The sequence below is a fragment of the Pseudomonas sp. EA_65y_Pfl2_P74 genome, assembly GCF_963970575.1.
In the GTDB taxonomy this organism is placed as follows: domain Bacteria; phylum Pseudomonadota; class Gammaproteobacteria; order Pseudomonadales; family Pseudomonadaceae; genus Aquipseudomonas; species Aquipseudomonas baetica_A.
Window position 1 is genome coordinate 1 of record NZ_CAXAOQ010000036.1, and the last position, 57,095, is coordinate 57,095.

At 59.1% G+C, this 57,095-nt stretch carries 50 protein-coding genes (1 of these 50 running past the window's edge); 14 read left to right on the top strand and 36 right to left on the bottom strand.

Annotation, left to right across the window (positions count from 1 at the left end; genetic code table 11):
* Positions 1-173: 173 nt before the first annotated feature.
* On the bottom strand, positions 174-1,091 hold the full coding sequence (gene metR / locus AACY18_RS24240) for a transcriptional regulator MetR (RefSeq protein ID WP_339433523.1): 918 nt from the start codon (positions 1,089-1,091) through the stop codon (positions 174-176).
* A gap of 111 nt (positions 1,092-1,202) precedes the next feature.
* Here metR and metE point away from each other — a divergent pair, with 111 nt between their 5' ends.
* Complete coding sequence (gene metE / locus AACY18_RS24245; RefSeq protein WP_339466327.1) at positions 1,203-3,515, top strand: 5-methyltetrahydropteroyltriglutamate--homocysteine S-methyltransferase; 2,313 nt, start codon at positions 1,203-1,205, stop codon at positions 3,513-3,515.
* A 72-nt stretch (positions 3,516-3,587) separates the two neighbouring features.
* Here metE and AACY18_RS24250 read toward each other — a convergent pair whose 3' ends face one another.
* Complete coding sequence (locus tag AACY18_RS24250; protein WP_339466328.1) at positions 3,588-9,158, bottom strand: dermonecrotic toxin domain-containing protein; 5,571 nt, start codon at positions 9,156-9,158, stop codon at positions 3,588-3,590.
* Between the two features lie 206 nt (positions 9,159-9,364).
* Here AACY18_RS24250 and AACY18_RS24255 point away from each other — a divergent pair, with 206 nt between their 5' ends.
* Together AACY18_RS24255 and AACY18_RS24260 are read left to right on the top strand one after the other, a co-directional pair.
* Positions 9,365-10,399, top strand: coding sequence for an alpha/beta fold hydrolase (locus AACY18_RS24255; RefSeq protein WP_339433519.1), 1,035 nt, complete (start codon positions 9,365-9,367; stop codon positions 10,397-10,399).
* Between the two features lie 152 nt (positions 10,400-10,551).
* Positions 10,552-11,217 (top strand): DsbA family oxidoreductase, encoded by a 666-nt coding sequence (locus AACY18_RS24260; protein ID WP_339433518.1) that lies wholly within the window; start codon positions 10,552-10,554, stop codon positions 11,215-11,217.
* 62 nt (positions 11,218-11,279) lie between these two features.
* Here AACY18_RS24260 and AACY18_RS24265 read toward each other — a convergent pair whose 3' ends face one another.
* From AACY18_RS24265 to AACY18_RS24335, 15 genes are all read right to left on the bottom strand, one after another.
* Complete coding sequence (locus AACY18_RS24265) at positions 11,280-11,618, bottom strand: GlpM family protein (protein WP_339433517.1); 339 nt, start codon at positions 11,616-11,618, stop codon at positions 11,280-11,282.
* On the bottom strand, positions 11,618-12,946 hold the full coding sequence (locus AACY18_RS24270) for a sigma-54-dependent transcriptional regulator (RefSeq protein WP_339433516.1): 1,329 nt from the start codon (positions 12,944-12,946) through the stop codon (positions 11,618-11,620). The genes AACY18_RS24265 and AACY18_RS24270 overlap by 1 nt, the downstream gene beginning before the upstream one ends.
* Positions 12,943-14,844, bottom strand: coding sequence for a sensor histidine kinase (locus AACY18_RS24275; RefSeq protein WP_339466330.1), 1,902 nt, complete (start codon positions 14,842-14,844; stop codon positions 12,943-12,945). Before AACY18_RS24275 ends, AACY18_RS24270 begins: the two co-directional genes overlap by 4 nt.
* Positions 14,845-15,009: 165 nt before the next feature.
* The gene (locus AACY18_RS24280) at positions 15,010-15,744 is read right to left on the bottom strand and encodes an amino acid ABC transporter ATP-binding protein (protein WP_339433514.1); all 735 of its coding nucleotides are present in this window, start codon (positions 15,742-15,744) and stop codon (positions 15,010-15,012) included.
* Positions 15,741-16,412: an amino acid ABC transporter permease gene (locus tag AACY18_RS24285; protein ID WP_339433513.1), complete on the bottom strand. Its 672-nt coding sequence runs from the start codon at positions 16,410-16,412 to the stop codon at positions 15,741-15,743. The genes AACY18_RS24280 and AACY18_RS24285 overlap by 4 nt, the downstream gene beginning before the upstream one ends.
* Entirely contained in the window at positions 16,412-17,158 is a 747-nt protein-coding gene (locus AACY18_RS24290; RefSeq protein WP_221732107.1) for an amino acid ABC transporter permease, read from the bottom strand. The genes AACY18_RS24285 and AACY18_RS24290 overlap by 1 nt, the downstream gene beginning before the upstream one ends.
* 194 nt (positions 17,159-17,352) lie before the next feature.
* Positions 17,353-18,267: a glutamate/aspartate ABC transporter substrate-binding protein gene (locus AACY18_RS24295; RefSeq protein ID WP_339433512.1), complete on the bottom strand. Its 915-nt coding sequence runs from the start codon at positions 18,265-18,267 to the stop codon at positions 17,353-17,355.
* A gap of 263 nt (positions 18,268-18,530) precedes the next feature.
* Positions 18,531-19,790 (bottom strand): tryptophan permease, encoded by a 1,260-nt coding sequence (gene mtr, locus AACY18_RS24300; protein ID WP_339433511.1) that lies wholly within the window; start codon positions 19,788-19,790, stop codon positions 18,531-18,533.
* 160 nt (positions 19,791-19,950) lie between these two features.
* Complete coding sequence (locus tag AACY18_RS24305) at positions 19,951-21,285, bottom strand: amidase family protein (RefSeq protein WP_339466332.1); 1,335 nt, start codon at positions 21,283-21,285, stop codon at positions 19,951-19,953.
* 31 nt (positions 21,286-21,316) lie between these two features.
* The gene (locus tag AACY18_RS24310; protein ID WP_339433509.1) at positions 21,317-23,026 is read right to left on the bottom strand and encodes an NAD(P)/FAD-dependent oxidoreductase; all 1,710 of its coding nucleotides are present in this window, start codon (positions 23,024-23,026) and stop codon (positions 21,317-21,319) included.
* Between the two features lie 19 nt (positions 23,027-23,045).
* Positions 23,046-23,531 (bottom strand): aromatic-ring-hydroxylating dioxygenase subunit beta, encoded by a 486-nt coding sequence (locus AACY18_RS24315; protein ID WP_339466334.1) that lies wholly within the window; start codon positions 23,529-23,531, stop codon positions 23,046-23,048.
* Positions 23,512-24,810, bottom strand: coding sequence for a Rieske 2Fe-2S domain-containing protein (locus AACY18_RS24320; RefSeq protein ID WP_339433507.1), 1,299 nt, complete (start codon positions 24,808-24,810; stop codon positions 23,512-23,514). The genes AACY18_RS24315 and AACY18_RS24320 overlap by 20 nt, the downstream gene beginning before the upstream one ends.
* Positions 24,811-24,823: 13 nt before the next feature.
* Complete coding sequence (locus tag AACY18_RS24325; RefSeq protein WP_339433506.1) at positions 24,824-25,756, bottom strand: flavin reductase family protein; 933 nt, start codon at positions 25,754-25,756, stop codon at positions 24,824-24,826.
* Positions 25,753-26,169, bottom strand: a complete 417-nt coding sequence (locus AACY18_RS24330) for a DUF4440 domain-containing protein (RefSeq protein ID WP_339433505.1) — start codon at positions 26,167-26,169, stop codon at positions 25,753-25,755. The genes AACY18_RS24325 and AACY18_RS24330 overlap by 4 nt, the downstream gene beginning before the upstream one ends.
* Entirely contained in the window at positions 26,150-27,517 is a 1,368-nt protein-coding gene (locus AACY18_RS24335; protein ID WP_339466336.1) for an MFS transporter, read from the bottom strand. Before AACY18_RS24335 ends, AACY18_RS24330 begins: the two co-directional genes overlap by 20 nt.
* A 105-nt stretch (positions 27,518-27,622) precedes the next feature.
* Between AACY18_RS24335 and AACY18_RS24340 the strand changes: the two genes are divergently transcribed.
* The gene (locus AACY18_RS24340; protein ID WP_339433503.1) at positions 27,623-28,510 is read left to right on the top strand and encodes a LysR family transcriptional regulator; all 888 of its coding nucleotides are present in this window, start codon (positions 27,623-27,625) and stop codon (positions 28,508-28,510) included.
* 89 nt (positions 28,511-28,599) lie between these two features.
* On the opposite strand, the gene glpD is transcribed toward AACY18_RS24340, so the two are convergent.
* From glpD to AACY18_RS24360, 4 genes are all read right to left on the bottom strand, one after another.
* Positions 28,600-30,135 (bottom strand): glycerol-3-phosphate dehydrogenase, encoded by a 1,536-nt coding sequence (gene glpD / locus AACY18_RS24345; protein ID WP_339466339.1) that lies wholly within the window; start codon positions 30,133-30,135, stop codon positions 28,600-28,602.
* Positions 30,136-30,430: 295 nt separating this feature from the next.
* A complete protein-coding gene (locus AACY18_RS24350) occupies positions 30,431-31,186 on the bottom strand; it encodes a DeoR/GlpR family transcriptional regulator (RefSeq protein ID WP_007916700.1) in 756 nt (251 codons plus the stop codon).
* Positions 31,187-31,281: 95 nt separating this feature from the next.
* Positions 31,282-32,784, bottom strand: coding sequence for a glycerol kinase GlpK (gene glpK / locus AACY18_RS24355; protein ID WP_339466340.1), 1,503 nt, complete (start codon positions 32,782-32,784; stop codon positions 31,282-31,284).
* Between the two features lie 77 nt (positions 32,785-32,861).
* Positions 32,862-33,713, bottom strand: coding sequence for an MIP/aquaporin family protein (locus AACY18_RS24360; protein ID WP_210703427.1), 852 nt, complete (start codon positions 33,711-33,713; stop codon positions 32,862-32,864).
* A gap of 361 nt (positions 33,714-34,074) precedes the next feature.
* On the opposite strand from AACY18_RS24360, the gene ybaK reads away from it, so the two are divergent.
* Both ybaK and AACY18_RS24370 read left to right on the top strand, forming a co-directional pair.
* A complete protein-coding gene (ybaK, locus tag AACY18_RS24365; protein ID WP_339433501.1) occupies positions 34,075-34,545 on the top strand; it encodes a Cys-tRNA(Pro) deacylase in 471 nt (156 codons plus the stop codon).
* Positions 34,546-34,640: 95 nt separating this feature from the next.
* Complete coding sequence (locus AACY18_RS24370) at positions 34,641-35,423, top strand: PhzF family phenazine biosynthesis protein (RefSeq protein ID WP_339433500.1); 783 nt, start codon at positions 34,641-34,643, stop codon at positions 35,421-35,423.
* Between the two features lie 119 nt (positions 35,424-35,542).
* Here the strand turns inward: AACY18_RS24370 and AACY18_RS24375 are convergent, their stop codons facing one another.
* Entirely contained in the window at positions 35,543-36,652 is a 1,110-nt protein-coding gene (locus AACY18_RS24375) for an ABC transporter ATP-binding protein (protein WP_339433499.1), read from the bottom strand.
* A complete protein-coding gene (argF, locus tag AACY18_RS24380; RefSeq protein ID WP_339433498.1) occupies positions 36,649-37,569 on the bottom strand; it encodes an ornithine carbamoyltransferase in 921 nt (306 codons plus the stop codon). Before argF ends, AACY18_RS24375 begins: the two co-directional genes overlap by 4 nt.
* Before the next feature lie 404 nt (positions 37,570-37,973).
* On the opposite strand from argF, the gene AACY18_RS24385 reads away from it, so the two are divergent.
* The 3 genes from AACY18_RS24385 (at position 37,974) to grxD (ending at position 40,942) form a co-directional block, all read left to right on the top strand.
* Positions 37,974-38,264: a hypothetical protein gene (locus AACY18_RS24385; RefSeq protein WP_339433497.1), complete on the top strand. Its 291-nt coding sequence runs from the start codon at positions 37,974-37,976 to the stop codon at positions 38,262-38,264.
* A gap of 133 nt (positions 38,265-38,397) precedes the next feature.
* The gene (locus tag AACY18_RS24390; RefSeq protein WP_339466343.1) at positions 38,398-40,503 is read left to right on the top strand and encodes a molybdopterin oxidoreductase family protein; all 2,106 of its coding nucleotides are present in this window, start codon (positions 38,398-38,400) and stop codon (positions 40,501-40,503) included.
* A 97-nt stretch (positions 40,504-40,600) separates the two neighbouring features.
* The gene (grxD, locus tag AACY18_RS24395) at positions 40,601-40,942 is read left to right on the top strand and encodes a Grx4 family monothiol glutaredoxin (protein WP_016773402.1); all 342 of its coding nucleotides are present in this window, start codon (positions 40,601-40,603) and stop codon (positions 40,940-40,942) included.
* A gap of 106 nt (positions 40,943-41,048) precedes the next feature.
* Here the strand turns inward: grxD and bfr are convergent, their stop codons facing one another.
* Together bfr and AACY18_RS24405 are read right to left on the bottom strand one after the other, a co-directional pair.
* Complete coding sequence (gene bfr / locus AACY18_RS24400; RefSeq protein ID WP_003227727.1) at positions 41,049-41,522, bottom strand: bacterioferritin; 474 nt, start codon at positions 41,520-41,522, stop codon at positions 41,049-41,051.
* Positions 41,523-41,723: 201 nt separating this feature from the next.
* Positions 41,724-41,942 carry a bacterioferritin-associated ferredoxin gene (locus AACY18_RS24405; RefSeq protein WP_003227725.1) on the bottom strand — a complete coding sequence of 73 codons (219 nt, stop codon included), beginning with the start codon at positions 41,940-41,942 and terminating at the stop codon, positions 41,724-41,726.
* Positions 41,943-42,256: 314 nt separating this feature from the next.
* On the opposite strand from AACY18_RS24405, the gene AACY18_RS24410 reads away from it, so the two are divergent.
* The gene (locus tag AACY18_RS24410; protein ID WP_003227723.1) at positions 42,257-42,859 is read left to right on the top strand and encodes a peroxiredoxin; all 603 of its coding nucleotides are present in this window, start codon (positions 42,257-42,259) and stop codon (positions 42,857-42,859) included.
* A gap of 74 nt (positions 42,860-42,933) precedes the next feature.
* Here the strand turns inward: AACY18_RS24410 and rnt are convergent, their stop codons facing one another.
* Together rnt and pyrC are read right to left on the bottom strand one after the other, a co-directional pair.
* The gene (gene rnt, locus AACY18_RS24415; RefSeq protein WP_095190452.1) at positions 42,934-43,611 is read right to left on the bottom strand and encodes a ribonuclease T; all 678 of its coding nucleotides are present in this window, start codon (positions 43,609-43,611) and stop codon (positions 42,934-42,936) included.
* A complete protein-coding gene (pyrC, locus tag AACY18_RS24420; RefSeq protein ID WP_221732093.1) occupies positions 43,608-44,654 on the bottom strand; it encodes a dihydroorotase in 1,047 nt (348 codons plus the stop codon). Before pyrC ends, rnt begins: the two co-directional genes overlap by 4 nt.
* Before the next feature lie 159 nt (positions 44,655-44,813).
* Between pyrC and AACY18_RS24425 the strand changes: the two genes are divergently transcribed.
* Complete coding sequence (locus tag AACY18_RS24425) at positions 44,814-45,722, top strand: flagellar protein MotY (protein WP_339433495.1); 909 nt, start codon at positions 44,814-44,816, stop codon at positions 45,720-45,722.
* A gap of 129 nt (positions 45,723-45,851) precedes the next feature.
* A complete protein-coding gene (locus AACY18_RS24430) occupies positions 45,852-47,069 on the top strand; it encodes an argininosuccinate synthase (protein WP_186622245.1) in 1,218 nt (405 codons plus the stop codon).
* A 133-nt stretch (positions 47,070-47,202) separates the two neighbouring features.
* On the opposite strand, the gene AACY18_RS24435 is transcribed toward AACY18_RS24430, so the two are convergent.
* Positions 47,203-47,916 carry a hypothetical protein gene (locus AACY18_RS24435; RefSeq protein WP_339433494.1) on the bottom strand — a complete coding sequence of 238 codons (714 nt, stop codon included), beginning with the start codon at positions 47,914-47,916 and terminating at the stop codon, positions 47,203-47,205.
* A 515-nt stretch (positions 47,917-48,431) separates the two neighbouring features.
* Here AACY18_RS24435 and AACY18_RS24440 point away from each other — a divergent pair.
* Positions 48,432-49,058: a response regulator transcription factor gene (locus AACY18_RS24440; RefSeq protein ID WP_042560733.1), complete on the top strand. Its 627-nt coding sequence runs from the start codon at positions 48,432-48,434 to the stop codon at positions 49,056-49,058.
* A 90-nt stretch (positions 49,059-49,148) separates the two neighbouring features.
* Here AACY18_RS24440 and AACY18_RS24445 read toward each other — a convergent pair whose 3' ends face one another.
* From AACY18_RS24445 to metG, 8 genes are all read right to left on the bottom strand, one after another.
* Positions 49,149-49,328, bottom strand: a complete 180-nt coding sequence (locus AACY18_RS24445; RefSeq protein WP_339433493.1) for a PA3496 family putative envelope integrity protein — start codon at positions 49,326-49,328, stop codon at positions 49,149-49,151.
* 106 nt (positions 49,329-49,434) lie between these two features.
* On the bottom strand, positions 49,435-50,073 hold the full coding sequence (nth, locus tag AACY18_RS24450; RefSeq protein WP_339433492.1) for an endonuclease III: 639 nt from the start codon (positions 50,071-50,073) through the stop codon (positions 49,435-49,437).
* Complete coding sequence (locus AACY18_RS24455) at positions 50,070-50,639, bottom strand: Rnf-Nqr domain containing protein (protein ID WP_339433491.1); 570 nt, start codon at positions 50,637-50,639, stop codon at positions 50,070-50,072. The genes nth and AACY18_RS24455 overlap by 4 nt, the downstream gene beginning before the upstream one ends.
* Positions 50,636-51,241: an RnfABCDGE type electron transport complex subunit G gene (locus AACY18_RS24460; protein ID WP_339466344.1), complete on the bottom strand. Its 606-nt coding sequence runs from the start codon at positions 51,239-51,241 to the stop codon at positions 50,636-50,638. The genes AACY18_RS24455 and AACY18_RS24460 overlap by 4 nt, the downstream gene beginning before the upstream one ends.
* Positions 51,238-52,221 carry an RnfABCDGE type electron transport complex subunit D gene (locus AACY18_RS24465; RefSeq protein ID WP_339466345.1) on the bottom strand — a complete coding sequence of 328 codons (984 nt, stop codon included), beginning with the start codon at positions 52,219-52,221 and terminating at the stop codon, positions 51,238-51,240. The genes AACY18_RS24460 and AACY18_RS24465 overlap by 4 nt, the downstream gene beginning before the upstream one ends.
* Positions 52,208-53,416: an electron transport complex subunit RsxB gene (gene rsxB, locus AACY18_RS24470; protein ID WP_339466346.1), complete on the bottom strand. Its 1,209-nt coding sequence runs from the start codon at positions 53,414-53,416 to the stop codon at positions 52,208-52,210. Before rsxB ends, AACY18_RS24465 begins: the two co-directional genes overlap by 14 nt.
* Positions 53,413-53,982: an electron transport complex protein RnfA gene (locus AACY18_RS24475; protein WP_339433487.1), complete on the bottom strand. Its 570-nt coding sequence runs from the start codon at positions 53,980-53,982 to the stop codon at positions 53,413-53,415. The genes rsxB and AACY18_RS24475 overlap by 4 nt, the downstream gene beginning before the upstream one ends.
* 131 nt (positions 53,983-54,113) lie before the next feature.
* Positions 54,114-56,165, bottom strand: a complete 2,052-nt coding sequence (gene metG, locus AACY18_RS24480; RefSeq protein ID WP_339466348.1) for a methionine--tRNA ligase — start codon at positions 56,163-56,165, stop codon at positions 54,114-54,116.
* A 155-nt stretch (positions 56,166-56,320) separates the two neighbouring features.
* Between metG and apbC the strand changes: the two genes are divergently transcribed.
* Positions 56,321-57,095, top strand: the 5' portion of a protein-coding gene (gene apbC / locus AACY18_RS24485; RefSeq protein WP_339433485.1) for an iron-sulfur cluster carrier protein ApbC. Its footprint extends 320 nt past the window's final position; the window shows 775 of its 1,095 coding nt (coding positions 1-775); it begins with the start codon at positions 56,321-56,323; its stop codon lies beyond the right edge, outside the window.

Here is a 57,095-nt window from a genome sequence, read left to right on the forward strand (position 1 = left end):
TGGTCTGGCCAGACAAGAAACTGGGAGCCGATGGGCACTGTGATGTTGAACCCGGATCGGCAGCAGCAGACCGAGAAAAGAGCGGCATAGTTAGACGGCGACGCGACAACAACCTTGAAAAACGCCGAAACCAGCAAGTAGTACCGACTGGTTTCCTTTTGGTGTTGGGTGATTCAACGCACCGCGCTAACACCATCCAGCGTCGAGAACGAGGTGTCCTTGGCCGTCAGCAGAAAATCGCGCATGTACGGCGCATCGAGCATATCGGCGCGAATCCCGGCGTACAGCGTGGCAAACAAGCCTTTCTCCCCCAGCCGTTTGCCCTTCACGTAACCGCGTGAGCTGTATTCATGCAGCGCCCAGTGCGGCATGCCGCAGACGCCACGGCCGCTGGCGACCAGTTGCATCATCATCACCGTCAGTTCCGAGGTGCGTACCTGCGCCGGTTCGATGTCGGCCGGTTCAAGGAAGCGGGTGAAAATGTCCAGGCGGTCGCGTTCCACCGGGTAGGTAATCAGCGTTTCGGTCAGCAGGTCTTCGGGGACGATGTAGGGTTTGTTCGCCAACGGGTGCTGATTGGCCACCGCGAGCATGGCTTCGTAGGTGAACAGCGGCACGTAGGTGATGCCGGCGATGTCCAGTGGATCAGAGGTCACTACCAGATCCAGATCACCCCGGGCCAGGGCCGGCAGCGGGGCGAAGGAGAAGCCCGAGGCGAGGTCGAGTTCGACTTCCGGCCAGGCGTCGCGGAACTGGTCGATGGTCGGCATCAGCCACTGAAAGCAGCTATGGCATTCGATGGCCATGTGCAGGCGCCCGGCGGTGCCGCCGGCCAGTCGGGCGATGTCGCGTTCGGCGCCGCGCAGCAGCGGCAGGGTCGCGTCGGCCAGTTGCAGCAGGCGCAGACCGGCGCTGGTGAAACGCACCGGTTTGGTCTTGCGCACGAACAATTGCATGCCCATGCGCTCTTCCAGCTCCTTGAACTGGTGGGACAGCGCCGATTGGGTCAGGTGCAAACGGTCGGCGGCATCGACCAGGCTGTCCGCCTCGCGCAATGCGTGCAGGGTTTTGAGGTGACGGATTTCAAGCACCGGTTGGCTCCATGAGCAAAACTTGTGATCAACACGAAAAGGTTGAGTTTGTCTCATGTTGGCCTGGCTGTCGACAATGGCGCCATCTTTTACTCATGGAGCACCTTCGACATGGCCGTGGCCCACACCCTTGGTTTTCCGCGCATTGGCGCCGACCGCGAACTGAAAAAAGCCCTCGAAGCCTACTGGAAAGGCGATCTCGATCAGGCCGCGCTGAACCAGGTTGGCCGTGATTTGCGTGCCACTCACTGGCAATTGCAGAAAGCGGCCGGCATCGACTTGCTGCCGGTCGGCGACTTCGCCTGGTACGACCAGGTGCTGACTCACTCGCTGACCTTCGGCGTGATCCCCGAGCGTTTCGACGGCGTGCGCGATGAGCACGGCCAGCCGAGCCTCGACACCCTGTTCGCCATGGCCCGTGGCGCTACCTCGAACTGCTGCGGTAGCGAACACGGCCAAACCCGATATGCCCAAGAGCTGACCAAGTGGTTCGACACCAATTACCACTACCTCGTCCCGGAATTCAGCGCTGATCAACAGTTCAAGCTGAGCTGGGAGCAGTTGTTCGATGAAGTCGAAGAGGCCAAGGCGTTGGGCCACAACGTCAAACCGGTGATCATCGGCCCGTTGACGTATCTGTGGCTGGGCAAGGCCAAAGGTAACGATTTCGACAAACTCGACTTGCTGGAGCGTCTGCTGCCGGTCTACAACCAGATCCTCGTGCGCCTGGCCGAGCAAGGCGTGGAATGGGTGCAGATCGACGAGCCGATCCTCACCCTCGACCTGCCGCAAGCGTGGAAGAGCGCCTTCGAACGCGCCTATCACATCCTTCAGTATTCGCCGTTGAAAAAACTCGTGGCGACCTACTTCAGTGGCCTGCAAGACAACCTTGGTCTGGCTGTCGGCCTGCCAGTACAAGGGCTGCACATTGATGCGGTGCGAGCGCCGGAGCAACTCGGTCAGGTGCTTGATCGCCTGCCGACCTACAAGATTCTTTCGGTGGGCCTGGTCAATGGACGCAACGTCTGGCGCTGTGAACTGGAGCAGGCGCTGGCGCAATTGCAACCGGCGCAGGAGCGTTTCGGCGACAACCTGTGGGTCAGCAGTTCCTGCTCGTTGCTGCACAGCCCGGTGGATGTCGAGCGTGAAGACACGCTCGATCCGGAACTGAAAAACTGGTTGGCGTTTGCCGTACAGAAGTGCAGCGAAATTTCCGTTTTGCGCGATGCGTTGAACGACCCGCAAGCGCCCAAGGTACAAACCGCACTGGCCCAAAGCCGAGCGATTCAGGCAAGCCGTGCGCAATCACCGCGCATTCATAAAACCCAGGTGCAGGCGCGGATCAACGCGATCAATGCCAGCGACAGCCAGCGCCATTCGCCGTTTGCCAAACGCATCGCCAAACAACAGGCGCGCCTGCAATTGCCGACGTTCCCGACCACCACCATCGGCTCGTTCCCGCAGACCGCTTCGATCCGTCTGGCGCGTCAGGCCTTCAAGCAGGGCAAGCTGTCGGCCAACGATTACCACGACGCCATGCGCAGTGAAATTCGCCACGCCGTGCAGGTGCAGGAACGCCTGGGGCTGGATGTGCTGGTGCACGGTGAGGCCGAGCGCAACGACATGGTCGAGTACTTTGCCGAGCAGCTCGACGGTTACCTGTTCACCCGTTTCGGCTGGGTGCAGAGCTACGGTTCGCGCTGTGTGAAACCGGCAGTGATTTACGGCGACCTGAGCCGGCCGCACGCCATGACGGTGGACTGGATCAGCTACGCGCAAAGCCTCACCGACAAAGCCATGAAAGGCATGCTGACCGGTCCCGTGACCATGCTGATGTGGTCGTTCCCGCGTGAAGACGTGTCGCGCAAAGTCCAGGCGCAGCAATTGGCGTTGGCGCTGCGTGATGAAGTGGTGGATCTGGAAAACGCCGGGATCAAGATCGTGCAGATCGACGAAGCGGCGTTCCGCGAAGGCCTGCCGTTACGCCGCGCGCAATGGCAGGAATACCTCGACTGGGCGGTTGAGGCGTTCCGCTTGACGGCTTCGGGCGTCAAGGACGAAACGCAGATCCACACCCACATGTGTTACAGCGAATTCAATGACGTGATCAAAGCGATTGCCGACATGGACGCCGACGTCATCACCCTCGAGACCTCGCGCTCGGACATGGAACTGCTCGAAGCCTTCGAGGCGTTTGATTACCCCAATGACATTGGCCCGGGTGTCTACGACATCCACTCGCCACGGGTGCCGGACACCGCCGAGATGGTCAAGTTGATGAGCAAAGCGGTGCAGCGGATTCCGGCCGAACGGTTGTGGGTCAACCCCGACTGCGGCTTGAAGACCCGGGCGTGGCCGGAGACCGAAGCGGCACTGGTGAACATGGTGGCGGCGGCGCGGCAGTTGCGCACCCGGCTGGCGTAAGCGCTGGGGGTGATCGAAAGCCTGCGTGGCGAGAGAGTCGATCTCTCGCCACAGGCGTCCCTTGCCACCGCGTCAGTTAACGTCTGGCAGCATCAAAAAGTAATCGAGGATGGCCGATCCCCTGCCAATCTGCCCGGCAGGCAGGTCGGGGTTTTCGGCGCGGGTGACAAAGCGGTGTTCGGGCAGTTTCAAATGCGCTTTTTCGAAATCCCTGAACGGCACGCCCGGCCTTCGATAGTGAAAGTGGGCGTACCAAAGCAATTGTGCTGGGTCCAGCGATATGTCCCAGATCTCGTACTCCTGCATATGATCTGGTTTGTTCGGGGTTTTGGTGAGGTTCTGCAGGGGGCTGACCCTGCGGATCTCCACGACGTCGTGATCGATAAGATCCTGCAACATGCCATCGGTAGGCTGCTGGCTGGTCAATGATCGCTGGGTGCGTATGGATCGGCCGGTGACAATCAATTCGTCGGCCTTGTTGCGCAGTTGCTCAATGATCGGGAGCTGTGCCGACCTGGCCTGAATCAGGTTGGCGCGTTGATTCAACTCGCCGGCCTGACTGACCATCATGTGTTCCAGGTCGACGGGAAGCATGCCCAGATCGGCATTGCTTTCAACCGTGGCCCGGTAGGCTGCCTGGGCGTCCAGACGCCGTTGCGCATCGCTTACAAGGACGGCGAGCGCCACCTGTGGCGGTGTGGGGGGCGCAATGTTTTGCGGGTTCGTCAGACGGATTCTGCCGTCGGCGCCTTGTTCCCAGATTTCCTTGTATCCCCCGCGCCCGGTGAACACGTACTGGCGTGCCTGGGTCACCGGATGCCATTGCTCAACGCCATAAAGCACCTGATTGTCGGCGGTGGTGAAGACCCGCTGCACTACCTGCCCTGTGCGCCTTGGTGCAGGGGGATCAATGATGCCCCGGCGGGCACGGTCGCCCAAACGCTCGATTCCGCTCAGCAGCGGTTCAACCACATCCAGGTGGAAGTGTTGCGGATAGTTGGTGGTCCAGATCGTCATCTCGAGACGAAACCGGGAATACAGGTTGAGGCAATTTTGCAGAATCTGGTTGCGTTCGGCCTGTGACGCAATGACGTTAGGCAGGTTGTGCTGCGTGTACAAAGCCAGGTCAACATCGTCGCGAAGTTCGCGTGCCTGGGCCAACAGGTAGAACCACGACAAATCATCCGTGCTGCCATAGTTCTTGACCATTTCCAGTCGATGGGCGGTTTTCAGATACAGCAGGTTGGTATCGCTGTGGTTGGTATTGAGCTCCTCGACCAAGTGCGTCATGTTTTGTTTGTCCGCTCTGACGCGGATGCGGTCATACCAGAGGTTGACTTGCCCCCTGAGCGCCTCCATCTGCTCCAGCCATTGCACCATCTGTACACGCAACGTGCGGGTTTCTTCCAGCATCATCAACCGCTGGTGGAGCGTATCGGGCAGTAGATCGTCCATCGCTTCACTCAGCACTTTGATTCTTTCTGACAAGGCTTTGGCTCTGTGTGAAAGGTGCAACGCGCGGCGCCTGTGCCGGTCAGTGATCAACCATGCGGTCTTGCTCTGCATTTCGATCAGGGTTCGTTTCTTGTTGCCATGGGTCAGTGGCATCAGGTCAACCAGTGTCTGATAGCGTTTGCTCGCCAACTGGATATCGCCGACACAGGCGGCTTCGACAGCCGGTTGCAGGACCGCTCGATCCGCCAGCGAGGCGCTAGCGTATTTATTGATCAAGGCATCGCTTATCTCTCCCCGGGCCTGGAGTTGGTCGGCGAGGTCGTCAACCGCCTGCGTCAATTGATGGTGTCGGCGAAATGTACGGCTGGCCCACCATTGCGGCAGTCGTTGTCGAATGGGGTCCGGCCAGTGCGGATCAAGTGCATCGGCCAGATATCCGACGATGTTGCCGCCGCCGAGCATGCCGCCTTCCAGGGTGGTGCCATACACGCCGAACCAGGTATCCCACTGGCCGGTTTCGTCCAGGGCGATGGGCTGTTTGTAGGTTTTTTGCGAGGTGCCACGCAATCGCCAATTGCGTGAATCGGTGCTGGGCTGAACTTCATAAATCCGCCCCTGACGCACGATGAAGTCACTGTCGGCGTGGCGGTAAACGCCGCGATAAAGGCCGCTGGTCCCCGGCTCCAGCCCGGCCAGGGAAATCGGACGTTGATACTCGTAGCCGGCAAAACGGGCGATCAAGTGGCGGGCCTGGCGCTGCGAAGGCATGTGCATCGCCGTCGCCGAGGTCGCCAGTGCTCGGGCCTGGCGTGCCCGCACCAATGAGCGAACCCCGCGCGAGACTCCCGAAAACACCATTTCACCGGGCAACAGATCCATGGCAGCGTCAATCAATGACACCAGTACCGACTCGATTTCGGCCAGGCCGTCACCCACGTCTGCGCGCAAAAAAGCCGCCACGGCCTGATTAGCCGCCGTCCAGGCATCGTAGAGCGCCAGGGCGGTGCCGATGAAAGGCAGCATGCCCAGGGCCATTTTGATGTAGTTGAATGCTCGCGGCCCTTTCAGGGCATAACGCTCCATGTACAACGCATCGTTGGAGCGAGAGGTCGAACGATGGGCTTCGATCAATCGGCCCATGTGCGCATCGAGCAGGTGGGCGGCAAACGAAGTCGTGGCCGGCCAGCGCACGCCGACGCCGATGATGGCGTCAAAACGCTTGAGCACGGCCTGCGCAATCCGGCCTTCATGTGCCCGCACGGTGCCTTGCAATGCCCGGCCGGCCAGATAAGAGGTCCACTTGTCTGTCTGACACAGCGTGTACAGGCCCAGGCGGGCCGCTTCCAGGTTGTCGTAACGGCGCAGGAATCGCTCATCGGGGCTGTCGGGCAGATACAGCAAGGTCGTGCCGCTGACTTGCTCTTCAATAAAAGTCACCCCGGACAATGTGGCCGGGCCCTCGTTGTGCGTGTCCTTGCCACCCGCGCTCAGATAGGCCGGGCGGATCACCACACGTTTGTTATCGGCATGCCAGGCCTCAGCGGTGTTGGCGTCGATGGCAATTTTCAGAATCTGCAACTCGTCCAGGCTGATCTGCTTCTGCAGATGGGCGAATTCACCTTGCAGTCTGAGCATGACCTGCCAGGGCTCGATCAGGCATTCGCGGCGATGTTCGCGCACATAAGCGGACTCATCCACCGACCCTGTGAAGGTATCGCGAATGAGTTTTTCATAGGCGTTGGGCAGATCCAGTTCCGGAATGACACGTTTGAGGTACGCAAAGGTAATGCCGTCCTCCAGCGTCTGGCGTTCGGTGGCATCGGTGGCGGTGATTTCGGTCTGGACGAAATTCAAACGCAACGAAAGCGGTTCGAGTTGCATGGACGGGGTGTTGTCGATGTTGAGCTGAGCAAACTCCACCAGGGTCATTTTGCTGCGGGCGGTACTGGGCACCATCACCAGTTCATAACCGGAATGTCCCGGGGCGGGCTTGAAGCGTTTTTCGTATTTCACAGACTCGGGCAGGTCGAGCGTCACCTCGAAATCGCCCTTGATCGAAAAATCATCGCCCAGTCGCTTCAGCAAATGTTTGCGGGTGAATTCGTCTCGCGATTCCAGCGCCAGCGCCAGTTGTTTATGGCTGCGGTGCATCGCCGAAATAAAGCGCTGGATCAGGTCCTTGAGTGTGCCCCGGTCTGTCTCGGACAGATGCTTGAGCCAGCCTGGCAGACGGGTGGCGAGCGTGTCGCTGCGATCCTGCTCCAGCACATGAGCGAAGGTCAGGTTGCGCGCGGCATTGACCGGCACCTGCAAGGCGGCGAGGGTGCGTTTACGCAGGATTTCCAGCTCGTCGGCGTGTTCGCTGCGGCCACGCAGTGCGCTGGCGTTCGACTCGAACTCACTGATCTGCGCATCAAGGCTCGAGTGCAGCGGATCGGTGTCGATCCGGTTCAACAGCAGCGCCAGTTCGGGGTCCTTTTCCTGGATCTTGAACACTTCGCGTTCCAGTTCGCGGCGATTGGCAAAGCGTTGCAAGCCGCCTCCACTGCCGGGCCAGTAAAGCAACACACTGCCTGTCGAGTCTGGGTCGAGAAGCGCGGCTTGCCGCATCACAACAAGCGGGCCCTTAAGTGTTTCGGTCTGCTTGGTGGTGGTCGGGTCAGACGTTTGAGTCATTGTCAGGGTCAGGCTGGCAACCGTGAGCTCAGCGTCGCGCTCGGCTGCGAGGGGCGTGTCCAGAATCGCCTTGAGCAGATTGTGCTCAGCGCTATCGAGTTGACCCAGTGCCAATTGCACTGTTGCCTCGGCGTGCAAGCCGTCCTTGTGCGCCTGATGAATCTGATTGAACGCTGTATTGAACGTGCTCAGGTCCTGTGGTCGCGCTCGATACAGCAGGGCCGTCGCGGCCGTGTCGCAGGTTTTTTCTGCTGCTTCCAGGGCTTTGAGTGCGTCTTTGCACTCTTGCTGACGATGTCCCGTGCCGTCGGTTTCCAGCAATGCATCGAGTGCGTCGCGCGCTCGTTTGAGCGACGCCTGTCGCACCGACAACGGGATTGCTGCGCGCAGGCTGCCGAACAGCGATTGTTCGTCGGTTTCGATATCGAGTTGTGCGGGCACCGGGTTTGGCGGCAACGCCACGATGATCGCTTTGCTGCGCTGGCTATCGAGCAGGTCTGCCTGAACAAGCGAGTGCGCGCCATGCTCCATCAGCCCGGGCTTGCCGTGGTTGGCGTTGCGTAACGCGCTGATTTGAGCCTGTGGGCGATCGGCAAACAGGTCGCTTGAGCCCGTGATCATTGGATCGGCAGCGGCGCTGTAGACAAAGCGCAGGTCCTTGGTCGGCAAACCGGTCGGGACAAGCGCCTGGCCGCTCAGCCAGTCTTCCATGACTTGGCGTGTGCTGAAGGCCTGGATGGCAACGGGGTGGGAGGGCAGATACAGCAAAGGGCTGGCCTTGGCCGGATCGCCCACGCTGATGACCCACGCGCCTTTGAGTTTGACTTTGCTGTTATTGCTCAGCAGCAGTGCCAGTTGTTCCGTATGGATAGGCTGACCGTCCAGTGTCAGTACCCCGGTGCGGGTGTCGATGATCTGTTGCAACGGTTTGAGTTGTTCTACGGTCAGGGTCCTGCGGGCGAATGCCACCTGGGCAGTGGCTTCGAAGTGATCGCGGTAAAGCTGAATTGCCCGCTCGCGTCGAGTCACCGGGGTGCCGCGCGCCCGCGCGTCCCAAAAACTCAACCAACGAGCCTGGTGTGCCTGTTCGGTGCTCATGGCTTTGAGCTGTTCAAGCATTTGCAGCGGCTTCAAGGTGGCCAGCGGATGAGCCACAGGCACGCCGGTCACCCGGCTGTACCGATCGACCGACGCCTCCAGTGTCGGGTGTTGCACAACAAAAGCACAGGCATCGGTGAGGCAGACAAAACGCTCTGGCTGGTTATCCGTGGCGGTCGAGCGCAGGCCGGCTTGCTCGCCATCAAGATCCAGTTGTTGGCGCAACAGTTCATTGATCGAGTCGCGCAGTGCTGGCGTCGCGGCAACCAATTCGCGCAAACCCTGGCTGCTTTCGCGCCAGCGGGCCGTGGCCTGCAGCAACAGGCTGTCATCAAGATGTCTGGGCAATGGGGCGGCGGGTGGCAGCGCCAGCGGTAGTGGGTAAGGCAGATCGGGGAAAAGGCTATCGGGCATGGCGGCATATCTCGCAATGGGAGCGGCGGTTCCACTCCTTGAGCAAGCCATTTAAGAGGGATCGCGAAGCACCATGGCGGTAGATAGTTATGGCATTGACGACCGCTCGGCACTCTTCATCAAACTGTCATCGAACTGTGGCAGCGCGCTTGTACAAACTTCATCAGACTCGCGCTCTACTGGGGTTCTGCGTTTCGGTGTTTTTCATGTACAAGGTGTTTCTATCAGTCGCGGCCATGTTGGCCGCGCTTTTGTTCGGTTTACCGGCATCTGCGGCGTCGCGTTGTGACGTGAATGTGCCGACCGAGCGGGTTGATCTGGCGCAGGTAAGCCTTGCTTACCAGAGCATCGGTCGTGCCTCGGACCCGGCGCTGTTGCTGGTGATGGGCCTGGGCGGGCAATTGATCCATTGGCCGGATGAGGTGGTGGTTGCGCTGTGTCAGCAGGGCTTTCGAGTCATCCGCTATGACAACCGCGATGTCGGCTTGTCTACCTGGCGGCAGGCACCGGCGGAGGCCAACCTGACCTTTGAAGTGCTGCGCTACAAACTCGGTCTGCCGGTGGCGGCGCCCTACAGCCTGACCGATATGGCCGAGGATTCACTGGGTTTGATGGATGCGCTGCACATCGAGCAATTCCATGTGCTGGGCGCGAGCATGGGCGGGATGATCGCCCAGCACATCGCCGCCATGGCGCCGCAGCGGGTGGAAAGCCTGACGCTGATCATGACCAGCTCCGGCGCCGAAGGTTTGCCGGCGCCGAGTGCGGCATTGGTGCAACTGTTGTCACGGCGCAGCGCACCGAACCGTGAAGTGGCACTGGAACAACAGGCGGATTTGCTGGCGGCGCTGGGCAGCCCTTCGGTCACCGATGATCGGCAGGCGTTGTTGCATCAGGCGGCGGTGTCCTACGACCGGGCGTTCAATCCCGAAGGCGTGAAGCGGCAGATCATGGCGATCCTGGCCGAGCCGAGCCGGGTGGCGCTGCTCAATCAACTGCGCGTGCCAACGCTGGTGGTGCATGGCACGGCTGATCCGTTGTTGCCGGTGATGCACGGCGTGCACCTGGCGGCGCATATTCGTGGCAGCCAGTTGAAACTCATTCCGGGATTGGCCCACCGTTTTCAGGAGGCGTTCAAGGCGCCGTTGCTGGCGGCGGTGTTGCCGTATCTGCAGGCGCATCGTGAGGACACGTCGCATTGGGCGCAGATCGAACCGGTGGCGGCGGGGAATCTGTTGTAGCTGAGGTTTGGCGGGGCCCCTGCGGGAGCAAGCTCCCTCCCAAAGGGGAACGCATTGCCAATGTGGGAGGGGGCTTGCTCCCGAAGGGGCCAGCACTGTCGCCGCAAGACCGGACAGGTGTATCGTCTGGGTTTTGCGGCGCGAGGTGGCTCATGAATTCCACTCTGAAAATCGATTTTGTCAGCGACGTGTCCTGCCCATGGTGCGTCGTCGGTCTGTATGGCTTGTTGCAGGCGCTGGAAATCCTGCGCAACGAAGTGCAGGCCGAGATTCATTTTCAGCCGTTCGAACTGAACCCGAAAATGAGCCCAGAAGGCCAGAACATCGCCGAGCATATCCAGGAAAAATACGGATCGACCCCGGAGCAGTCGCAGAAAAATCGCGAAGCCATCCGTGCCCGTGGCGCTGAGCTGGGGTTTGCCTTTCGCACCGATGGCAACAGCCGGATCTACAACACCTTCGATGCCCACCGCTTGCTGCATTGGGCGGGGCTGGAGGGGTTGCAGTTGCCGTTGAAGGAGGCGTTGTTCAAGGCGTATTTCACCGATGGCGGAAATCCGTCGGATCACGCGCAATTGGCGCAGATCGCCGAAGACGTCGGGCTGGATCGGCAACGCGCCGAGGCGATTCTGGCGGCGGACGAGTTTGCCGGGCCGGTGCGCGAAGAAGAGCAGGTATGGCTGCAGCGCGGGGTGAGTTCGGTGCCAACCGTTGTGTTCAACGGTCAGTACGCGGTGACGGGCGGGCAGCCGGTGGAGACCTTTGTCGGGGCGATCCGGCAGATCATGGCCGAGTCCAAGGGTGGCACCGTCAACTGACGAGCGAAGTGCCCCTCACTGAAGACCTCTCCCGCAGGGAGAGGGGCTGACAGGCTTTGATCTTAACTGTGAAGACGCACCCAAACGGTCACCAACACCGTCGCTGCCATCAACCACGCCACCGCCGCGACCGCCAGCGAAGCCTCCAGGCGCATTCGATCGACCATCACATACAACGTCGCCAGATACACGAAGTACGGAATGATCGACCACATGCCGAACACGATCGTGGTCTTGAGGTCATCGATTGATCGCCCCTTGCCGACGATATAGTGCGCGATCAAGGCGAACGTCGGAAAAAGCGGCACCAGGCCGGCGATGTAATAGTTTCGGGTCTTGGCCAGCGCCGCCAGAATCACGACAACGGCAGCGCCGAGTGCCGCTTTCAGTAGCAGATCCATCAGTGGCTCAACCCATACTTTTTCACTTTGTCGAACAGCGTGGTCTTGGCCATTCCCAGTTCCAGGCTGGCCTGGGTCAGGTTGCCGCCACTGCGCAGCAAGGCGTCGTTGAGCAGGTTGCGTTCGAAGGCTTCCACCGCTTCGGCGAATGTCAGCCCCTGGCTACCGCTGCTGGCGCCGGACTTCTTGAAGGCCGGCAAGCCGAGGGCGAAGCGTTCGGCGACGTTACGCAGTTCACGCACGTTGCCCGGCCAGTCGTGGCTCATCAGGTTCGACAGGGTCTGGTTGTCCAGTTCCGGCAGGGCACGGTCGAAACGCAGGGCTGACTGCTGGGTGAAGTGTTCGAACAGTTGCAGGATGTCTTCGCGGCGTTCGCGCAGTGGCGGCAACTCCAGGGTCACTACGTTGAGGCGGTAATACAGGTCGCTGCGGAATTCGCCGGCCTTGCTCGATTCATCGAGGTCGGACTTGGTTGCCGCAATCACCCGGCAATCCACCGCCACGCTCTGGTTCGAACCGAGGCGTTCGAGGGTGCGTTCCTGCAATACGCGCAGCAGTTTGATCTGCAACGGCAGCGGCATGCTTTCCACTTCATCGAGAAACAACGTGCCGCCGTCAGCGTGTTCGATCTTGCCGATGCGGCGTTTGCCGGCGCCGGTGAAGGCGTTGGCCTCGTGGCCGAAGATCTCGCTTTCAAAAAGGTTTTCCGGCAGACCGCCGCAGTTCAATGCGACGAACTGCTTGCTGTGACGGCGACTGAAATCGTGCAGGCAACGGGCAACCAGTTCTTTGCCGGTGCCGGTTTCGCCCTCGATCAGGACGTTGGCCGAAGTGTCGGCGACGTTGGCGATCAGCTCGCGCAGGTTTTGCATGGCTGGCGAACGCCCGATGATCCGCCCTTCAAGGGAATCGCGTTCGGCCAGTTGCCGACGCAGCGACGAGACTTCGCGCGCGAGGCTGCGTTGCTCCAGCGCACGCCGCGCAACGTCCACCAGCCGCTCCGGCGAGAACGGCTTTTCCATAAAGTCGTAGGCGCCTTTCTGCATGGCGCCGACGGCCATGGAGATGTCGCCATGGCCGGTGATCAGCACCACCGGCAGGCTGCGGTCACGCTGCTTGAGACGGGTCAGCAACTCCAGGCCATCGATGCCCGGCAGACGAATGTCGCTGATGACGATCCCGGCGAAGTTGTCGCCGACCCGCTCCAGGGCTTCTTCGGCACTGCCGACGCCGATGCAGGGAATGTCTTCCAGCGTCAGCGCCTGTTGGCAGCCGAGCAGGACATGGGGGTCGTCTTCGACGATCAGCACACTAAGGTCGTGGTTCATATTGGCTCGGCAGGAGTAGGGCTTACCAACGGTAAACTGAGGACGAAGGTGGTGCCACCGCTGGCCGGGTGTTCGACACCCAGATGCCCGCCGGTGGCGGCCGCGAGGCTGGCAGAAAGGGTCAGGCCCAGCCCCAGGCCTTGCTCGCCCGGTTTGGTGGTGAAGAACGGTTCGAACAGATGCTTGCGTACTTGGGCGTCGACACCATGGCCGTTGTCGCGCACCCGCAGGCGATATTTTCCGTTGAACTCGTCACCCTCCAGCCACAGCTTGGGCAGCGGCTGCGCTTGCATGGCGTCGAGGGCGTTGCCGATCAGGTTGACCAGAATCTGTTCGAGACGGGTCTGGTCGATCTGCACCTGCACATCTTTGAACTGCCGATGCAGTTGCAGCGCCGAGCTATCCAGGCGTGCGCCGAGTAATTGCAGGGCCGCCTCCACGGCCTTGCCGAGGCTGGCCTGGCCCTGATTGTCACCACGCCGGGCAAAAGAACGCAGGCTGGCGGTGATCCGGCCCATGCGATCGATCAAGTCATTAATGGTCTTGAGATTGGTACTGGCGACATCGAGTTGACCGCGCTCAAGGAAGCGAACGGTGTTGCCCGACAGCGTGCGCATGGCCGCCAGTGGCTGATTCAATTCGTGGGCGATGCTGGTGGACATCTGGCCGATGGCAGCGAGTTTGCCCGCCTGCACCAGCTCATCCTGAGCCCGGCGCAACGTCTCTTCGGCCTGACGCCGTTCGCGAATCTGGCTCTTGAGGCGATCGTTGCTGGCGCGCAGGTCAGCGGTGCGTTCGGTAATCCGACGCTCCAGTTGATTGTTGGCTTGCTGCAAGGCTTCGCGGGCTGCGAGGCGGGTGGCGATGACCTTGCGCCGCTCGTTCCAGGCGATCAGCAGGAAGGCGACCAAGGCAAACGCGATGGCGACCAGAATGCCCTGATTGATCGCTTCGCGGCGCAGATCCTGAAGCGGCGTGAGCAGTGTGAAATTCCACGGTGTATCGCTTAAGGGGCGGGTCTGTGCCAGATAACTGATGTTTTCGTCATCGGACTGTAATTCACTGTTGGCCGGGAACGTGAGTTTTTCCACGCCTTCGGCCAGGGTTTCCCGGGCCAGCGGTTGCAGTTCGTTGAGCGGAAACCAGTAGTACTGCAGGCTGCGGGCGAGTTTTTCCTTGGTCTCATCGCTCAGCGGTACCACCGATTTGAGCCGTCGGGCCGGATCGCTGGAGAGAATGATGATGCCGTTTTCGTCACTGACAAACGCTTCGAGGCGCGCCCGTTGCCAGCGCTCTTCCATGGCTTCGAGCCTGACTTTGACGACGGCAACGCCGATGATCTTGCCGTGTTCTTCCAGGCCATGGGCCAGGTAATAACCGGGTTCGCCGTTGGTGCTGCCGATCCCGTAGAAGCGTCCGGGTTCGCCACGAACGGCTTTCTGGAAGTAGGCGCGAAAGGACAGGTCTTCACCGAGGTAACTGTCGACATCGCGCCAGTTGCTGGTGGCCAGGACGCGGCCAGTGGTGTCCATGACGTAGATGGCCCGACTGCGACTGCGCCGGTTCAGGCCCTCAAGGTATTGGTTGACCGTTTGCCGATGTTCCGGGGTCGGGTCGGCCAGCAGTTGCGGGACACTGGTTTCCAGTTCCAGCAGGCTGGGCAGGTAGGTGTATTTGCTGATCTCGCTTTCGACTGCTCGGGCGTGCAGTTCTAGCTGACGCTGGCCGTTCTCGCCGAGGCTGCGGATACCGAAGTGTTCACTGGTCCAGAAGCCGATGTAACCCAATCCGATCATCAGGGCGATGACCAGCGGCGGCAGGAACAAATGACGAATCAGACGGGGCTTCACGGCAAGTGATGGCGGCGCGGCGCGATAGAGAGTGGGGTCGCATTTCATCACAGATGCCTTGGGTCAACCACAACACAAATCTCAGGATCATCATTGATCCAGTGTGAAAGCGGGCTTGCTCGCCAAAGCGGTGGGTCAGTCAACGATAATGTTGAAAGTGCCGGCCTCTTCGCGAGCAAGCCCGCTCCCACAGAGGGGAGCGGTGTGTTGCTTTTAGTGCTGCAGAATTTTCTCGAGGAAATGCTGCGCACGTTCGGAGCGGGCCTTGATGTCGCCGAAGAACTCTTCCTTCGGGCAGTCTTCGATGATCTTGCCGGCGTCCATGAAGATCACGCGGTCGGCCACTTTGCGAGCGAAGCCCATTTCGTGGGTCACGCACATCATGGTCATGCCTTCGTTGGCCAGTTGCACCATCACGTCGAGTACTTCGTTGACCATTTCCGGATCGAGCGCCGAGGTGGGTTCGTCGAACAGCATGACGATCGGGTCCATCGCCAGCGCACGGGCAATCGCCACACGCTGTTGCTGGCCACCGGACAGTTGCCCCGGGTGCTTGTGGGCGTGGGCCGACAGACCGACGCGCTCAAGCAGTTGCAGACCTTTCTGGGTCGCCTCTTCCTTGCTGCGGCCCAGCACCTTGATCTGCGCGATGGTCAGGTTTTCGGTGATGGTCAGGTGCGGGAACAGTTCGAAATGCTGGAACACCATACCCACGCGTGAACGCAGCTTCGGCAGGTTGGTCTTCGGATCGGCAATGGAGGTGCCGTCCACGACGATGTCACCTTTCTGGAACGGTTCCAGCGCGTTGACGCACTTGATCAGGGTCGATTTGCCGGAACCCGACGGGCCGCAGACCACGATCACTTCGCCTTTTTTGACCTCGGTGCTGCAATCAGTCAGCACCTGGAAGTCGCCATACCACTTGTTGATGTTCTTGATGGAGATCATACGGCAAACCTTTTTTGCAGACGCTTGACCAGCAGCGAGGCGGCAAAGCTGATTGTGAAGTACACGACACCGGCAATAATCAGGAACTCATTGGAACGGCCAATGATGTCGCCACTGGCGCGGGACGCGTTGAGGAAGTCCACCAGGCCCACGGTGTAAACCAGCGAGGTGTCCTGGAACAAAATGATGCTCTGTTGCAGCAGCAGCGGGGTCATCTTGCGAAAGGCCTGCGGCAGGATGATCAGACGCATCATCTGGCCGTAGGTCATGCCCAGTGCCTGCGCCGCACCCATCTGGCCTTTGGGGATCGACTGCACACCCGCCCGGACGATTTCGCAGAAGTACGCCGCTTCAAACATCATGAACGCCACGATGCAGGAGGCGAACGCACCGATCGGGGTGTCTTCACCGGTAATCCAGCGCAGCACGAACGGCACCGCCAGATAGAACCAGGTGATCACCAGCAGCAGCGGGATCGAACGGAAGTAGTTGACGTACGCGCCAGCGATGCTCGAAAGCAGCTTGTTATGCGACAGACGCATCAGCGCCAGGATGGTGCCGAGAATGATCCCGCCGACCACGCCCATGGCCATCAGTTTGAGGGTCATCACCATGCCGTTCCACAAACCGGGAATGGCCGGGACGATGCCACTGAAATCGAATTCCATTATTTACCCCCCACGGAGATCAGGCCGGGCACGGCAACTTTCTTCTCGATCACGCGCATCAGCAGCATCAGGCTCATGTTCAGGGTGAAATAGATCAGCGTTGCCAGGGTGAAGGCTTCGAACAGGTTGGCCGAGAACTCGGCTGTCTGTTTGGTTTGAGCGAGCAGCTCCATCAGACCGATCAGCGAGGCCACGGAGGAGTTTTTGAACACGTTCAAAAACTCCGAGGTGAGCGGTGGAATGATGATCCGGTAAGCCTGGGGCAGCAGCACGTTCCAATAGATTTGCGGCAGCTTGAAACCCATGGCACGGGCGGCCGATTCCTGGCCGCGAGGCAGCGCCTGGATGCCGGTGCGCACCTGTTCGCAGACCCGCGCGGCGGTGAACAGGCCAAGGCACACGACAACACTCAGGTAGGCCGAGGTGGTCGGGTTCAGGTCCTGCTTGTACCACTCTTGCAGATCCGGCGGCAGCAGGTCGGGTACCAGGAAGTACCAGATGAACAGCTGAACCAGCAGCGGCACGTTACGGAACAGCTCGACGTAGCAGGTCGCGATGCCCGATACGATGCGGTTCGGCACGGTACGCATGACGCCCAGGATCGAGCCCAGCAGCAGGGCGATGATCCAGGCGACGATGGCGATGGCGATGGTCCAGCCCAGCCCGGAAATGAACCAGTCGAGATAGGTCTCGCTGCCCACGCCGGTGGACTTGAAGAACACGCCCCAGTCCCAGTTGTAATTCATTAGGGTCTCCCCTCGATTCGATCGATGTACAAGTGCCCGCCTGGGGAAACTCCGTTCCCGGCCTGATCCTGAGGGTCAGGCACACGCGATCGGCTCGACAGACACCGGTTCGAGTGTTTCCAAAAAATGCCAGCAGGGAGTGACCATCCCCTGAAGAGGCAGGTGCCTCTTCAGGGGACAAGGTTAGTCAGAAATCAGGACTTCTTGTCGTCAGCCGCTTTGTCGGTCGGATTGGCGATCAGGGCCTTGAGCTCGTTGCTCATCGGGAAGTTCAGGTTCAGGCCTTTTGGTGGAATCGGCTGCATGAACCACTTGTTGTAGATGGTGTTGATCGCGCCCGAGGCGTAGGTAGCCTTGATGGCGTCATCGACAGCCTTTTTGAACGGCTCGTCGCCTTTGCGCATCATGCAGCCATAGATTTCGTACGACTGTGGAGTGCCGGTCACTTCCCAGTCAGCCGCCTTCTTGGCCTTGGCGGCTTCACCTGCCAGCAACGCGTCGTCCATCATGAACGCAACGGCACGGCCCGATTCCAGCATCTGGAAGGACTCGCCGTGGTCCTTGGCGGAGATGACGTTCATGCCCATTTGCTTGTCGGCATTCATCGACTTGAGGATGCGCTCGGACGTGGTGCCGGCGGTGGTCACGACGTTCTTGCCTTTGAGGTCGTCGAAATCCTTGTACTTGGAGTCTTTCTTGGACAGCAGACGGGTGCCGATTTCGAAGATGCCGACGGAGAAGTCAACTTGCTGCTGACGCTCGACGTTGTTGGTGGTGGAACCGCACTCGACGTCCACGGTGCCGTTCTGCACCAGCGGGATACGGGTTTGCGAGGTCACCAGGTTGTATTTGACCTGCAGGTCTGGAAGGTCGAGGTCTTTCTTGATCGCTTCGACGATGGCCATTTGGATATCGTGCGAGTAGCCGACCGGTTTGCCGGACGCATCAGCGATGTAGGAAAAAGGAATAGAAGCGTCGCGGTGGCCCAGGGTGATCACACCGGACTCTTTGATTTTCTTCAGGGTGCCGGTGAGTTCGGCGGCGAAAACTGGCGTGCTGATCAGAGCGGCAGCAATGGCTGCGCCCAGGATATGGGGAACGATGCGCATCAAATTTTCCTCGACATTGTTTTTTTTATGGAGCCAGTTCGTCGGCCCTTTTGTGCTTCGAATGCCTGACGGCTCCTGAAGGATTGGCTCAACAGACATTCGTCGCGAGAGTGTAGAGCATGAGTCGTGCCAAACCAGTCGAAAGTGGTTAACTGCTTGATCTGCTTGGTTATTAAGTTTTTGTGTCGGTGTTATTCGGGAAAACTGATCCGGTTATCCGAATCGACCGGAAGGTCGCGTTCGGAAAACCGAATACAGCCACTTCAGCGCCAGACCGGCAGGCAATCAAAAACAAACAGCAGGTGCGAAACCGCGCAGATCACCCCGAAAAACAGCACCAAAACGATCATCGGCGTACCGCCCCAGACCCGATAGCGCGGGCTGCCGAAGCGTTGGCGCGAGGCTCTGGCCAGCAAGGCCGGGGTAATCACCGCCCACAGGGTAGCGGCCAGTCCGGCGAAACCGATGGCGTGAAGAAACCCTTCGGGCCAGAGCAACCCACACAGCATCGGTGGCAGGAACGTGACCGCGGCGGTCTGCAGGCGGCCCATGGGGCTGTCATCGAAACCGAGCACATCGGCGAGGTAATCGAACAGGCCAAGGGTGACCCCGAGGAACGAGCACGCCACGGCAAAGTTAGAGAAGAAGGTCAGCAACAGATCGATGTTGGCGCTGTTGAGTCGCGCGCCCAATGCGCTGATCAGCACGTCGATATTGCCCCCTTGCCGGGCGATGTCCTTGAACCCGTCCCGGGGAATGTTGCCCATGCTGCACAGCATCCACACCAGGTACAGGCCAAGCGCGATCAGCGTGCCGCTGACCAGGCAGGCGCGAATCCGCTGTGGGTCCTTGCCGTAATGCTTCATCAGGCTCGGCACGTTGCCGTGGAAACCGAACGACGTCAGGCAGAAGGGCAGGGTGACCAGCAGATAGGGCCAGTAGTGGCTGTCGGCGCTATCGAGATTGAGCAGGGTGGTGCTTTGCACATGGCCGAGCAGCCCGCCGAAGGTCAGAAAGAACGCGAGGATTTTTGCCCCGAACACCAGCGTGGTCATGCGGCTGACTGCCGTGGTGCTGAGCCAGACGATAAACGCCACCAAGAGCGTGAAGCCCAGACCGCCGACACGCGATGACAGATCCAGGCCCATTGATTGCGCCGTATGGCGAATCACCGAACCGCTGGCCGAAATGTACGCGTAGGTCAGGATGTAGAGCACAAAGACAATGCTCAGGCCGTTCAGCCGGTTCCAGTGGCGTCCGAGCAGATCCCGGGTGATGGTGGAAAAACTCGCACCTTCGCGGTAGTTGAGATTGGCTTCGAGGATCATCAGGCCCGAATGCAGGGTGCAGAACCAGGCGAACAGCAGGACCGCCACCGAGCCGTAAAACCACAGGCCGGACATGACCACCGGCAACGAAAACATGCCCGCGCCGACGATCGTGCCGCCGATGATCATGGCACCGCCAAGGATTGAAGGTGATCGTTCGACAGCGGGAAGGGAAGCTATTGAAGTGACGCGCATGGCAAGGGCCTGCAATTTGAGTTGTTATAGGTACGGCTAACACGACCCCTGTGGGAGCGGGCTTGCCCGCGAAGAGGCCATCGAATTCAACGTCTCTGTTGACTGATCCGCCGCCATCGCGGGCAAGCCCTCTCCCACAGGGTTTTGTGCACGATGCGATTCAAACGATGTTCAGCAGGTGCGTCAGCAGCCGCACGCTCGCCAACAGGAAGTCGTCCTGCCCCGGCAGCGCATCGAACGACAACCCCACCGGCAACGAACCGGCGCGGGCGACCGGAATGCTGATGCTCGGCGCCGCCAGGTTGCTCGCCGGGTCGGTATTGCGCACGAAGGTCTCGAAATTGCTCTCGTCCGAGCAATCGCTGAGCAACGGCGCGCTGCACGCAACGGTAGGGTAGGCGAGCAGGTCCAGTTGGTGCTGGCCGAACAACGCCCGGTATTCCTTTTCCAGGCGCAGCTTGCTCATCAACGCCTGCACGTAGTCGGTGTAGGAGATCGCCGGGCTTTCCAGTTGGGCGGTGAGAATCCGCTTGATCGCCGGATCGCGGATCTGCGCGAGGATGTCGAGGAACTGCTCACCACGCCCTTGCCCCATGAGGAAACGAGGGAAGTCGATGAAGAACTCATAGATTGGCAACGGAAACTGAATGGCTTCGTTGATTTCACCGATCAGGGCATCGTCGACCGGCACGATGCTCACGCCGCGATCGGCCAGGCTGTCGATCGCGGCGCGGCAGTCGCGTTGCACGTTATCTTCAAGGTCGGCCCACAGGAAACGTTCCGGGATGCCGATGCGCAGCGGCCGATCATCGGCCAAACGGACGGGACGGTTACCGGTGAGGTGGCGGTGAACAAACTGGCAGTCCTCCACGGTGCGGGTCAGCAGGCCCGAGGTGTCCTTGGTCTGCGACACCGGGACGATGCCGTCTACGGGATATAGCCCGGTGGTCGGGCGGAAACCGACGATCCCGCAGAACGCTGCCGGGATACGCACAGACCCGCCGGTGTCGGTGCCGACCGCGCACGGCACCAGCCCGGCGGCGACAGCGGCGGCGCAACCGCCGCTGCTGCCGCCGGCGCTGTGGCGCTCGTTGGCAGGGTTGATCACGGCGCCATGGGTATGGTTGGCCGACGTCACGCCGAACGACAGTTCGTGCATGTTGTTCTTGCCCACGACCCGTGCGCCCAATTGTTTGAAGCGCTGGACGATGCCCGCATCGTGCTGCGGAAAGTAATCGGACAGGCCGGGGGTGCCAGCGGTGGTCGGCATGCCGCTGACGTTGATGTTGTCTTTGAACGACACGGGCAGGCCAAACAGTGCGCTGTCACGCCCGATCCCATCGGCCTTGAGCGCCGCCGGGTCGAAGGTGATGAAGCTGTTCAGGTGTTGCGCCATCGCATGACGATCGCGCAGCGCTTGCTGCCAGGTGTCCAGGCAGAGTTGGCCACTGCGGAATCCGTTGACGAGCGCTTCAATAGAAAGCTGGCTGTACATGAATGTGTCTCGGCGATTGAAAGGGGCGGATTCAGCAGTAGCGATACTGCGAGTGCAGGTCATCGAGCGGGTTGCCGGCAATCAAGTCGCCACCCAGGCTGCTGATCACTGCGCAGGCACCGTTGAGTGCCGTCTGAATCGCACCTTCGGCCCAACCGCCGGTGAACGAGGCGCCGCAACCGGCCAGGTACAACCCGGTGTCTTGATTCGGATCGAGCGCGGTGCGGAACTGATAGAACAGGCGTTCGGAATAAATGTCGTCGCCGGGGAAGTTCAGCTTGAAGGCGCCCAGCGCATGCTTGTCGGTCAGCCAGTCGTATTCCAGAACGTAGCGCTGGTAGTCGCCACCGAGCGGCAGCAGATGGCTGGCAAATTCCGGTGCACTCATCGCCAGCTCATCGACCAGACGCAGGCAGCGCTGCACTTTGTCGGACATCGAGACCATTTTGTGCGAGTCATCTTCCCAGGTGTAACTGATCAGCACCACGCCCCAGGATTCCGGGTCCTGCGGTGCGTAGTCCAGGCAATACACGCCTTTGACCAGGGTGTCGGTCTGGATGTTTTGTGGCAGGCCGTGCTTGAGCCAGAACTTGTCCTTGGTAAGGATGAACAACTTGGACGAACCGACCATATGGGTCTCATTGATTGCCCGCGCCACGTCGCGATTGACGAAGGCCTGGTTCTGCGTGAGCTTGAGGTTGACTTGCAGTGCGCGGGTCGTGGTCGTGGTAATCACCCGGTCGCAGGCGTAGGTTTCGCCGTTGCTGCCAGCCAGCAGGATTTGCCCGTCCGGGCCTTTGTTGATCGATTCGATGCGCGTGCGACAGATCATGTCGCGTACCTGAATACCGTTGAACGAGGTGTCGGCGATCAGTTCGGCCAGCGCCGAGATGCCGTTGGGCACCAGGCGTTGATTGACCTCCAGGGCATTGACCACCAGCCGCAGGATTTCCGTGAACGAGGCGCGATACACCGACTGGAAACCGCCCGAGCCAATCCCCAGCGAACCGAACAGGTGAAAGTCTTCCGGCTTGCGCCACGCCCGGCCGCCGGGCGGATTGTTGCCGGTGAAAATGCGCACCATCGCCGAGTAAAACGAGCTGTCGCCGAAGCAATCCAGATAGCGCTGCCACTCCGGCTGCACTTCGCAGTAGTTGTGCTGCTTGAGCAATTCAGTCAGCAGCAGCGGCGGTGCGAGACTGCTGCCGTCATCGAGTGTTACGCCTTCGCGCAAGAATGCGTTCCAGCCTTGGTGTACGGTGCTGAACAAGGCCGGCGGCGGTTGCATCGCAGCCCAGTGATGGGCCTCGCCACGGTAGTGGATTTCTGTGTCGACGACGCCCGGATCGGGAAACGCTTCGGTGGTTTCGATGCCGAAGCGGTTGAGGTAATGGAACAGTCCGACTTCGCTGGGCGGGAAGCGCATGGCGCCCATTTCGGCGATGAATTGCGGTTGGTCTTCGTCAAAGCACTGGGTCAGCAGGCGACCGCCGACGTGTTCCGGTTCGGCTTCGAACAAGGTGACGCGGCGTGCACCCGAGCGCAGCAATTCGTAGGCGGCGACCAGCCCGCTCAGGCCGGCACCGACGATACCGATGTGTTTCTCGGCGGTTTCCACTGGCAGGTAACCGATGGCTTCTTCGGCATTGCGCAGGAACTGGCCGTAGTCATACAGCAGATCGACATAGGGAAAAGACAGGCACGCGGACGCCTGGTTGGAGCCTTTGGAAGTAGGGTTCACAGGGGGGATTCTCGGTCGATCAGATAATGAGCTGCAGGCTTTCAAGGGCGCGTGCGGGGTTGAGCAACAGGATCTTTTTGCCGTGGATTTTCCAGGTGCCATCGATATTGATCAGTTGGTGTTCGACGGTCACCGGGTAATGCCATTCGCTGTCGCCACGGGCTTCGCAATACAGCATGTTGCTGCTGGCGACGGCGCTGTACGACGATTCATCCAGGGTGATGCGCGGGCGTTGGGCGATGTGCAGGCTGCGGCTCTTGGGCTGCTGGGAAAAGTTGCGCGCATTGGCCAGCCGATTGATGCGCAGCGTGGTCAGAAAGCGGTCTTCATACACCAGCGATGATTCATGCAACGGGCTGCGTTGCTCGCGGGTCATGGGGATCCAGTAGGTGTAGTCGTCGCTGAGCAATTGTTGCCAGGCGTCGAAATCCTGCTGGTCGAGCAGGTGCAGTTCGGTCTCGATCAGTTGCTCGATGGCGTGTTGATTAGATGGATCGTGTCGCATGGTCGCCCCGCATCAAGTGCTGCCAACTGTTATAGAAATTACGCATCGCCATTTCGCTGGTGCCGGACACCACCTGGGTCTGCTCGTAGGTTTCATTGGGTTCGAACAAGCGACTGACGTTGACCCATTCGTTGGCATCGCTGCCCAGGCCTTCCATCGCCCGCTCGTACATTTCCACGTCGTCGTGGGCGACCATCGAGCACGGCGAGTTGATCAGGTTGTTGTATTGCACGGTTCTTTCGAGCAACTGCACGGGCGCGCCTTGCAGTTCGAAGATCCACGATTCGACGATGGTTTCCCGGGCGCTGACCGGCTTGATCACGCGCAGCGTCTGGATCGGGCCCTTGACCATCAGATTGGGGAAGTACACGGTGTTATGCCGGGTGTCGTCGAGGATCGCCCGGGCCTGGTCTTCGCCGTAGCTGTCGACCATCAACTCCCAGTAACCGGGAATATCGGTGTAAGCCTTGTGGATCGAGTTGCTGACCCCGGTGTGCCCGTGGCCGTTGGGCCAGACGCGAATGCCCATACCGGCGAAAAACTCGTAAGAAGCCATGAACGGCGAGAACAGTTCGACGGCCATCGGCGGCTTGCCCTGTTCCCCGGTTTCCTTCCACAGACGAATCGCTTCGCCCGCCGAGGACTCGTGAGCGATCATCGGATGGCAGGTATCAGTCTGGTTATCGACGACCATTTTCCAGTTGCAGCGATGGCGGTGCAGCAGCGGTTGGCCGATCACTTTCAACTGACCCCGCGGCGAGCGCATGACCATGTTGTCGAGGGTCGACAGCGATTCGCCGAAGAACTCGTCGAAGCCGATACCTTCTTGCGTCAAACGCACGAACACGAAGCCGCGATAGTTATGCACCGCCGCCACGTTGCGCATGCCCTTGTGCGCGGAACAACTGCTGAGGTCGCAGTCGTCGTATTCCTTTTTTACCGGAATGCTCAACAACTCGCCGTCGGTCTTGAACGTCCAGGCGTGGTACGGGCAGCGCATGAAACGCCCGACATTGCCACGAGTCTCGGCCAGGACTTTCACGCCCTTGTGCGGGCAGCGGTTGTGCAGCACGACGATCGCGCCGTTCTTCTGGCGCACCATCGCGAGCGGCTGCTGGGCGAGGGTGGTAGTGAAGTAGTCACCGGTTTCGGGGATCAGGCTGTCGTGACCCAGGTAACACCAACTCGCGGCGAAAACCCGCTGTTGTTCCTGTTCGAAGAGTGACTGATCAAGGTACAGAGATTTATGCACTTCTCTGCCATTGAAGTAGTTGTCCAACGGGGTGTCCTCTTTAGATCGCCAGCTTCAGGCGTGGGCTTTTCGCCCGTGAAACACAGGGATAGATCCGTGCGCTACAGGCAGCTTCTTGTTCGCTCATGATGAAGTCGCGGTGGTCGACTTCGCCTTCCAGTACGTCCAGTGCGCAGACGCCGCATTCGCCGCGACGGCAGTCGTACAACGGATCGAGCCCGGCCGCTTCCAGGGCTTCGAGCAGCGTTTGCTCAGGGCCGATTTCGACGCTAACGCCAGAGTCGGCCGCGTCGATCACAAAGCCTTGTGCGGCATCGTTGCGGGCAACGTTGAACACCTCAAGATGGATGCGCTCACGGGCCAGGCCGACGGCTTCGGCATGGCTCAAGATTTCGTTGAGCATCGAAGTCGGGCCGCAGACATAGAGACGGTCGTCGGCGTCGAGGTCGGCGAGCAGTTGATTGATCGCCGGGCGGCTGCCGGACAGGTGCAACTGCATGCGCTCCTGCAACTGAGCTTGCAGATGTTCGGCGTAAGCGGCGTCATCGGCACTTTTCGCGAAGTAGTGCAGGAGCGGCGTTCGCTCAAGCGTATGCAGATGGCGCAGGATGCCGGTCAACGGTGTAATGCCGATACCGCCGGCAATGGCGATATCGCGGCCGGTGCTGGCGTCGAGCGGGTAGTTGAAGGTGTTGAACGGGCCTTCCAGTTCCACGCAGTCATCCACGGCCAGAGCGCCGATGTAGCGGCTGCTGGCGGAATCCGGCGAGAGGCGGATAGCAAAGGTGAAGTTGCCGTCGGCGGCCTCATCCAGATGTACCGTCGAATAGTGACGGCAGTCGCTCAGCCCGGGGATCAACCACTTGAAATGCGCCCCGGCATGGCTCATGGCGGCCAGGGTGGCCGGGCCGCTGACCGTTATTTCCTTGATCGACGCCGACAGCATCCGGCATTGGGTGACGGTGTATTTCATGCGGGCTTTACCGGGCTGATTGGCGTTTCGTGCAGGTACAACCATTGGACGTCGTGGTGCTGAACGCAAAGGATCGCTACCGAGATGCGCGACGTTTCAACCTGGTTCAGGCGATGGGTTTCCTTGTAGCGTAGCGCTACTGTCGCGCCTTCGTGCCAGACCGTATGCAGGTCGCTGATCAGGATTTCCAGGCCTTTACGGGCGCCGATTGCACCTTTGAACAACTGTTCGACCTGCGCCCGGCCGACCACCGCGGCTGAGGTGGTGACCATGCTGAAGTGCTCGGCGAAGACCGCCATCAGCGGTTCCACGCTGGCTTCGCCCGTGCCGTCGGTATCGGTAAACACGCGATGAATCAGTTCATGCACGTGGTGAATGCTGTGTTGCGCTTGTTCAACCAGGTTGTTGTTCATGACATTCCTTTGGAGGGTTCAATTGGCTCATTTGAAACAGCGGGAACAGCCCGACCAGCGCCGCAATCGCGAAGGTCGCGTGATAGGCCGCCGTGGTGTCGAACTGCTTGAGCAGCAGGTTGAAGATCATCAGAAACAGCGCGGCACCGAGGCTGAACGACATTTGCCGGTTGATGTTCCAGATCACGCTGGCCTTGTGCGTGTCGCCGCCGGCAAAATCCATCAGCGAAGTGGTTTGCGCGGTGTTGGCGCCGATGCCGCCACCGATGCCCATCAGGCTGTAAGCAATCACGATTACCCACAGATCCGTCGGCGCATTCACCAGCATCAGCGTGGCGATGCCCGCGCTGTGCAAGAGCATGCCGAGGATGAACAGGCGTTTGGCGCCGACCCGGTTGTAGACCCGGCCACAGATCGTCATCGCGATGAATGCGCCGATGGCATAGAGGATCATGAACATCCCGGTCAGCCGGGCGCTGAAGTGCAGGGTGTTCTGCAGGAAGAAAATGCTCATCAGGTTGACCCCGGTGAACACCCCCGGAATCGCGTAATAGATGAAGATCGAAGTGCTGAGTTTTTTGCTCTTGAGCAGGCTCAGTTCGATGATTGCGTTGCTGGATTTACGGTAGTGCGCAAGGTACAGCGCGATGAATATCAGGCCCGCGACCAAGCAGGCGATCGCGGCCGCTGCCGGGTAGTCGCCGCCATACAGCGACATGCCCATCAGCAGGCTGGCCAGTGCTGCGCTGACCAGCAACAGGCCTTTGATGTCCGGGCGGGGCAGGCTGGCGGGTTTGCTTTCCTTGATCCAGAACCACGACAGCCCGGCAGCGATCAACGAGAACGGGATGTTGCTGTAGAACACCCAGCGCCAGGAACTGCTATCGACGATGATGCCGCCGACCGTGGGCGAAATGGCCGGGGCGATCAGTGCCACTGCCATGACCAGCGTGGAGATTTTTGCCCGCTGCTCGCCCTGAAACAGATTGAACGTCAGCGCCTGGCCCACTGGAATCAGCAGCCCGCCGCCGATGCCCTGGATAAAACGCCAGATCACCAGTTCATGGAAGCTGTCGGACAAACCGCACATCCATACGGAACCGGTGAATACCAGCATCGAGGCGGTGAGAATCTCGCGACTGCCGAAGCGGCCCGCGAGCCAGGTGCTCACTGGAATAATCAGGGTCAGGCCGAGAATATAAGCATTGGCGACCCAGGCCACAGACGAAGTACTGACTTGCAAAGTTGCCGAGATACTGGGCAATGCCACAGCCGACATGAATATATTAATGCAGTCAATAAAAAAGCCGATCAAAAAAATCAGCGCGATTTTATAGCGATAGTTCATGTTGTATCCCCTTTGCCGCGCAGCATAGGGGCGGTGGACTTGAAGTGTCGATACGACTATGCTTAAAACAATGTTTGACAGGATTTAACAGTGAGCCATAGCGCCATGCACTCTCATCTTAATCGGGTTCAGACGTTTCTCGCGGTGGTTGATTTTGGTTCTTACACCAAGGCCGCCAATTACCTGAGTATCAGCAAAGCCATGGCCAGCCTGCATGTCAAGGCGCTGGAAGAGGTTTTGTCTGCGACATTGCTTATTCGCAATACGCGCAATATATCGCTGACGGAAATTGGTCAGGACTTTTATGAAGAGTTCAAGGGAATAGTCGCGGACATCGATAATGCCTTCGATAACGTATTGAAGGGTAATAATCGTGTCTCCGGTAAGTTGCGCATAAGTTCCACGAGTGAATATGGCGAAAAGTATATTCTGCCGTTGATCCCATTGTTCTCCGAGCGCTATCCGGAAATTCGCTTGTGCTACAACTTCAATTCTTCATTGAATGATCTGGTGGCGGAAAAACTCGATCTGGTGATTCGCCTCGGCAACTTGGCAGACTCGGCATTCAAGAGCCGCAAGCTGGCGGATTACGAAATTGTGCTGGTCGCCAGCGAAGGGTTTCTCGCTCGTTATCCGGTGAATGAGCCACAGGCTCTGAACAATGTGCCGTGGATCGCCAACAGCAATCTGCAGGCACCGACACAGTGGAGCCTGCGTGACGGGCAAGGGCAAAGCGTCGAGATCAACGGCATCAATCACTTCGAGTCGAATTCCTCCACGGCCATTCGTTCGATGACGCTGTCGTCGCTGGGGGTTTCGGTATTGCCGGTGTGGGTGGTCGAGGATGACATCGCCAGCGGGCGTCTGGTGCGTTTACTGCCTGAGTACGCACTGCCTTCGCAATCGATCAACGTGGTGTTCCCCAACAGCCCGCACCTGCCGCACAAGTCGCGGGCGTTTATTGATTTTCTGTTGTTGCATCTGGCGCGCTGACCTCGCTGGTCAGCGCCCGATCCGTAGAAAAGAAAAAGCCCCTGAATCTCACGATTCAGGGGCTTTTCCGTTCAAGCGATGATCAGTGATCAGGCCGCTTCAATCTTGCCATTGTGCTCGACCTTGCCCAGATACGCCGCCAGTTTCTCCTGCTCGGCCGCAGTGGTGAACAACCCCAGCTTGCTGCGGCGCCACAGAATGTCGTGCGCGGTAGTCGCCCACTCTTCGCTGCACAGGTAATCGACTTCACGGGTGTAGAGCCCGCCACCCAGGTGTTCGCCCAGGTCGGCGAAGGTTTCCACGCCTTCGAGCATGCGCCAGGTGCGGCTGCCGTAGGTGGTCGACCAGCGACGAGCGATTTCAGTCGGCACGAAGTCGAACTTGTCGCGAATCAGTGCGCTCAAGGCCTGCGGGGTGGTCATGTCTTCGCCGCCGGGCAGGGTAGCGGTCGCCGTCCAGCTCGGGCGCATCTGGGTGAAGAACGGCATCAACTGCGCCATCGCCGACTCGGCGAGTTTGCGGTAGGTGGTCAGCTTGCCGCCAAACACCGACAGCAACGGTGCTTCTTCGCCGCTGCCGGACAGCGCCAGGGTGTAATCGCGGGTCACGGCCGACGGGTTGTCGGATTCGTCGTTGCACAGCGGACGCACACCCGAATAGCTGTGCTGAATGTCGTCGCGGCTGATCTGCTTCTTGAAGTGGGCGTTGACCACTTTCAGCAGGTAATCGGTTTCGCCCTCGGTGATCGCCACTTTGGCTGGATCGCCGGTGTACTCGCGGTCGGTGGTGCCAATCAGCGTGAAATGGTTCAGGTACGGAATGGTGAAAACGATGCGCTGATCTTCGTTTTGCAAGATGTGCGCATGTTCGCCTTCGTACAGTTTCGGCACGATGATGTGGCTGCCCTGAATCAGACGGATGCCGTACGGCGACTCCATCTTCAAGTCATCACGAATGAACTTGGCGACCCACGGGCCGGCAGCGTTTACCAGCGCTTTGGCGGTGATCGAAAACAGGCTCCCGTCGGCGCGCTCCAGGTTCAGATGCCACAAGCCTTTGGCGCGACGGGCGCTGACGCAACGGGTCTGGGTGTGGACGTGGGCGCCTTTTTCCCGGGCGGCCATGGCGTTCAGAACAACCAGGCGAGCGTCATCGACCCAGCAGTCGGAGTACTCAAAGCCTTTTTTGATTTCGCTTTTCAGTGCGCTGTCGGCGCCGAACTTCAGGCTTTTAGAACCTGGCAACTTTTCGCGCTTGCCCAGGTTGTCATACAGGAACAGACCGGCGCGGATCATCCACGCCGGACGCAGGTGCGGGCGGTGCGGCAGCACGAAACGCATCGGCTTGACGATGTGTGGCGCCTTGGCCAGCAGGACTTCGCGCTCGGCCAGTGCTTCGCGCACCAGACGGAATTCGTAATGTTCGAGGTAGCGCAGACCACCGTGGATCAGCTTGCTGCTGGCCGACGAGGTATGGCTGGCCAAGTCATCCTTTTCGCAAAGGAAAACAGAGAGACCGCGACCGGCGGCATCCGCTGCGATCCCGACCCCATTGATCCCGCCACCGATGACGGCGAGGTCGTAGATCTCAGAGATAGGGGGCGTACGCAAGGTAGATGTTGACATCGGCTGGCCTCGGGCTCTTTTGATTTTCTGTATTGGAAATCGAACATTAATGTTCATTTTCGAAAATGGTAGCTCATAAAGACGCGTACAGCCAGTCGACTTCGATTGAAAAAACTCATCGAAGGGCGGTTAAAAGAAGATATTCGAACATCAAATGTGCGCAAGAGCGCGGCAGATGTGCTGTTTGTGAGGGACTCTTCGCGAGCCAGCCCGCTCCCACAAGGGGAGCGCATTCCATAGGTGGGAGCGGGCTGGCTGGCGAAGGCGTCGGTACAGCCGATGAATATTTGAGGGGTTAAACGACTTCCAGGCGAATCTTGTGCTGACTCAGCAACTGCGCCAACGCTGGCACTGGCTGCTGATCCGTCACCAGGCAATCAATCAGGCTGATCGGGCCGAGCCGAATCATCGCATTGCGCCCGAATTTGCTGGAGTCCGCCGCCAGGATCACCTGCCGCGCATTGGCGATGATCGCTTGGGAAACCCGTACTTCCTGATAATCGAAGTCGAGCAGGCTGCCGTCCTCGTCGATACCGCTGATACCGACCAGGGCGAAATCGACCTTGAACTGATTGATGAAATCCACGCTCGCCTGACCGACAACCCCGCCGTCACGGCGCACATTGCCGCCCGTCAGCAACACATCAAAGTCATCCTTGGCACTGAGCATCGACGCCACATGCAAGTTGTTGGTGATGATTTTCAGGTGGTTGTGATTGAGCAGGGCGCGGGCAATCGATTCGGTGGTGGTGCCGATGTTGATGAACAGCGAGGCGTGATCGGGGATCTGGGCGGCGATGGCTTCACCGATGCGTTGTTTTTCATCGCGCATCTGATCGGCGCGCATCGCATAAGCCGTGTTTTCGACGCTGGAGTCATAGGCGGCGCCGCCATGGTAGCGACGCAGCAGATTGGCTTCCGCGAGCTGATTGATGTCGCGGCGAATGGTTTGCGGGGTAACAACGAACAGCGTGGCCATTTCCTCGATGCTCACATAGCCGCGTTCGCGGACCAGTTCGAGGATTTGCTGCTGACGGGGAGGCAGATTCATGGGGCTTCCTTTGGGCTGCCGTGCAAAATTTGCCCATGATGCCGCAGGAATCCGCTCCCTACCAGTTAGAACCCTATAAGGATCCCGAGACTGTCTTATTCAGCGTCTTCGCGTTCCCAGTCACGGGTACGGCTGACGGCTTTTTTCCAGCCTTTATAGAGTTTCTCTTTTGCCACTTCGTCCAGGCTCGGTTCGAACTCGCGTTCGATGACCGCTTTGCCGCGCAGTTCGTCCAGGCTGCCCCAGAAACCGCACGCCAGACCCGCCAGATAGGCAGCGCCCAGGGCAGTGGTTTCGCGCATTTGCGGGCGCTCGACCTGCGTGCCGAGGATGTCGGCCTGGAACTGCATGAGGAAGTTATTGGCAACTGCGCCGCCGTCCACACGCAGGGCCTTGAGGCGTTCGCCGGAGTCCTGCTGCATGGCGTCGAGCACGTCTCGGGTCTGGTAGGCAATCGACTCCAGCGCGGCACGGATGATGTGATCCACGCGCACGCCACGGGTCAGACCGAACAGGGCGCCACGGGCATACGGGTCCCAGTACGGTGCGCCCAGGCCAGTGAAGGCTGGCACCAGATACACGTCGTTGCTGTCTTTGACTTTATTGGCGAAGTATTCGGTGTCGTGGGCGTCGTTGATGATCTTCAGTTCATCACGCAGCCACTGCACGGTGGAACCGCCGTTGAATACCGCGCCTTCGAGCGCGTAAGCCACTTCGCCGCGCGGGCCGCAAGCGATGGTGGTGAGCATGCCGTGCTTGGATTTCACCGCTTTGTCACCGGTGTTCATCAGCAGGAAGCAACCGGTGCCGTAGGTGTTTTTCGCCTGGCCCGGCTCGACGCACATCTGGCCGAACAGTGCCGCTTGCTGGTCGCCGGCGATACCGCCGATGGCGATGCCGCTCTTGGTGCGACCGTAGATTTCCGAGGAGGCTTTGACTTGCGGCAGCATTTCGCGCGGGATGTCGAGGATCTCCAGCATCTTCGAATCCCATTCAAGCGAATGGATGTTGAAGAGCATGGTGCGCGAGGCGTTGGTGTAATCGGTGACGTGAACCTTGCCGCCAGTGAATTTCCAGATCAGCCAGCTATCGATGGTGCCGAACAGCAGTTCGCCGTTGCGCGCACGTTCGCGGCTGCCTTCAACGTTGTCGAGGATCCACTTCAGTTTGGTGCCGGAGAAGTACGGGTCGGTGACCAGGCCCGTGGTGTCGCGGATGTAGTCTTCGTGGCCGTCACGCTTGAGCTGCTGACAGATCTCGGTGCTGCGGCGGCACTGCCAGACGATCGCGTTGTACACCGGGCGGCCGGTGGTCTTGTCCCAGACTACGGTGGTTTCACGCTGGTTGGTGATGCCGATGGCAGCCACCTGATCGTGATGCAAGCCAGCCTGAGCCAGCGCTTCAACCATCACTGCGCTTTGGGTGGCGAAGATTTCCATCGGGTCGTGTTCAACCCAACCGGCTTGTGGGTAATGCTGGGCGAATTCGCGCTGCGCGGTGCAGACCACGTTCGCGTCGCGGTCGAAAATGATCGCGCGGGAGCTGGTCGTACCCTGATCGAGGGCAATGATGTAGTTCTTATTCTCAATGTCGGTCATGTCGATTGCCTTGGACGAAAAAAGGGAGAGTGGGCCTTGGCGCAGGCTCTATTGGGCAGGAGCCTGCGCCGACTGTTTCAAGAAGTTCTTGGTTTGCCGTCAATGGCCGGTTCTGCATCCTTTGTAGCAGGTGTGGCGCCGGTCAGGTGGCGGGCGATGAGCCCGCGATACCCGGCAGCGCCGAGGCAGGCACCGACAATCGGTGCAAAAATCGGAATCAGGAAGTACGGAATGTCGCGGCCGCCAGTGAAGGAAATTTCACCCCAGCCGGCGAAGAAAGTCATCAGCTTCGGACCGAAGTCACGGGCCGGGTTCATCGCAAAGCCAGTCAGCGGGCCCATCGAGCTGCCAATCACCGCAATCAGCAAACCGATCAGCAGCGGCGCCATCGGGCCTCTTGGCAGGCCGTTGTTGTCGTCGGTCAGGGCCATGATCACCCCCATCAGGATGGCGGTGATGATCATCTCGACCAAGAATGCCTGGGCGGTGGACAGCACCGGGTTCGGGAAGGTGGAGAACACCGACGCCAACTCAAGGCTGGCCGCCGAGCCACGCACCATTTGATGAGTTTGTTCGAAATCGAAGAAGAGATTGCTGTACAGCGTGTAAACCAACAGCGCGCCGCAGAAGGCGCCGGCAATCTGCGAAAGGATGTAGAACGGCAGTTTGCGCTTTTCGAAGTCAGCGAAGATGGTCAGCGCGATGCTCACCGCCGGATTCAGGTGCGCACCGGAAACGCCGGCGGTGAGGTAGATCGCCATGCTCACGCCGACGCCCCAGATGATGCTGATTTCCCACAGTCCGAAGCTGGCGCCCGCGACTTTGAGCGCGGCGACACAACCAGTACCGAAAAAGATCAGGAGTGCAGTGCCCAGGAACTCGGCCATGCATTGGCCTGAAAGCGATGGTTGCTGTAACGCAGTTGTCATTGAAAACCTCGATTTTTGTTGTTGTCTGGCGCACTGCCGACAGGGCAAGGCGCGATTTTCACCGAGGCGGGATCCCCATCCTGTTCTCGGTCTGCTGCTGGGTGCTGCCGTGATCATAATTCTTACATTATTCAGATTCGAAAAAATATAGACAAGAAACAAACCTGTCAAAGGTCGAAAGTGAACCATTGGTCACAATAAAACTATCAGTGCGGTGAATGATCCTATTTGGAGGATGGAAGTTTTTTCGGTTGTTCGCCTGCAGGCCATGGGAAACGTGACTTGTGCTAGAGCCTTTTCGCCGGCGATGGCCTAGAATTCTGCGCAGGATTTTTCTGTCACTGCCGAGCCTGGAGCTGTCATGACCCCTGCGTTGGACTTGTTGAAAAAAGTTCGTGCCGAACATCGCGTGCACAGTTACGAACATGACCCCAAAGCCGCGTCTTACGGGCTGGAGGCCGCAGAAAAACTGGGGCTTGAGCCTGCGCAGGTGTTCAAGACGCTGCTGGCCGCCACTGAAAAGGGTGAATTGCTGGTCGCCGTGGTGCCGGTCGTCGGAAGTCTCGATCTAAAAGGTCTGGCACACGCCGCCGGTGTCAAAAAAGTCGAAATGGCCGACCCGGTGGCGGCACAGCGTTCTACGGGGTATCTGTTGGGTGGCATCAGCCCTCTGGGGCAGAAGAAACGCTTGCGCACTTTTATTGACCGCTCGGCTCAGGGGTTTGCGACCCTTTACGTCAGTGCCGGCCGACGCGGGCTTGAGGTCGAGTTGGCGCCTGCCGCGTTGGCCGAACATACCCAGGCCACATTTGCCGACATCGGCCGCGCATGACCATTTGCACTGTATGAAGAAAATTGGCCGGTTCTGTCACTGGCGCGGATCAGGTGTCAGTTGCATGCTCGATCAACGGACTGAGGGAGAAGGTTATGCAGCTCGAGTTTCATCAGGTCGACGCGTTCAGTGATCGGCCGTTCAGTGGCAATCCAGCGATGGTTTATCGGCTCGACGCCTGGCTGGCGGACGAGTTGATGCAGAAAATCGCCGCCGAACACAATCTGGCGGAAACTGCGTTTCTGGTACGCGAAGGTCAGGCTTGGCATATCCGCTGGTTCACCCCGACCACCGAAGTGCCGTTATGCGGTCACGCCACGTTGGCCAGTGCCTATGTGCTATTCGAAATTTACAAGGAAACCGCCGAACGCCTAGATTTTGTCTGTCAGTCCGGGCCGCTGAGTGTCAGTCGTGAGGGGCGGCGATTGTGGCTGGACTTCCCGTCGATCGAGCCTTGCGAGATTGGTGTGACGCAGGATGTCGAGCGGGCGCTGGGAGTCGAGGCGCTGGATGTGCTCGGTTCCAGTGAACTGTTTGTGGTGCTGGAGTCGGAGCAGGCCGTTCTGGATTGCAAGCCGGACAGGGTCGCGCTGGCCAAGCTGCCGTGGTTGGGTGCGATCGTCACCGCTCGCGGCAATCAACACGATTTCGTCTCGCGCTACTTTGCGCCAGCGATTGGTATCGATGAAGACCCGGTGACTGGTTCGACCCATTGCAGCTTGATTCCATACTGGTCAAAGAAATTGGGCAAATCGAGCCTGACCGCATGCCAGCGTTCGGCGCGGGGCGGGGAGTTGTTCTGTCGGCTGGAAGGTGAGCGGGTGAAGATTGGCGGTCATGCGACGCTGGTGGCGAGCGGCACACTGCGCCTGGGTTAAGACAAAAACCAATGTGGGAGCGGGCTTGCTCGCGAAGGCGGTGTATCAGCAAACACTCGTGCTGAATGACACGACGCTTTCGCGAGCAAGCCCGCTCCCACATTTTCTATCGTGTTGAATCAGAGCGCGCTGCTGTAGCGGCGCACGCCGTTTTCCACTGCCGGAATCTGCGCTGCCGTGCTACCGGATGCCTGGAACAACACCAGATGTTCGGCTGCAACACGAATCCCCACCTCAGCACCGACGTGGTGATCGGCATGACTGGGGAAGATCGACTCCAGTTGCGCACCGGTCGGCAGTTGCAGGCGATAAAGCGTCGAAGCCCCCAGGAACGTCTTGCCGACAATCCTCGCCTTCAAAGCACTGTCCGGCGCATAAACGATGTCGTCCGGACGCAACAGCACATCCACCGCACCACCCACCGGCCAGGTATAGGCGCGATTACCGCGCAGTTCACCCAGTTCGGTCTGCACCGATTCCGGGCTGCCGAGCTGGCCGCGAATGAAGTAGCCCTGACCGATGAAACTGGCCACAAAAGGCGTCGCCGGTTCGTGATACAGGTTGTACGGGGTGTCCCATTGCTCCAGTCGCCCCTCTTTGAAAACGCCGACGTGATCACTCACGGCAAAGGCTTCTTCCTGATCGTGGGTCACCAGTATCGCGCTGGTACCACGAGCCTTGAGGATGTCGCGTACTTCATGGCTGAGTTTGCGGCGCAGTTCGCCATCGAGGTTCGAAAAGGGCTCGTCGAGCAGCAGCAGTTGCGGCTCTGGCGCCAAGGCGCGGGCGAGGGCGACACGCTGTTGCTGGCCACCGGACAATTCGTGCGGGAAGCGTTTGCCAAGGTCCTTCAGGTTGACCAGTTCCAGCAACTCCTCGGTCACGCGCTCCTTGTGCGGATGCTTGCGAATGCCGAAGGCGATGTTGTCCGCGACGCTCAGGTGCGGGAACAGCGCGTAGTCCTGAAACACCATGCCGATCCGGCGTTTCTCCGGTGCCAGGGTGAAACCAGGGCTGGAAAGGGTCTCGCCACCGAGGGTGATTTCACCTTCGTGCACCGGTTCGAAACCGGCGATGGCGCGCAGGGTGGTGGTCTTGCCGCACCCGGATGAGCCGAGCAGGCAGCCGATATCGCCGGCGTTGAGGTGCAGATTGAGGTTCTGCACCACACGTTGATCTTGATAGCCGCAAGCGAGGTTGCGCAGGTTCAGCAGTAATTCATGGCTCATGCGTGGTGATATGCCGGTTCGACGAGGAACTCGAGCAGGGCCTTCTGTGCGTGGAGACGGTTTTCTGCCTGATCCCAAGCGACCGAGCGCGGGTCATCAAGCAGGTCGAGACTGATTTCTTCGCCACGGTGCGCGGGCAGGCAGTGCATGAACAGCACGTCCTCGGCGGCCAGATCGAGCAGGGCACGATTGACCTGGAACGGGGTGAACAGCTTGAGACGCTTGGCGGTTTCTTCTTCCTGGCCCATGGACGTCCAGACGTCGGTGCTCACCAGGTGCGCGCCGCGCACGGCGTCCTGTGGGTCGCGGACGATGGTCACGCGGTCGCCGGCCTTGGCGACGAACTCCGGGTTTGGCTCGTAGCCTTCCGGGCAGGCGACGCGCAATTGGAAGTCGAACTGGATCGCGGCCTCTATATAGCTGTTGCACATATTGTTGCCGTCGCCGATCCAGGCAACCGTTTTGCCCTGGATCGAGCCGCGATGTTCGAGGAACGTCTGCATGTCGGCCAGCAACTGGCACGGGTGCAGGTCATCGGACAGGCCGTTGATCACGGGCACGCGGGAGTTGGCTGCGAATTCGGTCAGGGTGCTGTGGGCAAAAGTACGGATCATCACCGCATCAAGCATGCTCGACATGACGATGGCGCAATCGCCGATCGGCTCGCCACGGCCCAGTTGGGTGTCGCGTGGCGAAAGGAAAATCGCCTGGCCGCCGAGCTGGATCATGCCGGCTTCGAAGGAGATCCGGGTGCGCGTCGAGGATTTCTCGAAGATCATCCCCAGCACACGGTTTTTCAGAGGCTCGAACAGTACGCCGCGGTTACGCAGGTCCTTGAGCTCAACGCCTCGACGGATCACGCTGACCAGCTCTTCGGGCGTGCAATCCATCAGGGAGAGAAAGTGCCTTGCGCTCATCATTGACTACCTTTTGCTACACACCGCAGATGCTCAAAGCCTTGTTTAACGGAACAACGGGCGAGACCTGCGGCGTAAGCCGCACGGGGCGACGAAAATGGGGGAAGGCGCGATATTGACACTAAATGTCGCGTTTTTCCAATAGGCTACGGTTTTTTGCGGAATTCGGAGGGCGGACTTGGAGTTGCAGTCGCGCATTTGAAGCCGGGTTCAGGACAGCAGCAAGCCTCTTTGTACACTGGCCTCAAGGGGCTTGGCAATCCGCCGTGGCGCAGATGGCGCTGCTTTGGTCGGTTTACGACCACAGCGGCACGAATCGCTTGGTCGGGTGCTCGGGCTGAAACATTTGCTAAAGCAAAGTGCTGGGTTATAAATACATTTCGAGCGACGCAGGAAGCCTCCGCATGGAATCGAAAGAACAACTGTTAATGGAATTGCTGGGCCACACGGCTCGCTCACTGACCCATCTCACCGCCTCGGTCACCTCGATGTCCTTCGAGCTGCTGCGCAGCGAGGACGAAGTGGTCAAGACTGCCGGTCGGCACATGATCGACCGGATGGCAACCATCAGCGCCGGGCTCGACGAGCATTGGCGTCTTATCGGTGAACTCACCGGCGTGCATATTGCCCACGAACAGATCGAAACCATCCAGGAAATTCAGTTGCAGGCGCCACCGCACTTGCCGCAGAACTGACGCAATGGGCTATGGGCTCGCCTGATAACCGTCGATTCACAAGACGAACGTCGCTGGCGCCCGGCCGGCGCCCGGGCCATAGTTTTGTTCCCGCAGGCGTAGTGCCCGCCCCAGAACAAGACAGAGACTGGCCATGACCAAGACTCTCCATCACCGTGCCTGCCACCTGTGTGAAGCCATCTGTGGCCTGACCCTCGAGACCACCGAAACCGATGGCAATGTTGCGATCACCTCGATCAAGGGCGATGCCCTCGACACGTTCAGCCGTGGGCACATCTGCCCCAAGGCCGTGGCGTTGCAGGATATTCAGAATGACCCCGATCGCCTGCGCCAGCCAATGCGCCGGGTTGGCAGTGAATGGCTGCCGATCGAGTGGGATGAGGCGTTTGCGCTGGTGGCCGAGCGTCTGGCGGCGATTCAGGAGCGCCATGGGCAGAACGCGGTGGCGGTCTATCAGGGCAACCCTAGCGTGCACAACTACGGGTTGATGACCCACAGCAACTACTTCCTCGGTTTGCTGAAGACGCGCAATCGCTTCTCGGCGACCTCGGTCGATCAGTTGCCCCATCATCTGAGCAGTTATCTGATGTACGGCCACGGTTTGCTGTTGCCGATTCCTGATATTGATCACACCGATTTCATGCTGATTCTGGGCGGTAATCCGCTGGCGTCCAACGGCAGCATCATGACCGTGCCTGACGTCGAAAAGCGCCTCAAAGCCATTCAGGGCCGGGGCGGCAAAGTGGTGGTGGTCGATCCACGGCGCAGCGAGACGGCGGCAATCGCTGATCAACATCTATTTGTGCGGCCCGGGGGCGATGCGGCCTTGCTGTTTGGTGTCCTCAACACATTGTTTGGCGAAGGCTTGACCCGCGACAGTCACTTGCCGGTCGACGGCCTGGACGAGGTGCGCGCCGCCGTGGCGACGTTCACCGCAGAAGCCATGAGCCCGTTGTGCGCCGTGCCCGCCGAACAGATCCGCCAGTTGGCCCGCGATTTTGCCGCCGCGCCCAGCGCGGTTTGCTACGGGCGGATGGGCGTTTCAACGCAAGCCTTCGGCACCTTGTGCCACTGGGTGGTGCAGTTGATCAATCTGGTGACCGGCAACCTTGATCGCGTCGGCGGGGCGCTGTGCACGGAGCCTGCGGTGGATCTGGTGGCATCGACCTCGGGCGGGCATTTCAATAAATGGCAAAGCCGTGTGTCGGGCCGTCCCGAGTACGGCGGCGAGTTGCCGGTGTCGGCGCTGGCCGAAGAAATGCTCACCGACGGCGAGGGGCAGGTGCGCGCACTGATTACCGTCGCCGGTAACCCGGTGCTGTCGACGCCTAACGGGCGGCAACTGGAGCAGGCGCTGGACGGTCTGGAGTTCATGGTCAGCATCGACCTGTACATCAACGAAACCACGCGTTATGCCGACCTGATCCTGCCGTCGACTTCGGCGCTGGAGAACGATCACTACGACACCACGTTCAATCTGTTCGCGGTGCGCAATGTCACCCGTTTCAATCGCGCAATTCTCGCCAAACCCGAGGGCGCCTTGCATGATTGGGAGATTTTCGTCGGCCTGGCCAAAGCGTTTGCCGAAAAAACCGGCAAGGAACTGAAGCCAACAATGCCGCCGGCGAAGATGATCGACTTGGGCCTGTGCATGGGGATCTACGGTGACGCGGGCGAGCAGAAACTGTCGCTGGCAACGCTGTTCGATCATCCGCACGGCATTGACCTTGGCGCGCTGAAACCCAATCTCACGGCACGCCTGAAAACGCCGAATCAACGCGTGCAGGCCGCGCCGCCGGAGATACTCGCCGACCTCGCACGGTTCGCGACATTGCAGGCGCCCGCCGCCGATGAGTTGCTGATGATCGGCCGCCGCCATGTGCGCAGTAACAATTCCTGGATGCATAACTATCATCGTCTGGTGAAAGGCAAGCCAAGGCATCAATTGCTGATGCACCCGGATGACCTCGCCAGTCGTGGGCTTGAAGATGGCCAGTTAGTGCGCGTCAGTTCACGGGTCGGGCAGATCGAAGTCCAAGTGCTCGGCAGTCTGGACATGATGAAAGGCGTGGTGAGCTTGCCTCACGGCTGGGGGCATGCGCGTCCCGGTGTACAGATGGCGATTGCCAGCAGTCAGCCGGGTTCCAGTGCCAACGACCTGACCGATGAGTGTCAGCTTGACGAGCTGTCGGGTAATGCCGCGCTCAATGGCGTTCCGGTGACGGTGGTGGCAGCCTGAGCATGTCTGTCGGGGAGACCGAGCATGGCGCTCGGGATTCCGTTACAATGCGCCACCGTGCCGACCCATGAGTCGGAAAGTTCAGCCGAGGTGCTCCATGGATATCATCGAAACGATTAAAGAGCAGATTGCCAACAACACCATTCTGCTTTACATGAAAGGTTCGCCGAATGCCCCACAGTGTGGCTTCTCCGCGAAAGCTGCGCAGGCTGTGATGGCGTGTGGCGAAAAGTTTGCGTACGTGGACATCCTGCAGAACCCGGAAATCCGCGCCAACCTGCCAAAGTACGCCAACTGGCCGACTTTCCCGCAATTGTGGGTGGGCGGTGAGCTGGTCGGCGGTAGCGACATCATGACCGAGATGGCTGCAGACGGTTCGCTGCAAAGCACCATCAAAGCGGCTGTCGAAGCCGCTGCTGCGAACAAGTCCGAAGCCTGATCGGCTTTTTCGGGTTTCGGCCAATGCTGAAACCCGAGCAATAAAAAGCCCCGCGCCTCAAAAGAGGGCGGGGCTTTTCAGTGTCTCGCGTTTAGCGGGCGCTAACTTACTCTTCGCCCATCTGCGATTGCAGATAGTTCTCAAGACCGACTTTATCGATCAGGCCCAGTTGGGTTTCCAGCCAGTCGATATGTTCTTCTTCGGATTCGAGAATGTCTTCGAGCAGTTCACGGCTGCCGAAATCGCCAACGGATTCGCAATGCGCAATCGCGGCTTTAAGGTCAGCATGGCCGGTCTTCTCGATACGCAGGTCGCATTCCAGCATTTCCTGGGTATGCTCGCCGATGTGCAGTTTTCCCAGATCCTGCACGTTCGGCAGCCCTTCGAGGAACAGAATGCGCTTGATCAGCTTGTCCGCGTGTTTCATCTCGTCGATGGACTCGTGGTACTCGTGCTTGCCCAGCTTGTTCAGGCCCCAATCTTCATACATGCGGGCATGCAGGAAGTACTGATTGATCGCGACCAGTTCATTGGCAAGGATCTTGTTGAGATGCTGGATGACTGTAATGTCGCCTTTCATGATGGGAGTCCTGCCCTGTATTAGCTGTATATAGGGCGGAGTTTGGGCTGCACTTTTATAAGTGTCAAACCTAAGTTATTGAATAATAAATGAAAATAAATCTGAATAAGAATGTTTGTGTTCCGCGTCTGGAGCCTAACCAATTGATTTTCAGGCATAAAAAAACCGGACATCAAGTCCGGTTCTTTGAAATGAGGGTATTTACGCGGCAGTAAATTCTACCGGGTAGGGGATCGCGGCCTGGGCGGTTTGCAGCTTGGTCAGGGTTTCGCGAACCACTTCCTTGGCCAGGCAAGCACATTTGCCACATTGGCTGGCGACGCCGGTGGCCTGGCGAACTTCTTTGTAGCTGCAGCAACCTTCATAGATCGCTTCGCGGATCTGTCCGTCGGTGACGCCAGTGCAGAGACAAACATACATAAGTGAGAACCGTCGCTGGTTGTGACTCAATTGCGATGGATCTTAATGTTAACGAGAATGATTGTCAAAGTGCTTTCGCAAAGCTTTTGGCCAGAATGGCCAGTGACTGACGAACGGTGACAAGTGGCTATTTGCCTGGCCCTGTAAATGCAGCGTCCTTATTCGCCTGCCCCAAAAAACCTTTAAGGACAGGCCAAAAACGCAGTGTATGATGGTCGGCCCTTGCGAAGGGGGTTCGTGTCACAGGGCTGTCGCCTGAGGGTGGCAGGCTGGCCCGGACCCTGAACTTCAAGTTTTTACACCAGGAGATATCAATGAGCGTACTCGTAGGCAAACAAGCCCCTGACTTCACCGTACCGGCCGTACTCGGCAATGGCGAGATCGTTGACAGCTTCACCCTGTCGTCGGCCATCAAAGGCAAATACGGCCTGGTGTTCTTCTACCCACTGGACTTCACCTTCGTCTGCCCGTCCGAGCTGATCGCTCTGGACAACCGCATGGCCGACTTCAAGGCACGCAACGTTGAAGTGATCGCGGTTTCGATCGACTCGCACTTCACCCACAACGCCTGGCGCAACACCCCGGTCAACAATGGCGGCATCGGCCAGGTGAAATACACCATGGCTGCCGACATGAAGCACGACATCGCCAAGGCTTACGATGTTGAATCCGAAGGCGGCGTGGCGTTCCGTGGTGCCTTCCTGATCGACGACAAAGGCGTTGTCCGCTCGCAGATCATCAACGACCTGCCGCTGGGCCGTAACATGGAAGAGCTGATCCGTCTGGTCGACGCTCTGCAATTCCACGAAGAGCACGGCGAAGTCTGCCCTGCCAACTGGAAGAAAGGCGACAAAGGCATGAACGCTTCGCCAGAAGGTGTTGCGGCTTACCTGACCGAGAACGCTGCTGCCCTGTAAGGCGCAACGTCAAGGTACAAAAAAACCGGCTCACGTAGCCGGTTTTTTCATGCGCGGGATTTATTCGAAAACCATCAGTCGTCGAAGTCTTCCCAGCCGCCCATCTGTTTCCAGCGATTGACGATGCCGCAGAACAGCTCAGCGGTTTTCTCGGTGTCGTAACGCGCGGAGTGCGCCTCACGGCCGTCGAAATCGATATCGGCTGCCTGACAGGCTTTCGCCAGTACGGTTTGACCGTAGGCCAGACCGGCCAGCGTGGCGGTGTCGAAGCTGGAGAATGGGTGGAACGGATTGCGCTTCATATCCAGTCGCGCAACAGCGGCATTGAGGAAGCCGAGGTCGAAGCTGCTGTTATGGCCGACCAGAATCGCCCGTTTGCAGCCGTTGGCTTTCAACGCCTTGCGGATGCCACGGAAGATATCGGTCAGCGCCGTTTCTTCGCTGACGGCCATGCGCAACGGGTGATCAAGCTTGATCCCGGTGAACTCCAGTGCCGCCGCTTCGATGTTGGCGCCTTCAAAAGGCTCAACGCGGAAGAAGTAGGTGTGATCCGGGTAAACGAAACCCTTTTCATCCATGGCGATGGTGGTCGCGGCAATCTCCAGCAATGCATCGGTGGCCGAGTTGAAGCCACCGGTTTCTACGTCGACGACAACCGGCAGGTAACCGCGAAAACGCGCTGCCATTGGATGACGGGAACCGCCGCCGCCACCTTGACCTTCCAGTTCGTCGTCGAAATGGTCTTCACTCACGCGTGTTCCTCCAGCAGGCGCCAGCGCAGCTTTTCACCGGCGCGCAGCGGGATAACGGTCAACTCGCCAAACGGCAGGCTGGTCGGGGCGGTCCATTCTTCGCGAACCAAAGTGATGCGGTCGGTATTGGCCGGCAGGCCGTAGAAGCGTGGCCCGTTGAGGCTGGCGAACGCTTCTAGCTTGTCCAGCGCATTACGCTGTTCGAAGGCTTCGGCGTACAACTCGATGGCGGCGTACGCGGTGTAGCAGCCGGCGCAGCCGCAGGCGGCTTCCTTGGCGTGCTGGGCGTGCGGTGCCGAGTCGGTGCCGAGGAAGAACTTCGCACTGCCGCTGGTGGCGGCGTCGAGCAGGGCTTCCTGATGGGTATTGCGCTTGAGGATCGGCAGGCAATAGAAGTGCGGGCGAATCCCGCCAACCAGCATGTGGTTGCGGTTGTAGAGCAGGTGATGCGCCGTGATGGTCGCGCCAACGTTGGCCGAAGCCTCGTTGACGAACTGCACCGCATCGCCAGTCGTGATGTGTTCGAACACCACTTTGAGCGTCGGGAAACGCTCGACGACACGGCGCATGTGCTCATCGATGAAAATCTTTTCGCGGTCGAACACGTCGACATCGCCGCGCGTGACTTCACCGTGGATCAGCAGCGGCATGCCGACTTCGGCCATGGCCTCCAGCGCCGGGAAGATCTTGTCGATGCTGGTCACTCCGGAATCGGAGTTGGTGGTCGCGCCGGCCGGGTACAGTTTGGCGGCGTGCACGAAACCGCTGGCCTTGGCCTCACGAATTTCTTCGGGCTGGGTGCGGTCGGTGAGGTACAGCACCATCAACGGCTCGAAACCACTGCCGGCCGGGCGAGCAGCGAGAATCCGCTGGCGATAGCCGTCGGCTTCAGCGGCGTTGCGCACCGGAGGTACCAGGTTGGGCATGATGATGGCGCGACCGAAGGTGCGCGCAACATCGGCAACGGTATTGGTCAACACAGCACCATCGCGAAGATGAATGTGCCAGTCGTCGGGACGCAGCAGGGTCAGGCGGTCGGACATGAGGGGATTCCAGGCGGGTCAAACTGAGGGGAATGCTACCCGAAAAGACTCTTGCAGGCACTCGCTATCAAGTTTTGCAGGAACCTTCCGATATCCCATAGGTATGCCGTAAACATGTGTCTATCGGTCTTTTTGTTGCAGAAGCCAATGGAGCCTCCCGTGCGCCAGCGTTATTTAGCCTTGCTCAGTGTGTTTGCCAGCCTTCCCGCGATGGCGCTGACCTACCAGACTCGACTGGAGAACATTGAGTGGACGGTCGCCGGCGATAAGTTCGAATGCCGTCTGACGCAACCGATCACTGATTTCGGTTCGGGAGAGTTCGTGCGCAGGGCCGGTGAACAGGCAATATTTCGTTTGAACGCCTATAACGCCATGCTGGGCGGCGGTTCGGCGACGTTGCTCGCGGCAGCCGCGCCATGGCAGCCGGGGCGCGGCGACATCAATCTGGGCTCTGTCAGGCTGGGCAGCGGCAACATTCTGTTCAGCAGTTCGCAGTCTCAGGCAGGTGGACTGATGAGCGGCCTGATGGACGGGCGCAGCCCTGTTGTACGCCGTGCCTCGGGCGATGGCCGGGTTTCGGAAGTGCGCCTGTTGCCGGTCAAGTTCAGCAAGGCGTTCAACGAATACCAGAGTTGTGTGGCGAAATTGCTGCCACAGAATTTCGATCAGATCAAACAGTCGCAGGTCGGCTTCCCTGGCGAGGGCATTGATCTTGATGCTGCCGCCAAGGCCAAACTGCAGGTCATGCTCGATTACATGAAGGCCGATCCGACGGTCAATCACATCGAGCTTGACGGCCACTCCGACAACAGCGGTAATCGCCTGACCAACCGCGAGTTGTCGCGCCGCCGTGCATTGGCTGTGGTCGACTTCTTCAAGGCCAACGGCATTCAGGAATCGCAGATCACTGTGCGTTTCCACGGTGAACGTTATCCATTGGTGCCGAACACCAATGCGGCCAATCGGGCGAAGAACCGCCGGGTGAATGTGCATTTGACGCGCGTGACCCCGACCACGGCTCCAGCGCCTCAGGCCAGCACTCCCGCCAATACCGCGGCGACTTCCTGACCTGCCGGTCATCGTCGCGCTCTCGACAGATTCTGTCGCTTTGTCGTCTTAAGCTGTCGCGCCTCTGTAAATTATCGCGTTGGAGCGGTAGACTCCTCGGCTTTCCGTAGAACCCCGTGGAGTGATGGCATGGCGGACGTAAACAAGGTCGTTCTGGCGTATTCCGGCGGCCTGGACACTTCGGTGATCCTCAAGTGGCTGCAGGATACTTATAACTGTGAAGTGGTGACCTTCACCGCAGATCTCGGTCAAGGCGAAGAGGTCGAGCCGGCCCGCGCCAAGGCTCAGGCCATGGGCGTCAAAGAAATCTACATTGATGATCTGCGCGAGGAGTTCGTGCGTGATTTCGTGTTCCCGATGTTTCGCGCCAACACCGTTTACGAGGGCGAGTACCTGCTGGGCACTTCCATCGCACGTCCATTGATCGCCAAGCGTTTGATCGAAATCGCCAACGAAACCGGCGCTGACGCCATTTCTCACGGTGCGACCGGCAAGGGCAACGACCAGGTGCGTTTCGAACTGGGTGCCTACGCACTCAAGCCAGGCGTGAAAGTGATTGCTCCGTGGCGCGAGTGGGATCTGCTGTCCCGCGAGAAGCTGATGGACTACGCCGAGAAGCACGCGATCCCGATCGAGCGCCACGGCAAGAAAAAATCCCCGTACTCGATGGATGCCAACCTGCTGCACATCTCCTATGAAGGCGGCGTGCTGGAAGATACCTGGACCGAGCACGAAGAAGACATGTGGCGTTGGACCGTCTCCCCGGAGAACGCTCCTGACACCCCGCAGTATCTGGAACTGACCTACCGCAACGGCGACATCGTTGCGCTGGACGGCGTCGAAATGACCCCGGCCACTGTTCTGGCGACACTGAACAAGATCGGTGGCGAGCACGGCATTGGCCGTCTGGACATCGTCGAAAACCGTTACGTGGGCATGAAGTCCCGTGGTTGCTACGAAACCCCGGGCGGCACCATCATGCTGCGCGCTCACCGCGCCATCGAGTCGATCACTCTGGACCGCGAAGTCGCTCACCTCAAAGACGAGCTGATGCCGAAATACGCCAGCCTGATCTACACCGGCTACTGGTGGAGCCCTGAGCGTCTGATGCTGCAACAGATGATCGACGCTTCCCAGGTCAACGTGAACGGTGTGGTTCGCCTGAAGCTGTACAAGGGCAACGTGATCGTGACCGGCCGCAAGTCCGACGATTCGCTGTTCGACGCCAACATCGCAACATTCGAAGAAGATGGCGGCGCTTACAATCAGGCCGATGCGGCGGGCTTCATCAAGCTCAACGCGCTGCGCATGCGCATTGCTGCCAACAAGGGCCGCAAACTGTTCTGAGATTTTTCAGACTGATGCGCAATGAAAAGGCGGCCTTGTCTTTGAGACAAGGCCGCCTTTTTTATCAATTCTTTGTTTGGTGCTAGTCGAGCAATGTCCCTGGTCTGTCTGCTTCTGCGGTAGTCCTCACCCGTCAAACCCGCCCCAGCAGCGTTACCGCTTGCGAGCACAGGTTGTAAACAATACAAAGCGTTGTGCCCGAGCCTTTCTTCGCGTGCCTGATCTGCGATAGCGCACTCTTGGTCAAGGAAACATCCGACACATGATTGGAAAGAAATACGATGGCCCGCGCAGTTTTCTTGTCGGTACGGCGGATCCTTTCCAGCATCGTGTTCAGTTCTCTCGATGCATCAATATTCCTTGCATCGATGATGTGCAGGTGGCTGATGGAGACAGGCAAGTGAATATTGTGTTGAACCGTCAGGTTCGGCGCTGAGCCGATGTCTGGTGGCGGGTCGGGCGCATTGTGGATTTTGCACGACTCCTTGCCTTGGGCTGCGCCGGGTTCGCTGGGCACGATGAAACTTGATATTCCGAAAGTCCCGTGAGCTGGATCCTGCTGTGATGTGTTTCGCTTGTTATCGCGACAATTATTGTTGATGACTTTTAAGAAGCTCTTGTCCTTGCCGAAATCAGAGGGTGAATAGAGTGAGCGGTAGTTGAAGTTTAAAGTGATAAAGAAAAGAAATAACAAGTAGAACGGAAAGCTTATCAGGAACCAGACGTAGATTTCGCGATCTTCGCTATCAAGGAACGGCAGAGAAACGGCGGCGGAGGCCTCGGATATAGCGGCGAATATAGCGATAATCGTCATCGGGTTGGATATTTTGTTTTTTATCTTTAACATTTAAGTGCTCTTTTTTTGAGTGGTTTTGTTGTGGGTGACTGTGTTTTGTTGTTTATTGGTTAAGTGTGCTGTTGATGTTTGTATTTATAGCAAAAGTGTTTGCTTAAGTATAAATATCTTGTTTCAAGTGTTTATGATTCGGTCGGTTGTATATTAAGGTTGTAGGAGATTGCCGTCATTGCATGATATTTCTGATTGGGAGTGAATTCGTGTTGTGGCGCTGGTATTCGACACAGGTCCCGCAGTTTGAATGTCATGATGCCCGGCTGTGAGACCGCGTTGCACAGGAGTCGGTCGCAAGCTGTTACAGGTAAAAAACAGAAATGTTTCAGGGGCGTGAGCGAGGTGCTTTGTCGGATATTTAGAGAAGAGTGGGATTTTTGTAGGATTAATCCTTAATGCCCGTAGGGTATGTCTCTCGATGCAAGTGCGTGAGAGCGCTGGCATGCCATCAGGCAAGTGACTGGGCTATTGTGCGTGTTCTAAAAATTCGAACAGCGAAACTGGACTTGCCCATGAATAAAGTGCTGATCGTGGATGACCACCCCGTCATTCGTCTTGCGGTACGTATGCTGATGGAACGTCATGGCTACGAAGTCATTGCAGAAACTGACAACGGTGTAGATGCACTACAACTTGCTCGTGAACAAATGCCCGATATTGTTATTCTGGATATTGGAATACCGAAACTTGATGGTCTGGAAGTTATTGCGCGCCTGACTTCGGTCGCGATGCCCATAAAAGTTCTGGTGCTGACTTCCCAGGCGCCCGGGCATTTTTCAATGCGTTGCATGCAATCGGGGGCGGCGGGTTATGTATGTAAACAGCAGGATCTGACCGAGTTGCTCAGCGCGATCAAGGCCGTTTTGTCCGGCTACAGTTATTTTCCCAATCAGGCGTTGCATACAGTACGTACCAGTCTGGGCAATGCCAGCGAAGCCGACATGGTAGATCGCCTTTCCGGGCGGGAAATGATGGTTTTGCAACAGTTGGCGCGAGGCAAGACCAACAAGGAAATCGCCGATGGCATGTTTTTGAGCAACAAGACAGTGAGCACCTACAAGACTCGCTTGCTGCTGAAACTCAATGCGCGCTCGCTGGTTGATCTGATCGAGTTGGCGCAACGCAATGGGCTTGTCTGAATACCTCAGTAAGTTGACGGGGTCATGGGCCGATCGAATTCAGCTAGTTATAGAAAGTGAAAAGCCTCCGGTTCGGGAGGCTTTCAAGTATCAGAGATCAAAATCGTAATCGGCCAATTGCTTTTGCAGTCGGCGCTCCTCCAGCAGGTTGTCGATCGTGCGGCGCTTGCTCAGATTGGTTTTGGCGACTTCCACGACCGGTTCCTCTGCATCAGCGTCTGCGGTGTCAACGTCATCTTCTATGTCCAGTTGTTCTTTGTCGCTACTCATAAGGTTAACTCCGGCTAAGACTGCCTTTGGCGCTCCTTATATCGGTAATGCAGCGACGGGTAAAAAAGATTTTTTCAATCGACCAATCAACAAAGCTAATAGCCTCTCAATCGTCCGATGTTTTGGCTTTGTACTCGCACAAGTCCTCGATCCGACAGCTACCACAGCGTGGCTTGCGCGCCAGACACACATAGCGGCCAAGAAGAATCAGCCAATGGTGGGAGTCGAGCAGGAATTCCTTTGGCACAAATTTCATCAGCTTCTTTTCAACCTCGACGACATTCTTGCCCGGTGCAATGCCTGTGCGATTGCTGACGCGGAAAATGTGCGTGTCGACCGCCATGGTCAACTGGCGAAACGCGGTATTGAGTACGACGTTGGCGGTCTTGCGGCCAACGCCGGGCAAGGCTTCCAGCGCTTCGCGCGTCTGCGGTACTTCACTGTCGTGGCGTTCGACTAGCAGACGGCAGGTTTCGATGACGTTTTTCGCCTTGCTGTTGTAGAGGCCGATCGTCTTGATGTATTCAGACAATCCTTCGACGCCCAAGGCATGGATCGCTGCTGGCGTATTGGCCACCGGGAACAGTTTTGCCGTGGCCTTGTTGACGCCAACGTCGGTGGACTGCGCCGAGAGAATTACGGCAATCAGCAGTTCGAAGGGCGAGGAGTAGGCCAGTTCAGTCTTCGGCTCGGGATTGTCTTCATGCAGTCTGCGAAAAATCTCATGACGTTTTGCGGCGTTCATGGGCGATGCGATTCCTTGGATATAGAGTTCGAGCGAGTCCACGCCTGACGGGCCGCGAGCAGTAGCCCCAGCACGATGAAGGCGCCGGGAACCGTGGTTGGCAGATGCAGGCCATCGCTGAGCAAAACAAGACCTTGCCAGTGTTCGGATAGCCCGCGACCGAGACTGCCGTGACCGATGAGTTCACGCAGTGCGGCGAGCGCCAGCATGAGCCCGCCAAACAGGCCCGCTAGCTTGAAGCGCTTGGCCGGCGGTTGCTGGAAGAAGCCATTGTGCTCCAGCACCACGCACTGCAAGGCGATCAGGCCCGTATAGAAACCGAACGCCTGATGCCATGGCAGCAACCAGCGCTGCGCAAGAATATCGGCGCAACTGGTCAGCGAAGCGGCGAGCAGCAAACTGGCCAGCAACGCACTTGCCCCGGTCAGTCGCGAGCGCATCAGCGGCATGCACACACCATAAATCCCCACGACAGTGACAAACATCAGTAGCGTGCCCAGCGCGGCGGCCAGCGTTTGCGTGGCGCCAAGCAGCAGCACCAGCATCAGCGTGTTCGACAGCTTCATGATCCACTCCCCAGCAACGCCGGCCGATGCTCATCGAAGTAGCGCAACGCATCATGGATCGCGTTGATCGCTGCACGGGAGGTGATGGTCGCCCCGGCCATCTGATCAAATTGTCCCTGATCGCTTTTCAACGCCCAGCCTGCGTTCGTCGGCTCATGGCTCGATTGGCCGGTGAACGCTTGCAGCCAGGCATTTGGCCAGTCACCAATAACCCCTCCCAGCGCCGGGGTTTCGGTTTGCTTCAGGGTTTTCACACCGAGCAATTTTCCGTCGGCATCAATGGCGATCAGCAGTTCGATGACACCGGCATATCCCTCGGTCAGGCTACGCAGCAGCACCGCAACCGGTTGCCCGCCTTTGGTCGCGCGATAGCCGCCCGCCAGCGTGCTGTGGCTTAAGGCAATGTCGGTCAAGGCCAGAGGTTGGTCCAGCGGTTGATTGTCGTAAGACTCGGCCGGGATCACATCCAGTAATTTGCGGTTATCGATCAGGCGTTGTTCGGCGGCGATCTGCGGCGCATTGCTACGCTGCACGAGATACGTCGCACCGATACCGATGAAGGCCAACAAAAACAGCGTGATGAGGCTGGTCGTGCGGTTCATGGGCTCACCCGTGTCTGGCGGGCGGCAGCAAAGCGTTCCAGTGCCGGTACGCACAGATTCATCAGCAATACGGCAAACGCCACACCGTCGGGATAACCGCCCCATGTGCGAATCAGATAAGTCAGCAGCCCGACGCCGACGCCAAACAGCAGGCGGGCGAACAGGTTTTTAGCCCCGGACACCGGCTCGGTAATGATGAAAAACGCACCGAGCATGGTCGCGCCGCTCAGCAGATGAAACAACGGCGATCCGTGGGAGTTCGAGCCCGAGCCGTTCCAGCACAACAGGCTGACGGCAAACAGGCTGGCGAGCATGCCGAGCGGCGCCTGCCAACCAATCACTCGGCGTTGCAGCAGGAACAGTCCGCCGGCGAGAAACGCCAGGTTGACCCATTCCACACCACGCCCGCCGACACCACCGAACGCCGGATTGGTGGCGAACAGTTCATCGATGGTCAGGCTTTTGTTGATGCGCAAGCTGTCCAGTGCCGTGGCCTGAGCCCATGCATCCGGCGGCTGTCCTGGATTGAACGCCTGTTGTACGGCTGCGATCAGGTCCATGCCGTGGGCCGGCCAATGAGTCATTGGCTGTGGGAACAAAACGATGGCCAAGACAAATCCGAGCATCGCCGGATTGAACGGGTTTTTTCCGACGCCACCGTACAAGTGCTTGCCGAGCAGCAGGCCAGAAGCAATCGCCGTGACCGTCAGCCACCACGGGCAGTAAGGGGGCAGGGCGGCCGCTAGCAGTGTCGCGCTGACCACCGCGCTGCCATCGATAAGGGTTGACTGAATGGGGCGATGACGTAAGCGGGTGACCGCCGCTTCGACGACCAATGCAGTGGTTATCGCCAGGATCAGATTGATCAGCACGCCCCAACCGTAGAACCAGAACAACGCCAGCAACCCAGGCAGCGTCGCGAGCAGCACCTGTTTCATCGCCTGTTGCAGGCGATCGTCTGGCATCTCAAGGGGCGACATGGTCTTGCACCTGGCGCTCGGCGTCTTGCAGGCGAGCGCGGGCCTTGTCGAGTGTTTCGGTTGGGGTGTCGGCGTGGCGTTCCAGTTTATTGAGGTCGGCGCGAGCGTAGGCCAATGCGGTTTTCAACTGCCGAAGCTGGCTGTCGATCGGGCGTTTTTCCACGCGCACAAGGTCAGGAGCTGGCTGATCACTGGAGGCTTCAGCGGCATGCAGGGCTTGCTCGGCGTCACGCAGCGCCTGTTCCAGCGTCGCGATTTGCTCCGTTGAAGCCTCCGCAGTTTGTGCTTTTTTCAGTTCGGCGCGGCGCATGGCCAGCTGGATTTTCGCTCGTTTAAGGTCAGCGTCTTTTGCCGGGGCAGGCGCTGGCGGGGCGGTTGGAGTGCTGTTTTCGAGTGATGCCAGCGCCTGTTCGGCCGCTTCGAATTGTTGCTGCAACACAATCAGTTGCGCCTGCTGCTCGAACGTCGGCGGATGACCGAAGGCTTTCAGCGACTTGTGCAATTGCGCGCGACTCATCGCGACATCGATCTTGGCTTTCTTCAATGCGGCATCGGTGGTGGCCATTTTCTGTGCCCGCACACGTTCCAGCGCAGCCTGCACCGGGTCGAGCGTGGAGACTTGGGGCTGCGCTGAACGTTTGGCGCGCGCTTCACGCTCGGCCTGTTTGTGCTGTTCTTCGCGTTCGAGGCGGGCATTGCGTCGCTCGAAACGCTGGCGCGCGTGATCGCGTTTGGCCGCGCGCTCGCGCTGTTCCTCGAGACTGAATGCCAGACCTCCCACCACTGGCAACGTAGTCGGCGGCAACGGATGCATCTCAATGCAATCTACCGGGCACGGCGCCACACACAGGTCGCAACCGGTGCACTCGTCGATCAAGACCGTATGCATCAGTTTCGCTGCGCCGACGATGGCGTCGATCGGACAGGCTTGAATGCACTTGGTACAGCCGATGCATTCGGCTTCACGAATGTAGGCCACTTGTGGCGGCGCCGAACCTCGACTGATGTCCAGTTCCAGCACCGGTATTTTCAATAACCCGGCCAGCGCCGCGATGGTTTCGTCCCCCCCCGGCGGGCACTTGTTGATCGGTTCGCCATTGGCGATGCCTTCTGCGTAGGGCTTGCATCCGGGGTGGCCACATTTGCCACATTGGGTCTGCGGCAGCAGGGCATCGATGCGTTGAATCAGACTCATGTTTTGATCAGTCCACTGAATCCGAGAAAAATCACTGCCATCAGTCCGGCGCTGATCAGGTCGATCGGCAAGCCGCGAAAGGGCAGGGGAATATCGTTGCCAGCGGTGCGCTCACGCAAATCGCTGAACAGGCTCAATACCAGCCAGAAACCCAGCCCAGCGCCGAGGCTCAGCGCGGCGGCATGCAACAGCCCCTGATCATTCTGCGCATTGATCAGCGCCAGTCCAAGTACGCCGGCATTGCCCAGCAAGAGCGGCCATAAACCGTCGAATGGCCAGTCGGGCAGCCCGCACGCCAGCCATTTCAGCAGCGGTGCGATCAGCAACACGCTCAACGGCAGAAACACGAACAAGCGCAGGGCTTCAAGTTGCAGTGGTACCAGCAGCCAGTGCCAGATGACGTACCCCGCCACGCCGACGATCAGCATCAAGCACAGGGTCGCCAGTCCCAACGCATGCACCTGACGTCGACTGCCCGCCAACAGCGGATCGACGCCCAGCGGCCAGTGCAACACGAAGTTGTTGAGCAACGCAGCACTGATAAGCGTAAGCAGGAGTTCGGTCATGGTTCTGCCAGCAAAACGGGCGGATGTCTCATAAGGTTAGGCATTATCCGGCAGTCACGATGGGTGGGCCAGATATGAAAAATCCCACAGGCATGCGGGGCACGCCTGTGGGATCAATTTACCGCACCGTCTTACTTGATGCGCTGACCCGGCTTGGCGCCGCTGTCCGGGCTCAGCAGGTAGATTTCTTCACCGCCAGGGCCGGCGGCCATCACCATGCCTTCGGAGATGCCGAACTTCATTTTCCGTGGCTTGAGGTTGGCGATCATCATGGTCAGGCGACCGTCGAGCTGGGACGGATCCGGGTAGGCGCTCTTGATCCCGGAGAATACGTTGCGTTGCTCGTCACCGATGTCGAGGGTCAGGCGCAGCAGTTTGTCTGCACCTTCCACGTGCTCAGCCTTGACGATCAGCGCCACCCGCAGGTCGACGGCGGCAAAGGTGTCGAAGTCTATTTCCGGTGACAGCGGATCCTTGGCCAGTTCGCCGTTGCCCGCCGGTGCGGCGGCGCCGGTGTCGGTCTGGCTGGCGGTCAGGTCTTCTTTCGAGGCATCGCTCATGGCTTGGACTTTTACCGGGTCGATGCGGGTCATCAACGGTTTGAATTCATTGAGCTGATGGTTGGCCAGCAGGGTGGTGTGGTCGTTCCAGGTCAGCGGGGCGACGTTGAGGAACGCCTCGGCATCGGCGGCCAGCAGCGGCAGTACTGGTTTGAGGAAGATCACCAGTTGGCGGAACAGGTTGATGCCGGTGGCGCAGATCGCCTGCACTTCATCCTGTTTGCCTTCCTGCTTGTTCAACGACCACGGTGCCTTGTCGGCGATCCACGCGTTGGCGCGGTCGGCCAGGGCCATGGTTTCACGCATGGCGCGGGCGAAGTCGCGGGCCTCATAGGCGTCGGCAATGCCTGGCGCGGCGGCCAGGAACGCCTCGGTCAGCTCTGGCGCGGCATTGTGGTCGACCAGCAGGCCGGCGTTGCCCTTGTGGATAAAACCGGCGCAACGGCTGGCGATGTTGACCACTTTGCCGACCAGGTCGGAGTTGACCTTCTGCACGAAGTCTTCGAGGTTCAGGTCGAGGTCATCGACGCCACGGCCCAGCTTGGCCGCGTAGTAATAGCGCAGGTATTCCGGCGACAGGTGATCCAGATAAGTACGTGCCTTGATGAAGGTGCCACGGGACTTGGACATCTTCTGGCCGTTGACGGTCAGGTAGCCGTGGACGTTGATCCCGGTCGGTTTACGCAAACCGGCACCTTCGAGCATCGCTGGCCAGAACAGCGCGTGGAAGTTGACGATGTCCTTGCCGATGAAATGGTACAGCTCGGCGGTGGAATCCTTGCCCCAGAACGCGTCGAAATCAAGCGCAGGCGTGCGCTCGCAAAGGTTCTTGAAGCTGGCCATGTAGCCGATTGGCGCATCCAGCCACACGTAGAAATACTTGCCCGGCTCGCCCGGGATCTCGAAACCGAAGTAAGGCGCATCGCGGGAGATGTCCCACTGCTGCAGGCCAGCGTCCAGCCACTCGGCAATCTTGTTGGCGACCGCGTCTTGCAGGGTGCCGCTGCGGGTCCAGGCCTGCAGCATTTCCTGGAAGTCCGGCAGCTTGAAGAAGAAGTGCTGGGAATCCTTGAGTACCGGGGTGGCGCCGGAGATGGCCGACTTCGGATCCTTCAGATCGGTCGGGGCGTAGGTCGCGCCGCATTTTTCGCAGTTGTCGCCGTACTGGTCTTCGGTGCCGCATTTCGGGCAGGTGCCCTTGATGAAACGGTCGGCCAGGAACATTTTCTTTTCCGGGTCGAAGTACTGGGTGATCGAGCGTTGGGCAATGTGCCCGGCGTCACGCAGCTTGATATAGATCTGGCTCGACAGCTCACGGTTTTCTTCGGCGTGAGTGGAGTGGAAGTTGTCGAAGTCGACCAGGAACTCGGCAAAGTCGGCGCTGTGTTCAGCCTGCACGTTGGCGATCAGTTGTTCCGGAGTGATGCCTTCCTTTTCTGCGCGCAGCATGATCGCCGAACCGTGGGCGTCGTCGGCGCAGACATAGATGCACTGGTTGCCGCGATGCTTCTGGAAGCGCACCCACATATCGGTCTGGATATATTCCAGCATGTGGCCAAGGTGGATCGAACCATTGGCGTAGGGCAGGGCGCTGGTGACGAGGATCTTGCGTGGCTCGGACATGTGGGGCTTCGCTACTTGATGAAACGGAGGTCGGCCACTATAAAGCGCCGGGAAAGATATTTCACCCCTGCAAATAGTTGCAGGGCATGCCGTCAGGAGGGCAGAAGGGGTAGGATACCCGCCATCTTTTCCCAGTCTTGTTATCGGAGTTGCCCATGAGCGCCGTCACTCGCGCAGCGGTGGAAGCCGTCCTCAGCCAATACACCGACCCTTACCTGAACCAGGACCCGGTCAGCGCCGGTTGCGTGAAGAACATCGAAATCATCGGTGATCGCGTCAATGTTCAGTTGGAAATCGGCTATGCCGCCGGTCTGTTCAAGAGTGGCTGGGCACAATTGCTGCAACTGGCCATCGAAAATATCGACGGTGTGGTCATCGCCAGGGTCGAGGTCAACAGCGTGATCGCCGCGCACAAGGCCCAGGCACAGATTCCGGGCCTGGCCAACGTCAAGAACGTGGTCGCCGTGGCGTCGGGCAAGGGCGGCGTGGGCAAGTCGACCACCGCGGCCAACCTCGCGCTGGCGCTGGCCCGTGAAGGCGCCAAGGTCGGGATTCTCGACGCCGACATCTATGGCCCCAGCCAAGGCATCATGTTCGGCATCCCGGAGCGCACCCGCCCAGAGGTCAAGGATCAGAAGTGGTTCGTGCCGCTCAAGGCTCACGGTGTGGAAGTCATGTCGATGGCGTTCCTGACTGACGACAACACGCCGATGGTCTGGCGCGGGCCGATGGTTTCCGGCGCGCTGCTGCAACTGGTCACGCAAACGGCGTGGGGCGATCTGGATTATCTGGTGATCGACATGCCGCCAGGCACCGGTGACATTCAGTTGACCCTGGCGCAGAAAGTCCCGGTGGCCGGTGCGGTGATTGTCACCACGCCACAGGATCTGGCATTGCTCGACGCGCGCAAAGGCGTGGAAATGTTCCGCA

What these genes read in the sequence shown, in the direction of transcription:
- metE (WP_339466327.1), top strand. Translation starts at nt 1,203, where the DNA reads ATGGCCGTGGCCCACACCCTTGGTTTTCCGCGCATTGGCGCCGACCGC.
- AACY18_RS24250 (WP_339466328.1), bottom strand. Translation starts at nt 9,158, where the DNA reads ATGCCCGATAGCCTTTTCCCCGATCTGCCTTACCCACTACCGCTGGCG.
- AACY18_RS24255 (WP_339433519.1), top strand. Translation starts at nt 9,365, where the DNA reads ATGTACAAGGTGTTTCTATCAGTCGCGGCCATGTTGGCCGCGCTTTTG.
- AACY18_RS24260 (WP_339433518.1), top strand. Translation starts at nt 10,552, where the DNA reads ATGAATTCCACTCTGAAAATCGATTTTGTCAGCGACGTGTCCTGCCCA.
- AACY18_RS24265 (WP_339433517.1), bottom strand. Translation starts at nt 11,618, where the DNA reads ATGGATCTGCTACTGAAAGCGGCACTCGGCGCTGCCGTTGTCGTGATT.
- AACY18_RS24270 (WP_339433516.1), bottom strand. Translation starts at nt 12,946, where the DNA reads ATGAACCACGACCTTAGTGTGCTGATCGTCGAAGACGACCCCCATGTC.
- AACY18_RS24275 (WP_339466330.1), bottom strand. Translation starts at nt 14,844, where the DNA reads ATGAAATGCGACCCCACTCTCTATCGCGCCGCGCCGCCATCACTTGCC.
- AACY18_RS24280 (WP_339433514.1), bottom strand. Translation starts at nt 15,744, where the DNA reads ATGATCTCCATCAAGAACATCAACAAGTGGTATGGCGACTTCCAGGTG.
- AACY18_RS24285 (WP_339433513.1), bottom strand. Translation starts at nt 16,412, where the DNA reads ATGGAATTCGATTTCAGTGGCATCGTCCCGGCCATTCCCGGTTTGTGG.
- AACY18_RS24290 (WP_221732107.1), bottom strand. Translation starts at nt 17,158, where the DNA reads ATGAATTACAACTGGGACTGGGGCGTGTTCTTCAAGTCCACCGGCGTG.
- AACY18_RS24295 (WP_339433512.1), bottom strand. Translation starts at nt 18,267, where the DNA reads ATGCGCATCGTTCCCCATATCCTGGGCGCAGCCATTGCTGCCGCTCTG.
- mtr (WP_339433511.1), bottom strand. Translation starts at nt 19,790, where the DNA reads ATGCGCGTCACTTCAATAGCTTCCCTTCCCGCTGTCGAACGATCACCT.
- AACY18_RS24305 (WP_339466332.1), bottom strand. Translation starts at nt 21,285, where the DNA reads ATGTACAGCCAGCTTTCTATTGAAGCGCTCGTCAACGGATTCCGCAGT.
- AACY18_RS24315 (WP_339466334.1), bottom strand. Translation starts at nt 23,531, where the DNA reads ATGCGACACGATCCATCTAATCAACACGCCATCGAGCAACTGATCGAG.
- AACY18_RS24325 (WP_339433506.1), bottom strand. Translation starts at nt 25,756, where the DNA reads ATGAAATACACCGTCACCCAATGCCGGATGCTGTCGGCGTCGATCAAG.
- AACY18_RS24330 (WP_339433505.1), bottom strand. Translation starts at nt 26,169, where the DNA reads ATGAACAACAACCTGGTTGAACAAGCGCAACACAGCATTCACCACGTG.
- AACY18_RS24335 (WP_339466336.1), bottom strand. Translation starts at nt 27,517, where the DNA reads ATGAACTATCGCTATAAAATCGCGCTGATTTTTTTGATCGGCTTTTTT.
- AACY18_RS24340 (WP_339433503.1), top strand. Translation starts at nt 27,623, where the DNA reads ATGCACTCTCATCTTAATCGGGTTCAGACGTTTCTCGCGGTGGTTGAT.
- glpD (WP_339466339.1), bottom strand. Translation starts at nt 30,135, where the DNA reads ATGTCAACATCTACCTTGCGTACGCCCCCTATCTCTGAGATCTACGAC.
- AACY18_RS24350 (WP_007916700.1), bottom strand. Translation starts at nt 31,186, where the DNA reads ATGAATCTGCCTCCCCGTCAGCAGCAAATCCTCGAACTGGTCCGCGAA.
- glpK (WP_339466340.1), bottom strand. Translation starts at nt 32,784, where the DNA reads ATGACCGACATTGAGAATAAGAACTACATCATTGCCCTCGATCAGGGT.
- AACY18_RS24360 (WP_210703427.1), bottom strand. Translation starts at nt 33,713, where the DNA reads ATGACAACTGCGTTACAGCAACCATCGCTTTCAGGCCAATGCATGGCC.
- ybaK (WP_339433501.1), top strand. Translation starts at nt 34,075, where the DNA reads ATGACCCCTGCGTTGGACTTGTTGAAAAAAGTTCGTGCCGAACATCGC.
- AACY18_RS24370 (WP_339433500.1), top strand. Translation starts at nt 34,641, where the DNA reads ATGCAGCTCGAGTTTCATCAGGTCGACGCGTTCAGTGATCGGCCGTTC.
- AACY18_RS24375 (WP_339433499.1), bottom strand. Translation starts at nt 36,652, where the DNA reads ATGAGCCATGAATTACTGCTGAACCTGCGCAACCTCGCTTGCGGCTAT.
- argF (WP_339433498.1), bottom strand. Translation starts at nt 37,569, where the DNA reads ATGAGCGCAAGGCACTTTCTCTCCCTGATGGATTGCACGCCCGAAGAG.
- AACY18_RS24385 (WP_339433497.1), top strand. Translation starts at nt 37,974, where the DNA reads ATGGAATCGAAAGAACAACTGTTAATGGAATTGCTGGGCCACACGGCT.
- AACY18_RS24390 (WP_339466343.1), top strand. Translation starts at nt 38,398, where the DNA reads ATGACCAAGACTCTCCATCACCGTGCCTGCCACCTGTGTGAAGCCATC.
- grxD (WP_016773402.1), top strand. Translation starts at nt 40,601, where the DNA reads ATGGATATCATCGAAACGATTAAAGAGCAGATTGCCAACAACACCATT.
- bfr (WP_003227727.1), bottom strand. Translation starts at nt 41,522, where the DNA reads ATGAAAGGCGACATTACAGTCATCCAGCATCTCAACAAGATCCTTGCC.
- AACY18_RS24405 (WP_003227725.1), bottom strand. Translation starts at nt 41,942, where the DNA reads ATGTATGTTTGTCTCTGCACTGGCGTCACCGACGGACAGATCCGCGAA.
- AACY18_RS24410 (WP_003227723.1), top strand. Translation starts at nt 42,257, where the DNA reads ATGAGCGTACTCGTAGGCAAACAAGCCCCTGACTTCACCGTACCGGCC.
- pyrC (WP_221732093.1), bottom strand. Translation starts at nt 44,654, where the DNA reads ATGTCCGACCGCCTGACCCTGCTGCGTCCCGACGACTGGCACATTCAT.
- AACY18_RS24430 (WP_186622245.1), top strand. Translation starts at nt 45,852, where the DNA reads ATGGCGGACGTAAACAAGGTCGTTCTGGCGTATTCCGGCGGCCTGGAC.
- AACY18_RS24435 (WP_339433494.1), bottom strand. Translation starts at nt 47,916, where the DNA reads ATGTTAAAGATAAAAAACAAAATATCCAACCCGATGACGATTATCGCT.
- AACY18_RS24440 (WP_042560733.1), top strand. Translation starts at nt 48,432, where the DNA reads ATGAATAAAGTGCTGATCGTGGATGACCACCCCGTCATTCGTCTTGCG.
- AACY18_RS24445 (WP_339433493.1), bottom strand. Translation starts at nt 49,328, where the DNA reads ATGAGTAGCGACAAAGAACAACTGGACATAGAAGATGACGTTGACACC.
- nth (WP_339433492.1), bottom strand. Translation starts at nt 50,073, where the DNA reads ATGAACGCCGCAAAACGTCATGAGATTTTTCGCAGACTGCATGAAGAC.
- AACY18_RS24455 (WP_339433491.1), bottom strand. Translation starts at nt 50,639, where the DNA reads ATGAAGCTGTCGAACACGCTGATGCTGGTGCTGCTGCTTGGCGCCACG.
- AACY18_RS24460 (WP_339466344.1), bottom strand. Translation starts at nt 51,241, where the DNA reads ATGAACCGCACGACCAGCCTCATCACGCTGTTTTTGTTGGCCTTCATC.
- AACY18_RS24465 (WP_339466345.1), bottom strand. Translation starts at nt 52,221, where the DNA reads ATGTCGCCCCTTGAGATGCCAGACGATCGCCTGCAACAGGCGATGAAA.
- rsxB (WP_339466346.1), bottom strand. Translation starts at nt 53,416, where the DNA reads ATGAGTCTGATTCAACGCATCGATGCCCTGCTGCCGCAGACCCAATGT.
- AACY18_RS24475 (WP_339433487.1), bottom strand. Translation starts at nt 53,982, where the DNA reads ATGACCGAACTCCTGCTTACGCTTATCAGTGCTGCGTTGCTCAACAAC.
- metG (WP_339466348.1), bottom strand. Translation starts at nt 56,165, where the DNA reads ATGTCCGAGCCACGCAAGATCCTCGTCACCAGCGCCCTGCCCTACGCC.